Source organism: Archaeoglobaceae archaeon (genome assembly GCA_038734275.1).
In the GTDB taxonomy this organism is placed as follows: Archaea; Halobacteriota; Archaeoglobi; order Archaeoglobales; family Archaeoglobaceae; genus WYZ-LMO2.
The window spans coordinates 1-56,840 of record JAVYOO010000006.1 but is presented as its reverse complement, the minus strand read 5'-3'; the positions used below and the strand labels follow the sequence as shown (position 1 = coordinate 56,840).

General features: G+C 41.8%; 60 protein-coding genes and 1 tRNA gene (1 of these 61 running past the window's edge). 34 read left to right on the top strand and 27 right to left on the bottom strand.

All coding sequences use genetic code 11. From position 1 onward, the window contains the following. On the bottom strand, positions 1-1,230 hold the 5' portion of the coding sequence (locus QXI54_06955) for a 2-isopropylmalate synthase (GenBank protein MEM0302887.1). Its footprint begins 270 nt before the window's first position; only the first 1,230 of its 1,500 coding nucleotides appear in the window; its start codon is at positions 1,228-1,230; the stop codon falls past the left edge of the window. Positions 1,231-1,417: 187 nt separating this feature from the next. On the opposite strand from QXI54_06955, the gene QXI54_06950 reads away from it, so the two are divergent. Beyond that, positions 1,418-2,932, top strand: a complete 1,515-nt coding sequence (locus QXI54_06950; protein MEM0302886.1) for an acetyl-CoA carboxylase biotin carboxylase subunit — start codon at positions 1,418-1,420, stop codon at positions 2,930-2,932. Here the strand turns inward: QXI54_06950 and QXI54_06945 are convergent. The 4 genes from QXI54_06945 to QXI54_06930 are packed head-to-tail and all read right to left on the bottom strand — an operon-like array spanning position 2,918 to position 5,431. Next, on the bottom strand, positions 2,918-4,072 hold the full coding sequence (locus QXI54_06945) for a nicotinate phosphoribosyltransferase (GenBank protein MEM0302885.1): 1,155 nt from the start codon (positions 4,070-4,072) through the stop codon (positions 2,918-2,920). The genes QXI54_06950 and QXI54_06945 overlap by 15 nt on opposite strands. Beyond that, positions 4,069-4,353, bottom strand: coding sequence for a MazG nucleotide pyrophosphohydrolase domain-containing protein (locus QXI54_06940; GenBank protein ID MEM0302884.1), 285 nt, complete (start codon positions 4,351-4,353; stop codon positions 4,069-4,071). Before QXI54_06940 ends, QXI54_06945 begins: the two co-directional genes overlap by 4 nt. Next, a complete protein-coding gene (hisF, locus tag QXI54_06935; GenBank protein ID MEM0302883.1) occupies positions 4,344-5,162 on the bottom strand; it encodes an imidazole glycerol phosphate synthase subunit HisF in 819 nt (272 codons plus the stop codon). The genes QXI54_06940 and hisF overlap by 10 nt, the downstream gene beginning before the upstream one ends. Then, on the bottom strand, positions 5,162-5,431 hold the full coding sequence (locus QXI54_06930) for an acylphosphatase (protein ID MEM0302882.1): 270 nt from the start codon (positions 5,429-5,431) through the stop codon (positions 5,162-5,164). The genes hisF and QXI54_06930 overlap by 1 nt, the downstream gene beginning before the upstream one ends. Before the next feature lie 108 nt (positions 5,432-5,539). On the opposite strand from QXI54_06930, the gene QXI54_06925 reads away from it, so the two are divergent. From QXI54_06925 to dnaG, 3 genes are all read left to right on the top strand, one after another. Beyond that, positions 5,540-7,882, top strand: coding sequence for a DNA-directed DNA polymerase (locus tag QXI54_06925; protein MEM0302881.1), 2,343 nt, complete (start codon positions 5,540-5,542; stop codon positions 7,880-7,882). A gap of 87 nt (positions 7,883-7,969) precedes the next feature. Beyond that, the gene (locus QXI54_06920) at positions 7,970-8,317 is read left to right on the top strand and encodes a response regulator (protein MEM0302880.1); all 348 of its coding nucleotides are present in this window, start codon (positions 7,970-7,972) and stop codon (positions 8,315-8,317) included. A 53-nt stretch (positions 8,318-8,370) separates the two neighbouring features. After that, a complete protein-coding gene (dnaG, locus tag QXI54_06915; GenBank protein MEM0302879.1) occupies positions 8,371-9,540 on the top strand; it encodes a DNA primase DnaG in 1,170 nt (389 codons plus the stop codon). 28 nt (positions 9,541-9,568) lie between these two features. Here dnaG and pgk read toward each other — a convergent pair whose 3' ends face one another. Beyond that, a complete protein-coding gene (gene pgk, locus QXI54_06910) occupies positions 9,569-10,786 on the bottom strand; it encodes a phosphoglycerate kinase (protein ID MEM0302878.1) in 1,218 nt (405 codons plus the stop codon). 59 nt (positions 10,787-10,845) lie between these two features. Here pgk and argJ point away from each other — a divergent pair, with 59 nt between their 5' ends. After that, positions 10,846-11,976, top strand: coding sequence for a bifunctional ornithine acetyltransferase/N-acetylglutamate synthase (gene argJ / locus QXI54_06905; protein ID MEM0302877.1), 1,131 nt, complete (start codon positions 10,846-10,848; stop codon positions 11,974-11,976). Here the strand turns inward: argJ and QXI54_06900 are convergent, their stop codons facing one another. Continuing rightward, positions 11,977-12,426: an Lrp/AsnC family transcriptional regulator gene (locus QXI54_06900; GenBank protein MEM0302876.1), complete on the bottom strand. Its 450-nt coding sequence runs from the start codon at positions 12,424-12,426 to the stop codon at positions 11,977-11,979. Positions 12,427-12,485: 59 nt separating this feature from the next. Between QXI54_06900 and QXI54_06895 the strand changes: the two genes are divergently transcribed. Further along, positions 12,486-15,095: a DEAD/DEAH box helicase gene (locus tag QXI54_06895; protein MEM0302875.1), complete on the top strand. Its 2,610-nt coding sequence runs from the start codon at positions 12,486-12,488 to the stop codon at positions 15,093-15,095. Here the strand turns inward: QXI54_06895 and QXI54_06890 are convergent. After that, positions 15,092-15,406, bottom strand: a complete 315-nt coding sequence (locus tag QXI54_06890) for a hypothetical protein (GenBank protein ID MEM0302874.1) — start codon at positions 15,404-15,406, stop codon at positions 15,092-15,094. The two genes, QXI54_06895 and QXI54_06890, sit on opposite strands and share 4 nt — an antisense overlap. Before the next feature lie 148 nt (positions 15,407-15,554). Between QXI54_06890 and QXI54_06885 the strand changes: the two genes are divergently transcribed. From QXI54_06885 to QXI54_06875, 3 genes are all read left to right on the top strand, one after another. Continuing rightward, positions 15,555-16,583 carry a PAS domain S-box protein gene (locus tag QXI54_06885; protein MEM0302873.1) on the top strand — a complete coding sequence of 343 codons (1,029 nt, stop codon included), beginning with the start codon at positions 15,555-15,557 and terminating at the stop codon, positions 16,581-16,583. Positions 16,584-16,625: 42 nt separating this feature from the next. Continuing rightward, positions 16,626-16,707: transfer RNA gene (locus QXI54_06880), tRNA-Leu, on the top strand. 60 nt (positions 16,708-16,767) lie between these two features. Further along, positions 16,768-16,959: a hypothetical protein gene (locus tag QXI54_06875; GenBank protein MEM0302872.1), complete on the top strand. Its 192-nt coding sequence runs from the start codon at positions 16,768-16,770 to the stop codon at positions 16,957-16,959. A 113-nt stretch (positions 16,960-17,072) separates the two neighbouring features. Here the strand turns inward: QXI54_06875 and QXI54_06870 are convergent, their stop codons facing one another. After that, entirely contained in the window at positions 17,073-18,227 is a 1,155-nt protein-coding gene (locus QXI54_06870; protein ID MEM0302871.1) for an MFS transporter, read from the bottom strand. Between the two features lie 5 nt (positions 18,228-18,232). Next, positions 18,233-19,567, bottom strand: coding sequence for an aspartate aminotransferase family protein (locus QXI54_06865; protein ID MEM0302870.1), 1,335 nt, complete (start codon positions 19,565-19,567; stop codon positions 18,233-18,235). A gap of 113 nt (positions 19,568-19,680) precedes the next feature. Between QXI54_06865 and QXI54_06860 the strand changes: the two genes are divergently transcribed. Both QXI54_06860 and QXI54_06855 read left to right on the top strand, forming a co-directional pair. After that, positions 19,681-20,688 carry a family 1 encapsulin nanocompartment shell protein gene (locus QXI54_06860; GenBank protein MEM0302869.1) on the top strand — a complete coding sequence of 336 codons (1,008 nt, stop codon included), beginning with the start codon at positions 19,681-19,683 and terminating at the stop codon, positions 20,686-20,688. Then, positions 20,688-21,002, top strand: a complete 315-nt coding sequence (locus tag QXI54_06855) for an ASCH domain-containing protein (protein ID MEM0302868.1) — start codon at positions 20,688-20,690, stop codon at positions 21,000-21,002. Before QXI54_06860 ends, QXI54_06855 begins: the two co-directional genes overlap by 1 nt. Here the strand turns inward: QXI54_06855 and QXI54_06850 are convergent. Next, on the bottom strand, positions 20,992-22,392 hold the full coding sequence (locus tag QXI54_06850) for a radical SAM protein (GenBank protein ID MEM0302867.1): 1,401 nt from the start codon (positions 22,390-22,392) through the stop codon (positions 20,992-20,994). The genes QXI54_06855 and QXI54_06850 overlap by 11 nt on opposite strands. Positions 22,393-22,444: 52 nt before the next feature. On the opposite strand from QXI54_06850, the gene QXI54_06845 reads away from it, so the two are divergent. Both QXI54_06845 and QXI54_06840 read left to right on the top strand, forming a co-directional pair. Further along, positions 22,445-23,365 carry an MBL fold metallo-hydrolase gene (locus QXI54_06845; protein ID MEM0302866.1) on the top strand — a complete coding sequence of 307 codons (921 nt, stop codon included), beginning with the start codon at positions 22,445-22,447 and terminating at the stop codon, positions 23,363-23,365. 9 nt (positions 23,366-23,374) lie between these two features. Next, positions 23,375-24,211 carry a twin-arginine translocase subunit TatC gene (locus tag QXI54_06840; GenBank protein MEM0302865.1) on the top strand — a complete coding sequence of 279 codons (837 nt, stop codon included), beginning with the start codon at positions 23,375-23,377 and terminating at the stop codon, positions 24,209-24,211. On the opposite strand, the gene QXI54_06835 is transcribed toward QXI54_06840, so the two are convergent. Then, a complete protein-coding gene (locus tag QXI54_06835) occupies positions 24,192-24,479 on the bottom strand; it encodes a DUF211 domain-containing protein (GenBank protein ID MEM0302864.1) in 288 nt (95 codons plus the stop codon). The two genes, QXI54_06840 and QXI54_06835, sit on opposite strands and share 20 nt — an antisense overlap. A gap of 39 nt (positions 24,480-24,518) precedes the next feature. Between QXI54_06835 and QXI54_06830 the strand changes: the two genes are divergently transcribed. Then, a complete protein-coding gene (locus QXI54_06830) occupies positions 24,519-25,154 on the top strand; it encodes a histidinol phosphate phosphatase domain-containing protein (GenBank protein ID MEM0302863.1) in 636 nt (211 codons plus the stop codon). Here the strand turns inward: QXI54_06830 and QXI54_06825 are convergent. From QXI54_06825 to QXI54_06805, 5 genes are read right to left on the bottom strand one after another with little or no spacing between them, the layout of a single operon-like run. Next, positions 25,144-25,950 (bottom strand): EamA family transporter, encoded by an 807-nt coding sequence (locus tag QXI54_06825; protein ID MEM0302862.1) that lies wholly within the window; start codon positions 25,948-25,950, stop codon positions 25,144-25,146. The genes QXI54_06830 and QXI54_06825 overlap by 11 nt on opposite strands. Beyond that, positions 25,950-27,242, bottom strand: coding sequence for a TrpB-like pyridoxal phosphate-dependent enzyme (locus QXI54_06820; GenBank protein MEM0302861.1), 1,293 nt, complete (start codon positions 27,240-27,242; stop codon positions 25,950-25,952). The genes QXI54_06825 and QXI54_06820 overlap by 1 nt, the downstream gene beginning before the upstream one ends. A gap of 51 nt (positions 27,243-27,293) precedes the next feature. Then, on the bottom strand, positions 27,294-28,226 hold the full coding sequence (locus QXI54_06815; GenBank protein ID MEM0302860.1) for a cobalamin-binding protein: 933 nt from the start codon (positions 28,224-28,226) through the stop codon (positions 27,294-27,296). Beyond that, positions 28,223-30,871, bottom strand: a complete 2,649-nt coding sequence (locus tag QXI54_06810) for a prenyltransferase/squalene oxidase repeat-containing protein (protein MEM0302859.1) — start codon at positions 30,869-30,871, stop codon at positions 28,223-28,225. Before QXI54_06810 ends, QXI54_06815 begins: the two co-directional genes overlap by 4 nt. After that, positions 30,868-32,610: a PQQ-binding-like beta-propeller repeat protein gene (locus QXI54_06805; protein ID MEM0302858.1), complete on the bottom strand. Its 1,743-nt coding sequence runs from the start codon at positions 32,608-32,610 to the stop codon at positions 30,868-30,870. Before QXI54_06805 ends, QXI54_06810 begins: the two co-directional genes overlap by 4 nt. Positions 32,611-32,719: 109 nt before the next feature. Between QXI54_06805 and QXI54_06800 the strand changes: the two genes are divergently transcribed. Together QXI54_06800 and QXI54_06795 are read left to right on the top strand one after the other, a co-directional pair. Then, positions 32,720-33,463 carry an NAD+ synthase gene (locus tag QXI54_06800; GenBank protein ID MEM0302857.1) on the top strand — a complete coding sequence of 248 codons (744 nt, stop codon included), beginning with the start codon at positions 32,720-32,722 and terminating at the stop codon, positions 33,461-33,463. Next, a complete protein-coding gene (locus tag QXI54_06795; GenBank protein MEM0302856.1) occupies positions 33,460-34,101 on the top strand; it encodes a MarR family transcriptional regulator in 642 nt (213 codons plus the stop codon). Before QXI54_06800 ends, QXI54_06795 begins: the two co-directional genes overlap by 4 nt. Here QXI54_06795 and QXI54_06790 read toward each other — a convergent pair. Beyond that, entirely contained in the window at positions 34,088-34,849 is a 762-nt protein-coding gene (locus QXI54_06790) for a winged helix-turn-helix transcriptional regulator (GenBank protein ID MEM0302855.1), read from the bottom strand. The genes QXI54_06795 and QXI54_06790 overlap by 14 nt on opposite strands. A gap of 161 nt (positions 34,850-35,010) precedes the next feature. Between QXI54_06790 and QXI54_06785 the strand changes: the two genes are divergently transcribed. From QXI54_06785 to QXI54_06765, 5 genes are all read left to right on the top strand, one after another. Then, positions 35,011-35,208 (top strand): DUF5371 family protein, encoded by a 198-nt coding sequence (locus QXI54_06785; GenBank protein ID MEM0302854.1) that lies wholly within the window; start codon positions 35,011-35,013, stop codon positions 35,206-35,208. 90 nt (positions 35,209-35,298) lie between these two features. Beyond that, positions 35,299-36,315: an NAD(P)-dependent alcohol dehydrogenase gene (locus QXI54_06780; protein ID MEM0302853.1), complete on the top strand. Its 1,017-nt coding sequence runs from the start codon at positions 35,299-35,301 to the stop codon at positions 36,313-36,315. A gap of 11 nt (positions 36,316-36,326) precedes the next feature. Beyond that, on the top strand, positions 36,327-37,769 hold the full coding sequence (locus tag QXI54_06775; GenBank protein MEM0302852.1) for a 4-hydroxyphenylacetate 3-hydroxylase family protein: 1,443 nt from the start codon (positions 36,327-36,329) through the stop codon (positions 37,767-37,769). A 70-nt stretch (positions 37,770-37,839) separates the two neighbouring features. Further along, positions 37,840-39,177: a RuvB-like helicase gene (locus tag QXI54_06770; protein MEM0302851.1), complete on the top strand. Its 1,338-nt coding sequence runs from the start codon at positions 37,840-37,842 to the stop codon at positions 39,175-39,177. Positions 39,178-39,239: 62 nt separating this feature from the next. Further along, a complete protein-coding gene (locus tag QXI54_06765; protein MEM0302850.1) occupies positions 39,240-39,431 on the top strand; it encodes a ferredoxin family protein in 192 nt (63 codons plus the stop codon). Here QXI54_06765 and QXI54_06760 read toward each other — a convergent pair. Next, complete coding sequence (locus QXI54_06760; protein MEM0302849.1) at positions 39,365-40,342, bottom strand: GTPase; 978 nt, start codon at positions 40,340-40,342, stop codon at positions 39,365-39,367. The two genes, QXI54_06765 and QXI54_06760, sit on opposite strands and share 67 nt — an antisense overlap. Before the next feature lie 82 nt (positions 40,343-40,424). Between QXI54_06760 and QXI54_06755 the strand changes: the two genes are divergently transcribed. From QXI54_06755 to QXI54_06745, 3 genes are read left to right on the top strand one after another with little or no spacing between them, the layout of a single operon-like run. Continuing rightward, positions 40,425-41,114 carry an RNA ligase partner protein gene (locus QXI54_06755; GenBank protein MEM0302848.1) on the top strand — a complete coding sequence of 230 codons (690 nt, stop codon included), beginning with the start codon at positions 40,425-40,427 and terminating at the stop codon, positions 41,112-41,114. Between the two features lie 52 nt (positions 41,115-41,166). Continuing rightward, positions 41,167-42,111 carry a methenyltetrahydromethanopterin cyclohydrolase gene (mch, locus tag QXI54_06750; GenBank protein MEM0302847.1) on the top strand — a complete coding sequence of 315 codons (945 nt, stop codon included), beginning with the start codon at positions 41,167-41,169 and terminating at the stop codon, positions 42,109-42,111. 6 nt (positions 42,112-42,117) lie between these two features. Continuing rightward, a complete protein-coding gene (locus QXI54_06745; protein ID MEM0302846.1) occupies positions 42,118-42,507 on the top strand; it encodes a hypothetical protein in 390 nt (129 codons plus the stop codon). Positions 42,508-42,542: 35 nt separating this feature from the next. Here the strand turns inward: QXI54_06745 and QXI54_06740 are convergent, their stop codons facing one another. Next, on the bottom strand, positions 42,543-43,934 hold the full coding sequence (locus QXI54_06740; GenBank protein ID MEM0302845.1) for a radical SAM protein: 1,392 nt from the start codon (positions 43,932-43,934) through the stop codon (positions 42,543-42,545). Between the two features lie 67 nt (positions 43,935-44,001). Between QXI54_06740 and QXI54_06735 the strand changes: the two genes are divergently transcribed. From QXI54_06735 to QXI54_06700, 8 genes are all read left to right on the top strand, one after another. Next, complete coding sequence (locus tag QXI54_06735) at positions 44,002-44,316, top strand: transcriptional regulator (GenBank protein MEM0302844.1); 315 nt, start codon at positions 44,002-44,004, stop codon at positions 44,314-44,316. Between the two features lie 21 nt (positions 44,317-44,337). Then, positions 44,338-44,826 carry an HIT domain-containing protein gene (locus QXI54_06730; protein MEM0302843.1) on the top strand — a complete coding sequence of 163 codons (489 nt, stop codon included), beginning with the start codon at positions 44,338-44,340 and terminating at the stop codon, positions 44,824-44,826. A 50-nt stretch (positions 44,827-44,876) separates the two neighbouring features. Continuing rightward, a complete protein-coding gene (locus QXI54_06725; protein ID MEM0302842.1) occupies positions 44,877-46,346 on the top strand; it encodes a 2-isopropylmalate synthase in 1,470 nt (489 codons plus the stop codon). Positions 46,347-46,640: 294 nt separating this feature from the next. Next, positions 46,641-47,198, top strand: coding sequence for a hypothetical protein (locus tag QXI54_06720; protein MEM0302841.1), 558 nt, complete (start codon positions 46,641-46,643; stop codon positions 47,196-47,198). Positions 47,199-47,291: 93 nt separating this feature from the next. Then, on the top strand, positions 47,292-47,858 hold the full coding sequence (locus QXI54_06715; GenBank protein ID MEM0302840.1) for a hypothetical protein: 567 nt from the start codon (positions 47,292-47,294) through the stop codon (positions 47,856-47,858). Between the two features lie 89 nt (positions 47,859-47,947). Beyond that, positions 47,948-48,532, top strand: a complete 585-nt coding sequence (locus QXI54_06710) for a hypothetical protein (GenBank protein MEM0302839.1) — start codon at positions 47,948-47,950, stop codon at positions 48,530-48,532. 103 nt (positions 48,533-48,635) lie between these two features. After that, a complete protein-coding gene (locus QXI54_06705; GenBank protein ID MEM0302838.1) occupies positions 48,636-49,190 on the top strand; it encodes a hypothetical protein in 555 nt (184 codons plus the stop codon). A gap of 149 nt (positions 49,191-49,339) precedes the next feature. After that, the gene (locus QXI54_06700) at positions 49,340-49,855 is read left to right on the top strand and encodes a hypothetical protein (GenBank protein ID MEM0302837.1); all 516 of its coding nucleotides are present in this window, start codon (positions 49,340-49,342) and stop codon (positions 49,853-49,855) included. Positions 49,856-49,878: 23 nt separating this feature from the next. Here the strand turns inward: QXI54_06700 and QXI54_06695 are convergent, their stop codons facing one another. After that, positions 49,879-51,027: a M28 family metallopeptidase gene (locus tag QXI54_06695; protein MEM0302836.1), complete on the bottom strand. Its 1,149-nt coding sequence runs from the start codon at positions 51,025-51,027 to the stop codon at positions 49,879-49,881. Between the two features lie 84 nt (positions 51,028-51,111). On the opposite strand from QXI54_06695, the gene QXI54_06690 reads away from it, so the two are divergent. Both QXI54_06690 and QXI54_06685 read left to right on the top strand, forming a co-directional pair. After that, a complete protein-coding gene (locus QXI54_06690) occupies positions 51,112-52,002 on the top strand; it encodes a polyprenyl synthetase family protein (protein ID MEM0302835.1) in 891 nt (296 codons plus the stop codon). A 24-nt stretch (positions 52,003-52,026) separates the two neighbouring features. Further along, the gene (locus QXI54_06685) at positions 52,027-53,241 is read left to right on the top strand and encodes a tripartite tricarboxylate transporter permease (GenBank protein MEM0302834.1); all 1,215 of its coding nucleotides are present in this window, start codon (positions 52,027-52,029) and stop codon (positions 53,239-53,241) included. Positions 53,242-53,272: 31 nt separating this feature from the next. Here the strand turns inward: QXI54_06685 and QXI54_06680 are convergent, their stop codons facing one another. From QXI54_06680 to QXI54_06655, 6 genes are all read right to left on the bottom strand, one after another. Then, a complete protein-coding gene (locus QXI54_06680; GenBank protein ID MEM0302833.1) occupies positions 53,273-53,602 on the bottom strand; it encodes a hypothetical protein in 330 nt (109 codons plus the stop codon). Between the two features lie 47 nt (positions 53,603-53,649). After that, positions 53,650-54,498 (bottom strand): thiamine pyrophosphate-dependent enzyme, encoded by an 849-nt coding sequence (locus tag QXI54_06675; protein ID MEM0302832.1) that lies wholly within the window; start codon positions 54,496-54,498, stop codon positions 53,650-53,652. Continuing rightward, complete coding sequence (locus QXI54_06670) at positions 54,495-55,619, bottom strand: pyruvate ferredoxin oxidoreductase (GenBank protein ID MEM0302831.1); 1,125 nt, start codon at positions 55,617-55,619, stop codon at positions 54,495-54,497. The genes QXI54_06675 and QXI54_06670 overlap by 4 nt, the downstream gene beginning before the upstream one ends. Continuing rightward, entirely contained in the window at positions 55,571-55,810 is a 240-nt protein-coding gene (locus tag QXI54_06665) for a 4Fe-4S binding protein (protein MEM0302830.1), read from the bottom strand. Before QXI54_06665 ends, QXI54_06670 begins: the two co-directional genes overlap by 49 nt. Next, positions 55,801-56,316, bottom strand: coding sequence for a 2-oxoacid:acceptor oxidoreductase family protein (locus QXI54_06660; protein MEM0302829.1), 516 nt, complete (start codon positions 56,314-56,316; stop codon positions 55,801-55,803). Before QXI54_06660 ends, QXI54_06665 begins: the two co-directional genes overlap by 10 nt. Before the next feature lie 215 nt (positions 56,317-56,531). Further along, positions 56,532-56,840: hypothetical protein (locus QXI54_06655; protein MEM0302828.1), on the bottom strand; the 309-nt coding region annotated here is incomplete at its 5' end.

Below are 56,840 nucleotides of genomic sequence, written 5' to 3'. Positions count from 1 at the left end.
TTTCTTCTCTCCCATGACTTCCGCATTTATAACGGCTGTGGGAGTTATCTTGTTTCCTGTTATAACCGTGATTTCGTCAACAGAAATTATTCTCTCTTCTCTCTTCAACTCCCCAAGCACGATTTCTGTGATTGTGAATAAATCTCGATCAGTGACTTTTTTGCCACGATCACCCATTTCCTTGACTTTTTCGAATATCTTGTTTAGAGTCTCATCATCGACCACGTAGCCTGCATCTTCGAGTATTTTCCTTATCTGGAATCTCCCAGCATGCTTTCCTATCACGATTCTTCTGCGATGACCAACCATTTCGGGCTTGAGAACGCCGGGCTCGAAAGTTGAAGACTCTTTTATGACTCCGTGAGCGTGAATTCCACTCTCGTGGCTAAATGCATTCTCTCCAATTATCGGCGTGTTAGGTGGCATTTTTACGCCAGTAAGTCTTTCCACGAGTTTTGAAGTGTCAAAAAGCAGTTCGGTTTTTATATTAGTTCTGATTCCTTCAATTGCATGCAAAATCATGACTACTTGCTCAAGACTGGCATTTCCAGCCCTCTCTCCAATGCCATTGACGGTAACCTGAACTTCGTCCGCTCCTGCGAGAACTGCAGAATAGCTATTCGCAACAGCTAACCCAAAGTCGTTATGGCAGTGAACATCTATTAGGACTTTTAATTCTTCTCTTAATTTTTTAACGAGCTCATAGAATTTAAAAGGGGTTGCAACCCCAACAGTATCGGGGATGTTTATGATGTCGACCTTTGCAGATTCTACCGCTTTGTAAATTCTTATGAGATAATCCAATTCCGTTCTTGTAGCATCCATTGCTGAGAACATACATTTTAGCCCATGAGCTTTAACGTATTCGACACATTCAACAGCCCTCTCTATTATCTCTTCTCGGCTGATCCTAAGTGTGTGCTCAACCTGTATTTTTGATGTGGGTGTGAAAACGTGAATCATGTCCACTCCCGCATTAATCGCTGAGTCTATGTCTTCCCTAACAATTCTTGCAAGTCCGCAAATTTCAGCATTCAAGCCGAGCGAGGAGATTTCTTTCACAGCTTCAAATTCTCCTTTTGAAATCGATGGAAAACCAGCCTCAATAACATCTACTCCAAGTCTATCGAGGGCCTTAGCTATTTGAACTTTGTAAACTGGAGTTAGAGAGATTCCGGGCATTTGTTCCCCATCTCTGAGCGTGGTGTCGAAAATTCTTACAGTTCTCATCGCAGAGCATAGTTTCAATTGATCTAAATTATTTTCGGTAGGTTTTTTAATTAACATTACTTATACAATTTTCGGAGCAAGATACTAAGGAAATACATATTTTGGGACAAAAGTTTAGCGAATTTCTGTATATTTTTTGATCTTTTTTAAGAAAAATTTAAAAAACTTTTCGATTGGAGAAAACTGGATGTTCAGAAAAATCTTGGTAGCAAATAGGGGCGAAATTGCGATAAGAGTAATGAGAACATGCAGAGAGCTTGGAATAAAGAGCGTGGCGATCTACAGCTCAGCGGACGAGAATGCTCTGCACAGATATTATGCGGATGAGGCATACTACGTGGGAAAATCTGATCCAAAGGATAGTTATCTGAATATAGAAAGGATCTTGGAAATTGCAAAAAAAGCGGGAGCAGAGGCGATTCACCCAGGATATGGATTCGTTTCTGAGAATCCAATGTTTTCGAAGAGATGTGAAGAAGAAGGAATTGTCTTCATTGGTCCACCTCCTAAAGTTCTCGAGATCTCCGGTTCCAAGGTAGAGGCAAGAAAGAGGATGAAAAGTGCAAGGATCCCAATAGTTCCCGGATCGCCAGCGTTAAAGAGCATTGATCAGGCATACAAGTGGGCTGAGAAAATAGGTTATCCTGTAGCGGTGAAGGCTTCTGGTGGTGGTGGCGGGATTGGAATAAGCGTGGCCTGGAATGAAAAAGAGCTTGAATTGGCTTTTGCAAAGTCCAAAACCTTTGGAGAGAAATACTTTAGAGATCCAACAGTATATCTTGAGAAATGGCTTGTCCGACCCCGACACATAGAAGTTCAAGTTCTGGCAGATAAAAAAACAAACGTAATCTACTTGGGGGAGAGGGAATGCAGTGTTCAGAGGAGAAATCAGAAGGTTATAGAAGAAACACCCTCACCAGCACTTGATGAGGAGCTTAGAGAGCAAATTGGCAGATATGCTGTAAGAGGTGCTAAGAGCATCGGATATCAAAATGCGGGAACGTTTGAATTTCTATATGAGAACGGAAAGTTCTACTTTTTGGAAATAAATGCCCGATTGCAGGTTGAGCATACCATAACTGAAATTGTAACTGGCATAGATATTGTGAGAGAGCAGATAAAGATCGCGTATGGAGAAGATCTCTCTTATGGCCAAGAAGATATCGATCCAAGGGGGCATGCGATGGAGCTGAGAATCTATGCAGAGGATCCAATAAACTTTCTGCCTTCTGGTGGTAGAATAGAATTTTACAGAAGCCCAGGAGGCTATGGGGTTAGATTGGATAGTGCAGTAAGCATTGGAAGTGCAATCCCAGAGGATTACGATCCAATGATATCTAAGCTTACGGTCTTTGGCAGGGATAGGGCTGAAGTAATAGCTCGTGGCAAGAGGGCGCTTATAGAGTACATAATACTCGGGGTTACAACAAACATACCGCTGCATCTTGCAATTCTATCTGATGAGGAATTCGAAAAGGGGAATATTCATACGAAGTTCCTTGAGGAGAGAAAAATACCTGAAAAGGTTCCCTATTACATTGAAAAATATCTTGAGGCTCAGGAGAAGCTAAGCAAGATCTTTAAGGATTATGAGACAGAAAAAATCAGAGATCAGCTAAGAAAATCGTATAGGGCCATGCCTGTCGATAATGGAAAAATTGAGGAAAGGCTGTGGAGGATCTACACTTCACTCGGACATTAGAAATTCCTTTTCTTTACCCAACTTTCTTATAATTTCCATCTGCTTGAGTGCGAGTTCTCTCGCCTTTGCAATTTCAGTTTTTTCGAGTATTTTCCCATTTTCCATAACCTTTCGGAGCATTGGTTCTTTGCCTTTCGGGGCAACATCTTTGAAAAGCCTAACTTCATCTTCAAGTCTATTCCAGTCTCTGTAAACCTGCTTCATACCACTCCTCTTACCTCTCTTTGCACAGTAAACCCCTTCTTTTTCGACTATGTCCATCGCAAAGTCTATCGGCTTCGCTGCGCTTATCGAAGTTCCCACGCCGAAGGCATCAGCAACATCTCTTAGAGAAAGCACATCAGAAAGCTTAAGACCTCCACTAAGGAAGATCTTCACATCTCGCCTCCCACGGATGTTTAGCTCCCATCTAACTTCTTCAACGATCTTTCTGAAGTTGCCTTTTCTTGAAGAAGGTGTATCAAGTCGAACCGCATCGACTCTGCGAACGTTCTCGATAGCCATTATCGACTCGGTCTTCTCATCGAAGTAAGTGTCCACGAGGAGAGTTCTCGGAACCTTTTCGTCGACAACTTCGTCAAAGGCTTTCCATGCTGAAATCTGGTCACCAAAGCAGATTATCATCGCATGTGGCATCGTTCCCATGCTCTCAAAGCCGAAATACTTTTCAGCGATGAAGTTGCTCACCCCATCAACTCCGCCAATGAATGCGGATCTCTCGATCATTGCAGATATCGCTGGATGAGCTCTTCGGGTTCCAAAGGAAAGTATCTTCTTATCCCCAGCTGCAAGCTTGAACTTGAAAGCCTGAGTTGCTATTCCACTTGCGTGGCACAAAAACCCGAGCAATGCAGTTTCAAATCTTGCAAAATCCAGATATTTTCCGACAACAGTCAAAACAGGTTCATGCGGGAAAAAAAGACTACCTTCGGGCATTGCGTAAACATCCACTGGGAGACCTTCAAGAAGAGCCAAGACATCGTTTAAACCCGCAAAGATGCCCCACTCAGAGGTTGTTACTTCCATTACTACTTTTGGATTCAGATTTTTGGCTTTTAAAACCTTCTCAGTCCATATGAAGTATTTATCAGTCACAAGCCCTGACTTTATATCATCCTCACTCGCTATTGCAAACCTCATAGGCTATCACACTCACACGGCTTTTTTCCACAGCGTGAGCAATAATAGGGATACTTCTTAAGGCTTTCTTTCTCAAGATCAACACCACAGAGATTTGCTAAACTCACGAGCCAGGCAAAGACGTCTGCTATCTCTTCACCTATGTTCTCTCCTTTTCTAACAGCCTCAGCGAGCTCTCCAACTTCCTCAACGATCCAGAGCATAGTCTTCTCTACCCCTCTTGCTTTATCGCGGTGCAGGTAGATCTCGCCAATCATTCGCTGGAACTCGCTTATTTCCATCTGACTTTCACCCCTTTTGAAGCAAGGAACTCCTTTACTTGAGCAATGGTTATCTCTCTGTAGTGAAATATTCCTGCAGCAAGGCAAGCATCCGCTTTTCCGACAACAAAACCTTCATAGAAGTGCTCAAGCTTACCCGCCCCGCCAGAGGCTATTATTGGTATGCTTAGCTCTTCGCTCATAGCCCTTGTGATCGGAATATCATAGCCGTCCTTAGTTCCATCTCTATCCATCGAAGTGAGCAGTATTTCGCCAGCTCCAAGTTCTTCGACCTTTTTAGCCCACCATAAGGCATCTATTCCAGTTGCCTGTCTTCCACCATAGATATAAACCTCATACCAGGCCTTTCTACCATCTTCAAGCTCAAGAATATGCTTTCCTTTGCTCAGATCAAAATTTCTTTTGCAGTCTATCGCAACAACAATGCACTGGCTTCCAAAGATCTGCGAAGCTTTGCGAACGAATTCCGGGTCTTTAACTGCTGATGTGTTGATAGAAACCTTATCCGCGCCAGCAGACAAAATTGCGTTTATGTCTTCGATGCTTCTAATTCCTCCTCCGACTGTAAATGGAATGAACACATTTTCCGCGGTTCTTTCAACGATATCTACCATTGTCTTTCTCCCTTCTGGAGAAGCGGTGATATCAAGAAAAACAAGCTCATCTGCACCCTCAAAATCGTATTTCTTAGCCAGTTCAACGGGATCACCAGCGTCGCGCAGATTTAAGAACTCGACACCTTTAACAACCATTGCTTTTCCATTTCTATAAGTTACATCCAAGCATGGAATTATCCTTTTTGCAAGCATTATCTTCTCACCTCAAATCTGTCAAACTCTTTCAATTCAGCATCCTTAACGACAACGTCTCTAACCACAGCAAGTGGTGGACCCTGATGCACATGTGAAATGAACTTTTCCAACGCCCTGTCTTCTCCAACAGCGTAAATGTAAACTCTCCCATCTGGTAAATTTTTAACAAAACCTTTTATTCCGAGTTCTTTTGCAACTCTTGTTGTGTAATATCTGAACCCAACACCCTGGACAACACCGCTTACGTAGATTTCTACAGCTCTCATCAAAACATAAAATTTTTTGGAGTTATAAAGTTTTAACTCAAACTACTGCCAAAATTTTTGCGCTTCTGCCGTAGGTTAAATTTAAATTTTTCTTTGAGTAATGTTGCTGTGGTAGAGGGCTGGCTTATAGATGCGGAATATGTTACGATCGATGATAGAGCAGTTCTAAGGCTTTGGTGTAAGGATAGGGAGACGTTTGTAGCTTATGACAAGAACTTCAAACCTTACTTTTACGTTTTGGATATTGATGAGGAAACAATCGCGAAGGCCATGATTAGCACGAAAAAGGAATTAATTGTCCCTGAATCATATGAAAAGACCAAGATTAAATCTTTTGGCAAAGAAATCCCCGCTTTCATCGTTTATGCAAAACATCCCCAGCACGTTCCAAAGTTAAGAGAATTCTTTTCAAAATTTGGCGACGTCAGAGAAGCGGACATACCATTTGCCTATCGTTATCTTATTGACAAAGATCTTGCCTGTCTTGATGGAATAAGAATTGAGGGAAGAGAGATCGAGGGAAAGCTGAGAAGCTATGAAATTGAGAAAGTGGAGAGGGTGAGCAAAGAAATTCCTGAACTCAAGATTTTAGCCTTCGATTGCGAGATGCTTTCTACTTTTGGCATGCCGGATCCAGAAAAAGACCCAATAATAGTCATTTCGGTTAAATGGAGCAATGAAAAGGAGGAAATACTCTGCGGAGACGAGAGAAGTATAATTCGGGATTTTGTGCGTTTAATAAAAGAAGTGGATCCAGATGTAATCGTTGGCTATAATCAGGATGCATTTGACTGGCCTTACCTAAAAAAGAGAGCTGAAAAGCTAAAAATTCCACTTGACATCGGAAGAGATGGGTCTTCGATTACATTTAAGGGCGGTAGACCAAAAATTGCAGGCAGGCTAAATGTTGATCTCTACGACATTGCCCTAAGGATTACAGATGTGAAGATAAAGAAGCTCGAAAATATTGCAGAATTCCTAGGAACAAAGGTAGACATAGAGGACATAGAAGCCAAGGACATAAACAAGTATTGGCAGTGCGATAGAGAAAAGGTGTTTGCTCACGCGAGAAGAGACGTGATTCATACCTTTATGATTGCAAAAGAGTTACTACCGATGCACTACGAGCTTGCAAGACTGATTAGGCTACCCCTTGACGACGTTGCGAGGATGGGGAGAGGAAAACAGGTTGACTGGCTTTTGCTGAGCGAAGCGAGAAAGCTTGGCGAGATAGCACCAAATGCGAGAGAAGCTCCACTTGAAAGCTACGAGGGAGCCTTTGTAATTGAGCCAGAAAGGGGATTGCATGAAAACGTTGCTGAGCTAGACTTTGCAAGCATGTATCCTTCGATCATGATCGCCTACAATGTCAGCCCGGACACATTGACCGCAGAGGGTGACTGTTTTGTTGCCCCGGAAGTGGGCTACAAGTTTAGAAAACAACCTGACGGATTTTTCAAGAGAATTCTGAAGATGCTAATCGAAAGGAGAAGGGAGATAAAGAAACAAATGAAAGAGATCGAAGAAAGTACTCCAGAATACAAACTGCTCGATATAAAACAGCAAACCCTTAAGATTCTTACTAATTCATTTTATGGCTACATGGGTTGGGCTGGTGCGAGATGGTATTGCAGAGAGTGTGCTGAAGCCACTACTGCTTGGGGTAGACATTTTATAAAGACTTCTGCCAAAATAGCTCAGGATCTTGGATTCAAAGTCTTGTATGGGGACACCGATAGTATATTTGTCTCAAAGCCCGGGCTGGGGATGAATGAACTCAAAACAGAGGTTGAAAAACTAATCTCTGAGATATCAAAGAAACTTCCAGTTCAGATTGAACTTGATGAACTTTTTAAGACCATTTTCTTCGTAGAAAAGAAGAGATACGCCGGGATAACCGCGGATGGCAAGATACTTGTGCGTGGACTTGAAGTGAGACGTGGAGACTGGTGTGAACTTGCAAAGAATGCCCAAAGGGGGGTTATTGAGATAATATTAAAGGAGAAAGATCCAGAAAAGGCTATGAACTACATTAGGGACATCATAAACTCGATCCGAAGTGGAAAGGTAAAGCTTGAGGATGTTGTGATATACAAGGGACTGACAAAAAAGCCTTCAAAATACGAGGCGGTGCAGGCTCATGTAAAGGCGGCAAAAAAAGCTGAAGAAATAGGGATCTTTTATCCAGTCGGATCAAAAGTGGGCTTCGTAATCGTAAAGGGTGCTGGAAACGTTGGTGATCGTGCATATCCAATTGACATGATCGAGCACTTTGATGGTGAAAATCTGAAAGTAAGGCTTAAGAGCGGAGAAGAGGTAAAGAAGCTCGATAAAGATTACTATATTGAACATCAAATCATCCCTGCTGTACTCAGAATTCTTGAGCGTTTTGGTTTTTCGGAGGCAAGAATAAAAGGATCGTCGCAGACGAGCCTCGAGGCTTTCTTTTAAGTTCTCCAAAGTTTCGAATTCCTCTCCAACCTAGTTATCCTTGTGAATATGGTAAGTTTTTTAAATTCGAAAATGTTAGAATAGTTGATGAGAAGTGTAATGATTGTGGACGATGAAACTGCTATGCGAGAAATTCTCAAGATCATGCTAAAGGATTACAAAGTCATTGAAGCTTCAAATGGTAAAGAAGCGGTGGAACTTTACAAAAAAGAAAAGCCAGATTTGGTTCTCATGGACATCATGATGCCGGTTATGAGCGGGATAGATGCGGTAAAGGAGATAAAGAAAATAAATCCAAATGCCAAGATCATAGCTGTTACCGCATACGCTAGCTCAAAGGGAGAAAAAGCAATAGAAGCGGGAGTTGATAGAATCCTAAAAAAGCCGTTTACGAGAAAGGAAATACTCAGCATCATAGAAGAGACACTTAAATAGAATCGCATGGGGTGTTCAAAAACTATTTAAATGGTAATCGAGTAGGTTTTCGGATGACAGGAGATGATGCTTATATGATGAAAACCTCGGATACCACAAAATATCTAATTTATGCTGAAATAGTTGCTGATGGTATTGTTGAACGTCCTGATGTTGTTGGAGCGATATTTGGTCAGACAGAAGGACTTCTTGGTGGGGATCTTGATCTCAGAGAACTACAGAAAACGGGGAGGATAGGTAGAATTGAGGTAAAAGTGGAAAGCAGAGGGGGAAAAAGCTACGGTGAGATAAAGATCCCATCAAGCCTTGACAAGGTTGAAACTGCAATCATTGCTGCAGCGCTTGAAACAATTGAGAGAGTTGGTCCGTGTTCAGCGAAAATACGGGTAATTAGAATTGAAGATGTTCGAGCAAGCAAGAGAAAAAAAATAGTTGAAAGGTCAATGGAAATCCTCAGAGAACTATTTGAGGAGCCAGAAATCGAATCAGAAAAGATCACAGAACTTGTAAGGCAGGCAATAAGAACAGATGAGATCGTTGAATACGGAGAAGAGAAATTACCTGCAGGTCCAGCCATCGATGAATCGGATGCTATAATTGTTGTTGAGGGGCGTGCTGATGTGCTGAATTTACTTAAACATGGAATAAAGAACGTAATTGCTGTCGAAGGAACTAACATTCCAAAAACAATCGTGGAGCTGAGCAAAAAGAAGACTGTAACCGCATTTTTAGATGGCGATAGAGGTGGCGAGTTAATTCTCAAGGAACTGCTACAAGTGGCGGATATTGATTTTATAGCAAGGGCTCCTGAAGGAAAAGGAGTGGAGGATTTGACCTTAAAAGAGATTTTGAAAGCCCTGAGAAACAAAATACCAGTTGAGCAAGTTCATGTTTTGAAAAAAGAGCAAACAATACAGAAAGAAGAGAAAGTTTCATCACATGAAAGTCTTAAGACGCACAAGGAGATGGTTGAAGGAAAGTTGCTCGCAAGAATTCTCGACAAGAACTTCAACGTCATCAAGGAAGTCCCAGTGAGAGATCTGGTAAAAACTCTGAAAACAAACAACATAAAGGCATCTGTGATCGTTTTCGACGGAATAATTACTCAGAGGCTTATAGATATTGCCGCTAAGAAAGATATAAGTTACATCGTTGGAGCAAAGCTTGGAAGCGTGGTTAAGCTACCGACCTCGATAAGGATCATAACTTTTGATCAAATTTAAAAATTAATTTTTTAATGAATGATAACAATCAGGACGATTTACTTCCCTTTCCCCAGTATTCTTTTATTTTTTCTATCACTGGCAATTTTTCACCGCTTAGGAATCTTACGCAAGCTCCTCCTGCTATTGAGACGTGACTGACTTTATCGGATAGTCCGAACATATTAACGGCTGAAGCACTGTGACCACCGCCCACTATGGAGAATTTTGCCTTGGATACTGCCTTCAGGATTTCATATGTTCCAATTGAGAATTTTGAGTCCTCATAAACTCCAGCAGTCCCGTTGATCACAACTGTGTCGAACTCGGGGATCATCTTGGAAAACTCGCTCATCGTTTCCACCCCGATATCCTTTATAATGCCTCTCCCCTTAAACTCCTCGATCGACAGATCTTCTCTAACTCCTGAGATTTCCACACCAAAGTCAATTGGTAGCATGATTTTGTCTTTGTGCTTTTCAAGAAGTTTTTTAGCCTCCTCATCTTTCACGTTTTCTTTGTTTTCCTCTATTATCTTCAGATTCTCTTCGCCAATTTCTTTTCCGGATAAATAAAGGAAATAATTTGCAACAACCCCTGTTAGGAAAACCTTTTCTGCAATTCCATTTTCCAGAACGTTTTTCATGACTCTTATAGGGTCCTTTATTTTTGCCCCCCCAAGAACAAAAGCGATTTTGTCACCTTTTCTTAGTCCCTTGCTTAGTGCATTTATCTCTTTTTCTGCCAATCTGCCAATATAAGTCGGAAGAACAGGGATAAAACCTACAAGAGAGGCATGACTTCGGTGAAATGCAGAAAAAGCATCGTTTACGAACGCATCAAAGCAATCTTTTAACCTCTTTACCATCAGACAATTTGCATGTTCTTCTGCAGTTCTGTCAAGCTGTTCTTCGGAATAGAACCTTACGTTCTCAAGTAGTAAGATGTCTCCGCTTTTCATGTTCTTTATTCTCTCAAGAACTCTTTTGCTGAATATTTCATCTAAATACTCTACTTCTCTGCCAAGAAGCTTGGACAAAACCTTTGCGTGTTCTTCAAGGGTGGTGAAGTCTCTTCTTCCGGGCCTGCTTTGATGAGCTAAGATCACGATCTCTCTATCTTCAAGCTCTCGAATTGTTGGAAGATGACTTTCAAACCTTGTAGTATCCAAAATCGTTGAGTTAACGATGGGAGCGTTTATATCCACTCTCAAAAGAATGGATTTCTGTTTACCATCTATATCGTCAAGCGTCGGAAGTTCAGTCATGTGAGTGCGTTAAAGTTTCGTTTTAAAAGGATTTTTTAATCTCCCCTCTACTGGATTGCATGGAAATCACAGACATCGAGGGTGTTTTTTGTAATGGGATTAAAGAAGGAAAGCTCGGTTTGGGGCTTGCAAAGTTCAAAGGCACAATAGCAGGCGTATTTACATCAAACAAGATAAAAGCAGCTCCTGTGATTGTCTGCCAAGAAAACATAAGCAAGGGGTATGCCAGGGGACTGATCGTTAACAGTGGAAACGCAAACGCATTCACAGGTGAACAGGGGTTGAAGGACGCAAAAGAAATGTGTAGGATTGCAGGAAAGCTTTTGGGGTGTGAAGCAGATGAGATTGCAATCGCATCCACAGGAGTCATTGGTAGAAAGCTGGATATCGAATGGATAAGAAGAAAGGCTCCGGAGGTTTACGGGGATTTGGGAAATAGCAAAGAACATGCAGAAAAATTCGCCAAGGCTATAAGGACTACTGATAAGTTTGTAAAGAAGGCCTACTCGAGGGTTGCTAAAATTTCAGCGGTGGCAAAAGGTGCGGGAATGATCTCTCCTAATCTTGCTACGATGCTCTGTTTCGTATTTACTTCTGCAAAATTTGAGAGCGGAGAACTAAATGAAATTCTTCGGAGAGCAGTAAAACCACTGAATCGGCTTACAGTCGATGGTGACACTTCTACCAATGACACAGTTCTCCTGATTGCTACCGGTAAGGAAAAAATTGATCGTGATTTATTTGAAGAAGAACTCGAGAAAGTCTTTTACAGCATCGCAAAGCAAATTGCAAAAGATGGCGAAGGTGCAACAAAGATTTTTGAAGTAGTAGTGAAAGGTGCGGATAGCGAAAAGTCTGCAGAGGTTGCAGCAAAAGCGATTGCTAATTCGCTGTTGGTAAAGACAGCCATATTTGGCTGTGATCCAAATTGGGGGAGAATAATTGCTGCTCTTGGTTATAGTGGTGCCAATGTGGATGAGAAGATAACAGTAGCTTTTGAAAACGAAGAGAAAAGAGTTTTACTTGTGGATTACGGAAAAATCACGGGAAAGGAAGAGGAAGCAAGAGAAATTATGAAGGGCGATTTCAGAATAGTGGTTGACCTTCATAAAGGAAATTACGAGGATTATGCAATTGGTTGCGATTTGAGCTATGAATATGTTAAAATAAACTCGGAATACACGACTTAATCAAAGCTCGATCATGTGTGCTTCTTTCACGACATTCAACACGAGCATAGTGTATGTTTTTTTGACACTCTTCATGCCCAAAAGTTTTTTGACAAATTCGTTGAGCTTCTCTCTATTTTCAAACTTTGCAACGATCAGGATGTCATAATCTCCTGTTACGTCGTAAACAGCGGTAACACTCTTTTCTTTTGCAATCTCTTTTTCAATTTCAACAATTTGCCCCCCTTCTGCAGTAATCCCGATAATGGCGGTGATGTCGTATCCGAGTGAGGAATAATCCAGAATCGGGATAAACTTTTTTATTATCCCCATGTTCCTCATTTTGTTTATCCTGTTGTAAACAGTCCCTTCCGCAACCCCGACCTTTTCAGCTATTTCCTTGAGACTTTTTCTTGCATCCTTTTGAAGTTCTTTAAGAATATTTAGATCAATTTCGTCAATTTTCACCATACTTATAATGCAATTGTAGAATTTTTAAATCTTAGCCCAGACTTATAATTGGAGCGGAAATGCCTGAAATTGATCCAAGACTGGAAAAAGCCCTGAAGGCTGTTGGAATAGAAGAACTGACTGAATTGCAGAAAAAAACCTTTGAAGTAGTTATTTCTGGAAAAAATACGCTCGTAATAGCTCCTACAGGTAGCGGAAAAACCGAGGCGGTGATGGTCCCAATTTTTCAGAAACTAATACAAAATAAGAATCCTGGAATTTGTGTTCTCTATATAACCCCGCTAAGAGCTCTAAATAGAGACATGCTCAGAAGAATGAGGAAAATCGCCGAGATTTTGAATATAAGCATTGATGTACGGCATGGAGATACAAAAGAGAGTGAAAGAGTTAGGCAAAGCAGAAAACCGCCTGAAATACTTATAACTACCCCAGAAACTTTTCAGATTCTATTTTTGGGAGCAAAGCTAAGAAATGCACTGAAAAATGTCCGATTTGTGGTGATAGATGAAGTTCATGAACTGATCGATAGCGAAAGAGGGGTTCAGTTGTTTGTGGGTATTGAAAGGTTACGGGAGATTGCGAGATTTCAACTAGTAGCCCTTTCTGCTACTATTAGCGATCCGGAAAGAATTGCAGAGATAATGGGTGGAGCCGAGATCGTAGCTGGAGATCTCGATAAGGAGTATGAAATAAGAATTCTGTGCTCTGATGACGAGCTATCCCTTATAAAAGATCTGGTAGACAAACACAACTCTACTCTAATTTTTGTAAACACAAGACAAACGGCAGAAGTCATAGGAGTCCATCTCAAAAAGATGATAAATGCGGAAGTTCATCATGGTAGTCTTTCAAGAGAGGCAAGGATATCGGCAGAGGAAGATTTCGCAAGTGGAAAGCTAAAAGCCTTGGTTTGCACATCTTCAATGGAGCTTGGAATTGATATAGGACACGTTGACGCGGTAATCCAGTATAGTAGTCCAAGACAGGCTGTAAGACTAATCCAGAGGATAGGAAGGAGTGGGCATGGGCTTGGAAGAAAATCGGTTGGGTATATTGTCGCGAATACATTTGATGATGTTCTTGAATCAATTGCAATCATTTTAAGGGCAAATTCTGGGCTTTTGGAGGATTTAGAGTTGCATGAGAACAGTCTGGATGTGCTCGCGAATCAAATATGCGCGATTGCCATCGAATATGGGAGGATTGATGTAAAAAAAGCTTATGAGATTATTAAAAGGACTTACTTTTATAGAAACCTGAGTTTTGATGAATTTTGCGAAATTTGCGAGTATCTTAGTAATATTTGGCGGATTTTTTACGATGGAAACGAAATTTCGGCAAGAAGAAGGACGAGGAAGTATTTTTATGACAATATTTCAATGATAATGGACGAAAAGAGTTACAGAGTGGTGGACATAACTACTGGGAGAACCATTGGTGTTCTTGACGAAAGCTTTCTTTCTGACTTCAGTGGAGAAGTATTTGCAATGAAGGGGGAACTTTGGAGAGTTTTAAGTGTGGAAGACGTTGTTAAGGTTGAACCGGCTGTTGTTGAAGGAGAAGTCCCTTCATGGGTGGGTGAAGAGATTCCTGTGCCTTTCGAAGTTGCACAGCTCGTAGGGAAGTTAAGAGAAGATATAGCAAAGGGAAGACTTGGATTTGAGAAATTAAAGGAGTTTGTAAATGAAGAAGGAGCAAAGAAGGTTTTAAATAAAATAGAAGAGCATAAAAAAGGTTTTGAAGTTCCAACTCACAACCACGTAGTCATAGATGGCACTGGCAGGGATACTGTTATTAATGTATGTTTTGGACATAAGGCAAATGAGGCGATAGGCAGAATTCTTGCGCTTTTACTCTCCTTGAAGAAGGGAACAAATGTTTCGGTGGAATTTGACCCCTACAGGATAAAGTTATCCCCTGCAAGACCTGAAGAAGTTAAGGAAGTAATAACGAGCATAGATCCAGAGAACGTTGCAAGTCTAGCAGAGAGAGCGATCATAGATACAAGACTTATGCAGTGGAAGATTGTCAAATCTGCAGGAAAATTTGGGCTCTTTGACAAGGATGAGGATCTAAGCAGGATAAATTTGAGAATGCTGGTTGTTAAGCTAAGGGGAACCCCTGTGTACAGAGAGGCACTCAGGGAGATATTTTTGGAGAAATTGGATTTAGATAAAGCTAAGATGTTCTTTGAAAAATTTGGAAAGGAAATAACTTTTAGTGTGTATGATAAATTTACTCCTATAAGCCTTGAAGGTAGGGACAAGATTCCTGATATATTGATATCGAAGCCAAGCGAGGCAATCTTGAAAGCATTTATGGAAAGACTTAAAGGAGAGATTTGCAGAATACACTGCGTTAATTGTGGTGCAATATATCGCGAGATTGCGAGAAATTTAACCCTTAGATGTTTAAAATGCGGAAGCAGTATGATTGCGGTTTTCAGCGATAAAAAGAACTACGAGCCAAATAGAGAGGAGTTGTTTAACGTTGCAAATCTTGTAATGAACTATGGCATGAAAGGTGTTTACGCCATGCTTACTTATGGGGTTGGTTTTGAAACCGCCAAGAAAGTGCTTTCCGGATACTATGCCACTGAAGAAGACTTTTTTAAAGCTCTGCTTGAAGCAGAAAAGAGATACGTGAGAACAAGAAAATTTTGGGATTAGAGGCCAAGTTCTTTTCGAAGTTCTTCAATCTCTTTATCAAGTTTATCAATTTCAATAAGTGGAAAATCTTTTTCTTTTACATTTGCAAGCTTCCAGAAAAGTCTTGCTATTATTGGCATTGTTTTTCCGGCATATCCGGGAGCATATGGTAAGAGCTTTGACGCAAGATCTCCAAGCTTTTCGCATTGTTCTCTGCTCAATTCATCGATTTTGAGAGTTGCTTCTCCGAGGAGTGAAATAGCAGACCCTACTACTCGCTCCCTCATTGCATAAAATCTTGCAGATTCACTCGTTATTCTGTGAACTCCCATTAACTCACCAACATAATGTTGGCATGATAGTATAAATATTTTGTTAATTCGGAGTTATCAGATTTGTGTTTGAATTTTGTAAAGATATTTTATCTATTCATTGCTAAAAAATCGAAAAATTTAAGTTTTTGAAACTAAAATTATTATCATGTTCAAAATCGACTTCGAAACTATCAATGATTTACTCGAGAAAAGCATGAGTGGGATCGTAGTTGTGGATCGGGATCTGAGAATTCTTTACGTTAATGATATATTTGCTCAGATGTGCAATTATTCGAAAGAAGAACTTTTAAACACCAGCATTTTAAACTTGGTATACGAAGAAGATCTCGAAAGAGCCAAGGATTTTGCGAGAAGAGCCTTTAATGGTGAATGGGTTTTTGATGAGATTCGATATAAAACAAAGCATGGAGAAGTTAGATGGGCCACAGGTTTTATTAGACCATTTGAAAAGGATGGAGAAATTTATGGTGCTGGGAGTTATGTTGACATTACCTGGGTAAAAGAGCTCCAGAAAATCCTTGAAGAAAGTGAAAGATTTTATCGTGAGTTAATTGAGGGCTCAGAAGCGCCAATGTATATAGTCCAGAACGGGAAGTTTGTTTTTCTCAACAAGAAGTGTTCGGAGCTCACGGGCTATACTCGGGAGGAACTGCTAAACATGAATCCTTTTGACTTGGTCCATCCTGAAGACAGAGAAATGGTTCTGAGGAGGTATTTAGAAAGAGAGCAGGGTTTAAGACAAGTCGATACTTACAGTTTTAGAATTGTAGGCAAAAACAGAACTGGATGGTTCACAATGGTTGCGAGGAGGATCATGTATAACGGAGAACCTGCTGTTTACGTCACAGGATTCGAGTCCACGGAGATTTTTTTACTCTATGAAGAGCTCAAAAAGAGAAATGAAATTCTTAAAGACCTTGTAAATAAATTAAAGGAGAACATCGATGCAATGGCGACTCTTGTCGATCGTATAAGGAATCCCTTAGCAGGATTGCTTGGTTATGTGGAGTGTTTTGGGAACGAGGAAATCAGGAGGAAAATAACGGAACAAGTTTACAGGATAGACGAGATAGTGTCAAAAATCGATCAAGAATGGGTTAAATCAGAAGAAACTGTAAGGAAGTTAAAAGAGCTTGAAAATCAGAGTTCGATTTTTGGTAATGTTAAACAATAGTTTTGCTTATCTTTATAAACATTAACGTTAAAGGCCCATCAAGCGGGGGTTGCCGAGTGGAAAAGGCGCAGGGCTTAAGACCCTGTCCCGTAGGGGTCCGCGGGTTCGAATCCCGCCCCCCGCATGAGAAACGAGGACAAAGGCTGGCTGGACTTGATCTCTGAAGCTTTTTACGAGCTGATCTATGAAAAAAGAGATATTCGAGACGTTTTTCTTCAACCAGCTATGGGATTCTGCAGAAAGGGTTATGTGCAATCGGGGTCTTAAGCGGTTCGTTTGGCTTTCTAAGCCTTCTGGAGCCTTTTTCTTCTGTCCAGACAAATGGGTTTTTGTGCTCATAGATTTTGTTTATAGGTTGCTATTCGACATTAAGTAGTCCAACACTCTGCAAAGCTTTAAAAAGCAAGTAAAATTCAAAAACAAATCAATCTAAAGACAAAAAATTTGTTTTAGCCTTTGGTATCTGTCTTAGCAAATAATTTAAAACACCTACTTTTGTTTTTGGCTAATTTTTCTGTCATTAGGCATTAAAATCGAGAAAACAAAGGCTATTGCAACGACAACAGTCAAGAATAAGAAATAAGCGGTTGCACTATGGATAAATTGGGGAGCCATTAACATCAGAGCCACAGAAATAGCTCTGCTCACAAGTCCAACGAATCCTGTAGCGCTTCCATGAAGCTCTTTTTTATGGAACTTTCCAATCCAATCCATTATTATTGGATACGCCGGTAGCATTAGAAATCCAGAAATGGCGATAAACATGTAGACTGCCATCTTTTCATGATAATTTGAAAGAATTAGGAAGAAAATCGCTATAAGCGGAATTATTGTTCTGATGTAGAACGTTCTAAGATTTGCTTTGGAAACAAGGCTCGGAATAAACGTTATACCGATTAGACCAAAGAATATGGCCAACGCTACAGCATCCCCGGCAATTTCTCCAAGTTTTACGGTTTCAAGCGCCGGTTGAAGCCAAGTGGCCAAGTTATCAAAGGCAGCAACCCCCAATCCAAGTATACAGCCGATAGTCCACAAATCTTTCTTTGTTATAACTTCTCTGGGCTCAAATTTGAAAACAGCCTGTTTTTTAGTGTTTACAAACTTTGAAATTCCGAAAGCGAATATTGTTATACCCAAAAGCGAAATTACGGCGCTGGGCAAAATCAGCATTTGTATTCCGCCATCAGTATACAGAGCATATCCTGTTGCGAGGGCAAAAATCGTTCCAAGATACATTGAAAGACTGAGTATTGAAACAACGAGAGCTCTTTTCTCTTCGTATAGTCTTGAGGCAAAGGGAACAAACCCATTTAGCAGAAAAGGCTGGCCGATTGCTGAAAAAAGCTGGCAAATAAATAGCCATAAGTATGAATATGGGATGAAAATTCTGCCAAATCCACCAAGAAACGTCATGAATGCACCAAAAGTTAGCCAGAAACGGAAGTTTTTGTCAAGCAGGATGCCACATGGGATCGTTAAAATTAGGAAAAATACGGGATAAAGGACAGCAAGATACCCCACAAGTTCCTTGGAGACTTTCAAATCTTCCGCCACGTTTGTCACTACAGGAGAAAAAGTCACCCATATAGATTGTGATGCGAAGGTTATCAAAATGAATCCTAAAATGAGGAGATTTTTCATAAAACTCACCCATAGAGCCCTATAACTAAATTTTTAACAATTTCATCTACTGCTTCAGGTTCGAAGAGTCCGACGAGCAGAGGCGCGATGCTCGAGTCTATTTTTCCACTCTTAAATTCTTCGAGCACTTTTTCAATTTGAATTTCATTTATTTTAATTTCCTTCTTTGTTTCCAATGCCTTCTTTGCGTCATGAAGGAATTCTTCAGCAGTTTTTCTGTGTATAGGCGAGATTGTTAGATGTATATTCGTCGGAATATTGTATTTTTCAAAACCTCTTTGCAGATGGAAATGCCACCCCATATCTCTCATGGTGCTCACAAATGAAATCATGTCTATCTCGTTGCAATATAGGCTAAGAATCGAAGATTCAATTGGAGCAACACTTTTGAAGCCAAGCGATTTCATTCCCATATATATTTTATCTCTTGCAATCAATACATCTTTTGCAAGTTTAATGTAGCCTTTTTCGCCCAGATAGTTTATAACAGCAAAGGCAGAAGCTAAGGGGCCAAGAGAGCGGGACGAAAGAACCCCGGTATTTATAAAAATATAGCCTGGATTAGAGGTGTTAACAAATATCGAATCCTTTTTGAGCTCATCTGAGTTGAAAAGCACAACTGAAGCACCTTTTGGAGCGTAGCCGTATTTATGAACGTCCGCTGAGATCGAAGTAACACCTTCAACTCTAAAGTCGAAGGGCTCGACTTTTTCACCGAGCTTTTCGAAGAAGGGAAGTATGAACCCTCCAAGGCAAGCATCAACATGTAAAAGAATCCCTTTATCCTGAGCTATTTCAGCGATTTCTTTAACGGGATCAATAGTTCCAAAAGGCCAGTTTGGAGCGGAAATAGCAATAAGAGCGGTTTCACTTCCTATTATAGACTTTAGACTTTCAGCGTCTGCCTTTAGATTTTCATCGACATCGAATACTTTGACTTTGAGCCCAAGATAGTGCGCCGCTTTGAAAAACGATGAATGAATTGTAAAAGGAACGACGAGTTGCGGGATTTTATTTTTTCCCATTCTTTTCCAGAAATTGTTTCTCGCAGAAAGAACCGCAAGAATTATGCTCTCTGTTCCGCCGAATGTAAAAGTTCCAAAAGCATTCTTTCCATGCAGTAGATTCTTGCAAAATTCAACTACAGCTCTTTCAAAAAATATTGCACTCTTGTATACTGTAAAGTCAAGCATGTTTTTGTTGTAAAACTTTTCAAGAGCAATCTTGGCAACCTTGTCAAGTTCTTCATCACCGGTTTCGTAAACGTAGGCAAATAATCTTCCTGGCGACACCAAGTCAAGCCTCTCAGCATCGCTTAAAATTTTATCAATTTTTTCCATGTAAAATTTGTTTGCAGTCCCAACTTAAATTTTTCTCTACTATTTTGAGTATATTATGAAATTAGGTTATTATTTCCAAAAACTTTTTATTTTTTGAAGTTCAAGTCAGCACTATGCTAGGCATAAATCCGACTCTGATTGTTAGAGAGAAGCCATACACAAAGGAAGAGCTGATGGAGGCCTTAAGACTTGCAATATCTGCTGAACTGGATGCGATAAACCTTTACGAACAGATGGCGAAATTTAGTATGGACGAGAACTGTAAAAAGATATTTCTCGATGTGGCAAGAGAGGAAAAAGCCCATGTTGGTGAATTCACTGCATTGCTTCTCAGTCTCGATTCTGAACAGATATCTGAGTTAAAGGATGGGTTTAAAGAAGTAGAGGATAAGACAGGAATTAAGACTGCTTTGGATGGTGGAGGAGGTTACTTTGCAACGCTTAGCAATGCCTTTATGGAAGGTGTTACTAGGACAAGAAGGTTGGTAAATCTATTACCAAAAACAAAAGTTTCTGCACAATCTTACAGAGTTGATCTGATTTCTGCTGAAGGAGATGTAAAGGTTGTAAAGCGGGAATACAGGTCAATTCCTTTGCTCACTCAAAGACTCCTTGTAGGTATTCGAGAGCTCAGCGATGGTAGTTATGATCCTGCAATTGCAGTAAAAGCTGGAGAAATGCTTGTTATGGCAGAGGAGAAACAGATAATTTGTGGTTTCATGGCTGGAAAAAAGATGAAACTTGGAAAGTGGGATACGAGTGAGGATTGCCTGGACGAGCTAATGAAAGCTATGAGAGAAGTAGCAAAGTTTTCAGCAGGACCATATGCAATGATTTTGAGCCCTGAAAGATTTTCGAAATTGCTAAAAGTCCACGAGAAAGGGGGAAAAATGCTCATTGAAGTCTTGAGGGAAATCTTTAGCGGAGGCATAATCGTGACTCCAGTGGTGGAAGATAGAGTAATAGTTTTTGCAAACTCACCGAGTGTTCTTGACGTTGTAATCGGCCATGAGCTCGAGCTAAAAGAGCTTGGTCCTGAGCAGGACAGTATTGCATTCTTGGCAATGGAGGCCCTTGACTTGAGGCTAAAGACTCCGGAAGCTGTTGTGGTTCTCGAGTGATGGAGAAGATAAACTTCGATTCTGAATTTATTCCTCTTATTTTGAATGGGACCAAGAGGACTACGATAAGAAAGGGTATAAGGAGTTATCCAGTTGGAAAAATAGTCGAGCTGACTGTTAACAATGAACCTGTGGCACTTGCGAAGGTAAAGAAAGTTGTAGTAAAGAGAACTTCCGAGCTAAATGATGAAGATGCAAAGGTAGATGGCTTTGAAAACAAAGAGGAGCTAATAAACACCCTTAAACGAATATATGGAGAGATAAATGATTCGGATTTTGTCACAATCGTGCACTTCGAAGTCCTCAAGCGTTAGAAATAACTTTTTTTAGTTTCTCGAATTCTTCCGCGAGCTTTGATTTTTTATAACCATGATCGATGAAATCCCATGGAAGTTTCGCGTCAACGTTTATTGCATTTAGAAATTGAAGATAGATACGATAACTCTTCCCTTCAAGAATTTCCGAAACTCTCTCGTCTCCTCGAGAAAGAATAGTCTGAAGAACGAATTCTTTTAATCTTGGCTTGGAAAATTCTATTCCACTCTTTTTGCATTCTTTATCCAGAAGTTCTATTTTCTTCTTCAACTCCTCTACTCCGCCTTCTCCACCAAATTTCAGCCACTGCAATGGTGTGTGCGGTTTCGGAACAAGAGGATTAACCGAAATTTCTACATTTGGAATGAATTTCTTAAGCTCATTTGCCTGTTCAACAATTTTACGAACGTCTTCAAAGCTTTCGCCGGGAATTCCAATCATATAGTATAGTTTTAGCTTTTCAAATTTTCCTGAAGAGATCTCAACTGCCCTCTTAACGTCTTCAAAGCTTATTTCTTTTCTAAGAAACTCTCCAAGCTTTTGTGAGGCGGTTTCTGGAGCGAGTGTTATGGTCTTAACATTGCCCATTCTTAGCAGTTCTACTGTTTCCTCGTCCAAGCTGTCAGCTCTTAAAGAGCTTGGGGAGACATCAAAACCATTTTCAACAAATTTCTGCAGGATGTCCTTGAATTTGGGATGATCTGTGGGTGAAGGAGCTATTAAAGCCACTTTTTTTACATCTTTAACTTCAGGTAGGTCTTCAAGCCTTCTCCATCTTGGTGGAGCATAGATCTGACGAACGAGGCAGAAACTGCATTTTCTAATGCATCCTCTGCCAATTTCGATTAGAAAACATCTCCCATAAGCTCCTTCGGCTATTATTTCACTTTCAAGATGTCTTTCAATCTTTGAATACACTCTTTTAACTTTATCTTCTTTTCCGGTGTAAATTCCTTCAATACCGAAAAGTTCTTCGGGACTTTTTACGCTTAGAATCTCTTCCAGCTTTCCTTCGACTTCTCCGATAAAAAAAGCGTCGAAAAATTTCTTTATCGGCTCTGGATTCTCCATGACGCATGGACCGCCGGCAATCTTAATTCCCTTAAAGCCACTTTCTTTAAGAATTTCGACTGCTTTGAAGTAATCTATCTCATATTGTAAGCTGAAAAGAGCAAAATCAAACTCTGAAAGAGGAGTTTGAGTTTCGATACTTCTTAATCCTCCAAAAACATCTGTATAAAATCTTTCACAGATCGCAAACTCATTTATTTCAGCGTAGATCTGCTGTAACCCTATGTTTGCAACTCCGCCAACGTAGCGGTTCGGGTAAACTAATGCGACTTTCTTGGCACCTTTTCGAAACTTTCGCTGGAATGGATTAAACTCCATGTCTTTTTTATTATGCCAAAAAAGATTTTAACTTTTGCTCAACCTTAGTGCTATGAATATAATCGAAGCCGCTGAGAACCTTTACCTTGTCGATCTCCCCCAAAATCTGGAAGGATTCAGGAAGTTCATAAGCTGTTGGGTAATCAAAAATGGGTCAACAGCGACAGTTGTAGATGTTGGTCCAAAGGCTACGATTCCAAAACTTCTCGAAGCCTTAAATTATCTCGGAATAAAGAAGGTTGAATTTGTGCTACTAACTCACATTCATCTGGATCACTCCGGGGGAATTGCCGAATTTCTCCAGAAGTTTCCTGAGGCGAAGGTTGTTGCCCATAAAAGTGCTATAAAACATCTTGTAAATCCTGAAAAGCTATGGAAGGCATCTCTAGATACAATCGGAGAAATTGCGAGAGTGTATGGGGAGCCAGCTGGAATTGACGAGTCTAATATTTATAGAGGCAAAATAGAATTTGCTGGAAAAGAAATAGAGATCATTGAAACCCCCGGGCACGCATCGCATCATCAGAGCTATCTTTTTGGGGAATTTTTATTCATAGGTGAATGTGTGGGAGTGCACATTCCACTCAAGAATGACTATTATCTCCGCCCCGCTACACCACCCAAGTTTTACTACGAACCAGCCATGAATTCCCTTGAAAAGATTCTGAAAATGGGTAGCAAGAGAGTTTGCTTTGCTCATTTTGGGTTCAAGAGGGACAGTGTTGAAATTGCTGAAAGAGCAATGAAACAGCTCAGGTTCTGGGTATCGACTGTTTACGATATCGCATGCAGAAGGGATATAAGGGATGAGAAGGAACTGAGTAGAATTGCAAAAGAGGAATTGCTTGAAAAGGATGTTAAGTTTTCAAATTACAAGCTCCTCGATGATGATATAAAAAAGAGGGAAGACTTCTTCATCGCAAATTCGCTTAAAGGCATTCAGGAATACGTTTACGAAACCTATTGTCTTTGAGGTGTTGAATTGGAAGCTGAAAATTGGGCAAGAATACTGGTAGAAATAAGAAGGAATCTGATCAAAATTTTTGCGCTGGTGACTTTAGTTGTGGTAATTTCTTTTCCCTTCACACCGATGATAATTCAGTTTGTCATAGAAGAGACGTATCCAAAGCCCGTATTAAGTGTTGAAGAGATTCAAAGAATTTCAGAAGAACTGCAAAAATCTGCAGAAGTGCTGAAGAATGAGACAAACACGAGCTCTGCATTAGAAGAGCTAAAGAAAATATCCAGGGTTGTTTCGCCTTTTGTTGGACCCGTGGTGCTAACACCCACAGAAGTTCTGATTCTTAGTGTAAAGATCTCAATAGCAATGGGCATAGCTTCGGCGATTCCTTACCTGCTCTTTCTGACGAGCAAAGCTCTAAAATTTAGAGGATTACTTAGGACTTCGACTCTTTATTATGGGATTTTTTCACTCGTTCTTTTTATTCTTGGAACACTCTACGGCTTTTTCATAATAAGGTTTGTTATTCAGTTTCTGCACAACATTACCGTTTCACAGGGGGTGATTCCGCTCTACAGTCTTGCAGAATTCGTTAACTTTGTTCTCTTCCTGACATTCATCTTTGGATTCTTTTTCCAGATACCGGTTATAATGGTCTTTCTTGTCAGAAATGGTATACTTCAATACGAAAGCATCAGACAATATCGCAGGCACAGTTATGTCCTATTTTTCGCTCTTGCTGCTATAGCGACACCTACAGTTGATATATTCACACAAACGATGCTCGCATTGCCCATGATCCTTCTTTTTGAGATTGGATTGGTTTTTTCAAAAATCTTTAGTCCTGTTCGGTCTTGACGGATTCTACAATTGTCTTTCCTGCCACGACCTCGTCTATGCTGTGCACAACCCCTCCGAGATCTTCTATGACTTTTCTGATCTCTTCGTAGTCGATGCTTGTGCCAACGATCGTGATTTTTACGGATTCAGTCTCCTGGTCGATCTCTGAGAGGGTTATGTTTACTCCTTCAACGTTCTTTACTTGGCTCAGCTTTATCGCGAAAAACACATTTGACGGCTCATGGGACTTCAAGACATCAAGAACGAGCCTTCTTATTCCACCCATACCAAAACTTTATTACCTTTAGTATATCAAAGTTTTCATATGTTCGATCTGCACACTCATTCAGTGTTCAGCGATGGCGATCTGATTCCGAGTGAGATGATCAGAAGAATTGCGTCAGTTGGAAACGAAGGTTTTGCAATCACGGATCATGCGGACTTCTCGAATATCTCATTCGTGCTTTCAAACCTTTTAAAGTTGAAAGATCTTGATTACGAGATCGATTTTCTTGTTGGCGTGGAGATCACACATGTTCCCCCTGAGCTGATCGGCAGAGCGGTTGAACTTGCTTGGAAAGAAGGTGCAGAGATTGTTGTTGTCCATGGGGAAACGATTGCAGAGCCTGTTGCTGAAGGAACAAATTCAAGTGCCTTAAATGAGGAAATAAACATATTGGCTCATCCAGGGCTGATCAGTGATGGCGATGCGGAAAAGGCAAAGGAAAACGGAGTGTATCTCGAAATTTCTGCAAGAAGGGGGCATAGCCTTACGAATGGGCATGTGGCAAGGATTGCGGAGAAGTTCTCGTGCGATCTTGTAATAAACACAGACATGCACTCGCCAACAGATATAATTAATGACTCGATGGCTAAGAAAATTCTTGCCGGAGCTGGGGTTAGGGATTTGGAGAGCGTTTTGAAAAACAACGAGAAGCTATTCAGAAAGCTCAGGAAGTAGCTCTATGCGTAAGAACGATCGAGGTTGCGGTTATAACCAGAATACCACCGAGTATCTGAAGAGTGTCGAGAATTTCTCCAAAATAGAGAAATCCAACCAGAATAGCAAATACTGGTTCGATCAAGGCGATTATCGGAGCTTTCTGCAGTTTCACACGTTTAACACCATATATGAAAAGTGTAAACGGAATGGCTGTTGGCACTAAACCGAGTCCGATAGCCCAGAGAACTGGAAATTCGTGGAAATTAAGCAGGGAGTATGGTAAAAGCATTATTGATCCAAAAAATACATTAAAGAATGTTATTTGGAAAGATGAGAAATCTTTAGCCTTTTTTGTCAGAGCAAAAACGACTGCATAGCTCATTCCGGAAACTATGCCTGAGATCAAACCGAAATTGAGTTCTGCATAGGGAGAAAGCATCAGGTATAGCCCGAACAAACCTAAGGGAAGTGAAATCAGGGTCTTTTTCTCTATTTTCTCTCCCCGGAGGATAGCAAATATTAGAACATAGATTGGTGCGGTGTAGAGAAGCAACGCCGCTGTTCCTGCCTCGATCTGCTGAATTGCGTTGATGTAAGACACTATCGTGAGTAGATTAAAAACCGCCAAAGCTAAGTGAAGTTTTGTTACTCTTAAACCCTCTTTTGCGGTCAGTATAAACGGTAAAAGAAAGATTGTGGCAAATGAAAGGCGAATAAATGCTACAAAAATTGGATCGCTACCCGTGTTGCGAACAAAAATCGATATTGTGCCCATTAAGATGGCTGAAAAAAGAATTGCGAACTCTCCTCGCATCAGGTATCTGGGAGAGTTCCCCTCAAGTATTCCTCGTAAGCCTTCAGATCGAAATATCCATGACCACTTAGGTTAAAGACGATCACTTTTTCTTCTCCAGTCTTCTTTGCCTCAATAGCCTTGTCTATGGCTACTTTTACCGCATGGGCACTCTCTGGAGCGGGAATGAGCCCTTCGACCCTTGCGAAGAGCACGCCCGCGTCAAATACTTCGAGCTGTCCGACTGCAACTGGCTTAATTATCCCATTTTTGACGAGAACACAAAGCGACGGAGCCATGCCATGATAGCGAAGCCCACCCGCATGTATTGGTGGAGGAATGAAGTCATGTCCGAGAGTATACATCATCAAAAGCGGTGTCAAGCCAGCAGTGTCGCCAAAGTCGTATCTGTATTCTCCTTTAGTTAGCGATGGGCACGCTCTTGGTTCTACTGCGATCAGTTCGATGTTCTCCTTTAAAGCGTCTTTTACGAAAGGATAGCAGAAACCAGCGTAGTTGCTTCCCCCACCCACACAACCGATCATGTAATCTGGCTTTAGATCGAGCAACTCAAGCTGTTTTTTAACCTCAAGTCCAATTATCGTCTGGTGAAGCAAAACATGGTTCAAAACACTTCCAAGGCTGTATTTTGCGTTATTACTTTTTACAGCCGTCTCAACCGCCTCGCTTATCGCAATTCCAAGGCTTCCTGGGCAGTTCGGATCTTTTTCAAGGATCTTTTTTCCGCTTTCAGTAAGCCTGCTTGGCGATGGTATTACTTCAGCCTTCCATGTTTCCATCAGAATTCTTCTGTATGGCTTTTGCTCGTAGCTTGCTTTAACCATGTAAACCCTGCACTTCAAGCCAAATAGATTTGTTGCAAATGCCAAAGCGGAACCCCATTGTCCCGCTCCAGTTTCTGTTGTGAGCATTTCTATGCCCTCCTTCATGTTGTAGTAAGCCTGAGCAATTGCTGTGTTTGGCTTATGGCTTCCCGGAGGACTTACACCCTCATACTTATAGAAGATCTTTGCGGGTGTTTTCAAAGCCTTTTCAAGTCTCTCCGCCCTTATAAGGGGAGTAGGGCGATAGATCCTATAAATGTCTAAAACTTCTTCTGGAATTCTGACCCATCTATCTTCGCTCATTTCCTGCTTGATCAATGCCTTTGGAAAAACAGGTTCAAGCTCATGGGGTTTTATTGGCTCTCTCGTTGCGGGATTTAGTGGTGGTGGGATCTTTTCAGGCAAATCTGGGATCACGTTATACCATTTCTTCGGCAGGTATTCTTCGTCCAGAACGTATCTGCTCATGAGTAACGAGAATTTTCCCGCTATATAACCTTTTTCCTACTTGAAAGGAATTCAGGAATTGAGGAGCTGGTAAATCTGTTCTAAAGCATCAACAATTCTTGGACCGGGGCGGGAAATTATGTCTGCGTCGATAACAAACACTTTTCCATTTTTAACAGCTTCAACGTTTTTTAATCTCTTGTCACTCATCACCCACTCGTAAACGACATCTCTTCCACCACTCATCCCGCTACCACTGCTGACTATTATGACTTCAGGATTCGCTCTGATCAAGTCCTCAACGCTCACGATTCTCCAGCCTGAGAAGTTAAAAACGTTGATACCGCCTGCGATCGTAATTGCTTCGTCGATGAAAGTCTCCTTTCCGCTTACCCATATCGGATCGTTCCAGACAATATGTGCAACCCTTTTGTAGCTTTTCTCCCTTGCTTTTATCTCTGAGATTCTCTTTTCCATCTCTGAAACAATCTTTTCCGCATTTTCGTAATTTCCCGTGGCAACGCCAATTGCGAGAATAGATCTTTCAATTCCCCTTATGTCCTTCGGATCGAATGCGATTACTTTTGTGTATTTTCGAAGCACTTCTATTGTCGCCAATCCATTGCCATAGGAAGCTATGACGAGATCTGGCTTTAAGGAAATAATTCTCTCCACGTTTACAGTTGAATATCCGCCAATTCTCTGAATTTTGCCTTTTGCAACCAATTCAGCAACTTCAGGCGGATAATTGCAGTAGTCTGTGACTCCAACCACTCTATCCCCAGCTCCTATGGCAAAAAGTATCTCGGTGTTGCTTGGAGAAAGCGAGACAATTCTCTGCGGATTCCCTGCGGTTATCGAATAACCAGTATCGTCAATAGATAAATTGAAAGCAAACCCAGATTCGAATTTTTCTTCAGTTTTGGGAATTGTTGAGTGTTCAGTTTGAACGCAGAAGATTGCCGTTAAGCAAATTAAAAGAATGAAAGCAAATATTTTTTTCATTTTCTCAGCCTTAAGAAAACCAAGGCAATCGCGAGGATTGCGAAAGTCAGCTCAAAGCCCGGAGTGGACTTTGGCTTCTCTGCAACCGTGGGGGTTGTGATTGTTGTTTCAACTTTTGGTGTTGTTTTTTCAATTTCTGGAAGCTTTTCTTCGAATTCCTTGACAATTGCAAAGTAGCTGAAGCCATGGGTAAATGCTCTATAATATCTGTAATTTTCATCGGAGCCCAAAAGTTCGGTTTTCAGCTTTCTCCATTCTCCAGCTTCAAACTTTGCCAATACAAAATTCTCTTTAGCGTCTTTAGGGACAAAGAATGTTATGTATCCACTTAAGTTCTTTGGCTCTACGTTTATTGAGAAGTATGCTATCGCATTCTCGAGCTTCAAGGTCTCTGGGATTTCTCTGAGCTTTTCTATCTTTACAGTTAAGTTTTTGCCTTCTGCGGTATAGATTGTTATCTCATCCACGTAAATTTGAAGGAAAAGATCCATTGGCAAACATATTTTCGTCTCATTGCCAACAGCGATAACATTTGTGCTGTAAACTGGCAGAATTTTTATCGGATGGTATTTGCCAAGTAATGCCATGATTGCTGAAGTTGTCATATAGCCCGGGTTCGAAGTTTCGTAGCTTGTGTATTTGAAATAACCTTCTGCGGTTTGAAGGCTGAGCAGATGATCAACAACGCTTATCGAATTCCTTTTGAACTCCATCGGATTCTCTCCAGCGGAAACAAGAGCCTGAATAGCCCATGAATCGCTTGCAGAGTTGCTTGCGGACTCTCCAAAGTATCTCATTCCGCCGTCTGGGTTCTGACAGGTTTTCAGATATTCGATGGCTTTGCTAACCGCTCTATAATCCTTTGCAAGCATCAAAACCTGTATAGCTGCTGAAGTGTCATCGCAGTCGCTCAGTTCTCCAGCGATCCACGGAAATCCACCATCTGGATTTTGAGCCGACTTCAACCATTCTACGGATCTCGAGATGTCTTCTCCAACAGCCTTTAACGCCAAAGCCCCCCAGATAGTTGTGTAAACATAATCACCAATCTGACCGTCGTCCTTAACTTTTTCTTTAAGCATATCAACGAGATTGTAGCCCTCAAAGTTTCTTGGATCTTTGTTTGCATAAACCAATGCGAGGATAGTCCGAGCTATGTCTGCGGTTCCCATTTTTGGAATTTCATCTTTTATTTTTTCTCTCACGTAATCCATTGGGCTTTTCTCATTCTTTTTCCAATCCTCAGGATTCTCCCCAGCGGAAACTATTGCCATTATCGCCCAGCAGGTTGCTGAAAATAGACTTTCTTGTTCTCCAAATCCTCCATCATCTCTCTGTAGGCTTTTAAGGTATCCAATAGCTCTTTTTATCCTCTCATCGTTTTCCTTCAGCGGGAATTTTTCCCATTGGCTCAGAATTGCAAATTTTCCAGTGGAGATATTTGCGCTGTAGTTCCCGTTATCTTTTTTAACCAAAATCCAGCGATCTCGATTTAAATTGAGAATCTTAAAAGCTTCGGTTGTTTCGAAGATTGCGGAAATCGAAGCATTTGCTTCAAGACTAAAACAGCCTTTAACATCATGCTGTGGCACTCGGCAGCTTTCATTTCTTATCGCTACTTCCGCATTCTCAGCCCGTATTATTAGCACTCCGTAGCCAAGGTTCAGGGCTCTCTCTCCTTGGACTATGAACTTATCCAGCTTTTCAGCGCTCTTCACTTTAATAATTTTGGTGATCGAGTCAGAAAGTCCTTCATTGTCAAATACCGTCAGCTTTACTTCATATTCTCCCTCTTTCTCAAATCTATAAGCCACAATTTTACCTTCAAGCACCTTTCCCTCGATTACCCACTGATATCGAACTATTTCTCTGTCATCGTATGACTTAGAGGCATTAAAAATAACTTCTTCACCGACTATCGGATTTAACGGGGTAAATTCGAATTCCGCTACAGGAGGGATCTTTGACTCCCATTTCACGTTAATCTGCAGTTCGTAGTTTGTTCCAATCTTTATTATTATGGCATAAGGCGATGTGTCTGGTTTTTCATCCATGCTTCTCGAAAAATACCATATTATCTCGTCTCCCGGATAGATTCTGTAATCCGAGGCGGAAATCCCTGGTATAGGTTTGTTTGGGTAATTAACCCAATACATCCATCCAGAAGTTTTTCCAAGGCTTCCCGTGCAAATTCCACGAATGCATTCAACAAAGATCCCCCAGTCAGAGAGTTTCGTCGAGTAGGAATACCCAAGGCTCTCACAAGCCTTCTTTAGTGCTCCAAATGCGGTTCTCCAGCTTATTTTCTTGCCCTGTTCCTCAAAGCTTCCATCTGGGAGCAGTATTGCGGGAGTCGGGGCGAAATAGGTAGCTTTACATTCTCTGATCTTGATAACTTTACTTGCTTCGCCCGCATCGGATATTGCGGTAATAAGCAAGTCTCCAGTGATCCTTGGAATAAAGACTGCGGGTTGCTGTGGAGTGGAGTTTGCATAAATCGGGACTCCATAGTTCATTCTTAAAATCAGAAAGCTTGGCTGGTCTGTGTAGATATAGACTTCCTTGTTTACACAGTCCCCACTCGTTTGAATGCTCAATGCAAATGCAGGAGTTAAGAGAAGGAGAAGAGCTAAAATAATTCTCATCTTACTTCGACCTCCACGGGTCCGAACCATGTTATGAGCTTTTCAGGATAGTCTTCAAACTTGTATATTCCAGCATAAAGCCTGTAGATTCCAGTTTTGACTTGTTGCGGAATTGCCACGAGCACAGGAACTCTAAGATCGCCCTTAGCGTAGAAAGTCGAAACTCCAGCTATGCTATCTCCATTTCCAAGTCCGCTCAGCACAAGAACGAACCAGCCTTCTTCAGTTGATACGTTAACAAATGCGGTTATATTCCCTCCTCTTGCCCCATTCGAGGCTGAAATATCCTTTATTCCAGCGGATTTCACGGCAACGTTGATCTTTATCATCGTAGTTGCATTCTCTGGAGTCTCAAATCCAGTGCCGTAGAGCAGATAAAGTCTGTCGCCATTGCTTAGCTCAATCTGATTAAGCCCAGCCCAGGGGCTTTCGTCGTTTAGGTAGTAAGTCCACCAGAGTTCCATTAGACCCATGATCGAGGAAACGAAAAAGCTTCCAGAGCTTTGATACCAGCTATCGTCGAGTTCGTAGCTGAAACCGATGTAAGCGTCGTTGGACTTCGAACCGAGACTTGCAAAGTGCAGAGCTCCAAGTCCTGAGGTTTTGCTAACTTCGTAAATTTTTTCACCAATCTTTTCTGTGTAATTTCCTGGGTAGAGAGTAACGTTTAGTTCGATGATTCCGCTTGAATTGAAGCAGTAAACGAAACCAGAATCGGAGCCGATGAACAATTTTCCTTCAGCGATTATTGGCGAGGACATTATGTTGTAGTAGCTACCTTCTGGCGGAATGAGACGGTAGAACCATAGAAGTTTTCCATCGATCGCATTGAGGGCATAGATTGTTCCTTGCTGAACATTTGTTGCAAAGTATATCCTTCCATTCTGCGCAACGGGGGTGGAATCAACCTTATCTGTCTCAAAAAACCATAATTTTTCCCCATTTGTTGAATTAAAACATGCAAATCCATTCTTTCCACCAATACAAACTTTTGAGTCCAAAAGCATCGCATTTGAAAGACTTCCGTTCCAGTTGGTTTTCCAGAGCAAATTCCCGCCAAGATCAAGGGCGTAGAGATAGTTTTGTGTTGCAAAGAAGATATTTTCGTCTGTTGCAACTGGTGAATTCGTGATCTTGGATTCCGCTGTGAAGTTCCAGAGCTGTTCGCCGTTTTCGTTCAAACAAAATATTTTATTTTCTGCTGAGAATAGAATCTTTCCGTCGCGTGCGAATGGACTTGCATAAGGACTGCCTTCAACGTTTGCTGAAAATTTCCATTTAATGCTTCCGTCAGGCTTTAAAGCCCAGATCGTTGAATTCGAAAAGGTATGAACATAAATCGTGCCATTGTAAAAGACTGGCGAGGAAGCGATGCCATACCAAGATGGCTGAGTTTCGAGCAAAAGCGATTTCTCTATTATTCCAGTGGTTGCGTTAACAAAGAATAGATGCCCCGAGAGATTGCCGATGATTACGGTATCTTCAATTACCAATGCTCTTCCCGCACCGCTTATGTTCTCGTTTCTCCACTCGATTTGTCCAGTGCTTGCATTCAGCTTGTAAAGTCCCGGATTCCACTGTCCCCACCCATACCAGTTTGCAACGTAAATGCTACCGTTATCGTAACTCGGAGTAGCTCCAACAAGCCCTGTGAGCTCGGTTTTCCAGCAAATTGATGGAATTATGTCTGCGGTTGCGGTTCCGATTGCCAGCAGAGTCAGAAAGATCAAGATCCTCATAAAAATACTGCCGCCATAGGACTTAAAAGATTTTCCAATAAATTTGATATGAAGTAAAATATTTTTAACATCACCGATATCCTTATTTTCAGACTTTCAGATTCCAGACATGGATTGGAATCGAATAGCAGAGAGAATCCAAGATTTTATCGCAAAGCAAGTAGAATCTGCAAATGCCAGTGGCGTCGTTCTCGGGCTTAGCGGTGGTATCGACAGCGCGGTTGTTGCATTTCTCTCTGTAAGGGCACTTGGAAAAGAAAGAGTTTTTGCAACCATCACGCCCGAAAAAGGAATTACTGCGGAGGAAGATGTTAAAGATGCGATTGAGATTGCAAATTTGCTTGGAATTGAGTTTAAGGTTATTGAGATCGGTGATCTTGTTAAGATATTCCTTGAAAAGCTTGGAAAAACCAATATAAATGCAGAAATAAACCTGAAGCCGAGGATCAGAATGCTCATAAACTATTACTACGCAAACAGCCTCAACAGGCTTGTTGTAGGAACTGGAAACAAGTCCGAGATCTCAGTCGGATACTTCACAAAATACGGTGATGGTGGTGTTGACTTTCAACCAATCGGCGATCTTTACAAGACCGAGATATTTGAGTTTGCAAGGTTTCTTGGAGTGCCAGAGAAAATAATAAGAAAGAAACCCACTGCTGGCTTATGGGTGGGTCAGACTGACGAAGGAGAGATCGGAATGAGCTACGCAGAGCTTGATGAGATCCTCAAACAGATTGAAAAAGGAATCAGAAGAGATGACGAGAAGTTCAAGAGAGTTCTTAGAATGGTTGAAAAATCGAGTCATAAGAGGACTATGCCTCCAATAGCAAAGGTGAGGGATCTGATTTGAGAATATTTTTAGTTCTTTTGACTCTAATTTTAGTCTCATCGACCGCTTGTGCGGACACTATATACGGTAAAGTATACCGATGGGACACTCTTGAGCCAGTGAAGGCAGTGGTTAGCATAAGGAACGGGATTGAGCAGAGAATAGTTGCTGAAGACGGAACTTACAACTTTGAGGTCGAGCCCGGAAATTACACGATAATTGCGAGAAGTGGAAATCTTTTTGCGATTGAGAACGTTACTGTAAAGGGCAAAGTTCTATTTGACATTATCCTTTTTCCGGAAATAGAGATAGTTGAGCCACCTGAGATCCCACAAGTAGCAGAGATGAATGAAGAGGACTACAGTCTGATTGCAATAGTCCTTAGTTTGGTGGGCATAATTTTTATTTACGCTTTGAAAAGAAAGTATTTTAAAAAATCAGAAACAAAAGAAACAATTGAAGTCCTTCCCGAGGATTTGAAGGCTGTTTTGGAGTTAATAAAGGCTGAAGGGGGAAGAATGACTCAAAAAGAACTTAGAAAAAGACTTGGATATAGCGAGGCAAAGATAAGCTTAATACTGGCGGACTTGGAAAGAAGAGGGCTGATCGAGAAGGTAAAGAAGGGCAGAGGGAATATAATATTTCTTAAAACTCCTTAATCTCGAATTTTAACCCTTCTTCGATTAGACTTCTGAGCAAATCGTTTATCCTGTCCTCTGCACACACCGCGATGACACCACAGCCATGGTGTGAAGCCTCGATACACACGTCCTTTGCACCAAAGAAAATCGGTTCTATTCCGATTTTTCTGCAGGCAATGAGAGCTTCTATACCCATAGCAACAACTATATCCTTTCTTTTACTTCTTACGAGTTCTTTAAAGCTCTCCAATTGAATTTTTCTGCTTCCACCTTCTCCGACGCTTGGAACCTTTACAATTATTATTTCTCCTTTTTGCGGGGCTTCAAATATACCTGTTGGCTTGATTAAAAGGTCTTCCCCATCTTCCGCAGAAGTTAGTGCAACGCCATTTCCGTTTGGATCTTTTTTTGCAAATATGAACCCATCTTCAAACCAGTATTTTACTGTTTCACCTTCTTTTACACTTCCGACTGCTATCGTAACAATACTCTTCGAATAAACTTTCTTAAGCAACTCTTCACTGAAAACATGAAGATCCAGCAGGTTTTTGGATAGCCATTCCTCGCCCTTTTCTGTTAGTTCGTAGTATCCCCTATGAACGACTCTCACGAGATTTTCAGCTACGAGTTCTTTAAAGTGCTCCGAAATGGCCTGAGGTGTTAAATTAAGCTTTTTTGCAATGTCTCTCTGATTGCACTCTGGATTGAGGAGCAACTCGGAGAGAATCAGGAGACGAGTAACATCTTTTTTGTTTATGAGTATCATATTACTGTCCAGTTTCATTTTCGGTTATAAATCTTTCTACCCGAAAAATGCATATACCTAAGAGACACCATGTTGAGCGGGGATTGTGTTGAGCGGGGCAATGATAATAATGAGAAAAGCTTAAATAATGGTTGTGTTGATTATAATTATAGGTGGTGTGAATGGCGAAAATAGTTCACGCTCAAACTGTATTGCCAGAAGATGTTCTTGAAGAGTTGAAGAAGAAAACAGGCGAAAATGCAACGAAAGATGCAATAGCCAAGGCTGTTGAACATTATTTGGCCTGCCCATACACTCATCAGGAGCCTTTTGAGAAAAAGCTCGAGGAAGTTATAAAGAAGAAGAAGCAGAAAGAGTGATCTGGACAGGTGCACATTTATCCCTATTTTTACCCAACTTTCCTGATTAAATTTAAATATTTTTAAAATGCCCTAAACTTTGGTGGGAATTTGAAGTCTGCAAGATTTTACGCTCCGGGGGATCTGAGAATAGAAGAAATTTCAATTCCAGAAATTGGTGTAAACGACATCCTCGTAAAGGTTGCTGGTTGCGGAGTTTGCCATTCGGATTTGCACATAATTCAGGGAGAACTACCATTGCCGAGAACACCGATAACGCTCGGTCATGAGGTGGGCGGTTATGTTGAGAAGGTTGGCAAATGTGTAGAAGGTGTCAGTGAGGGTGATAAGGTCTTGATTTACGGTGGATGGGGATGTGGAAATTGCAATCTTTGCATAAAAGGGGAAGAACAGCTTTGCAACGTTCTCGGCTGGCTTGGAATTGGTGCGGACGGAGGCTATGCGGAATACGTAAGAGTTCCTTCGAAGCGTTATTTGGTGCCTTTGAAGAATCTCGATCCGGCAAATTCCGCCCCGCTAACTGATGCTGGTTTGACAGCTTATAGAGCAGTGAAAAAAGCCTGCGAAGGACTGCCAATTTCTGAAACAATTGTAATCATTGGAGTAGGTGGTCTGGGTCAATTCGGAGTTCAATTTGCCAAGATGCGGGGATACAAAGTTGTTGCAGTGGACATATCAAGCAAAAAGCTCGAAATCGCGGAGAAACTTGGAGCGGATTTGACCCTGAATCCAAGAGAAGGTGAATTTTTAAGTTTGGTCAGCGAATTTACAGATGGTAAGAATGCGGGAGCAGTAATAGATTTCGTGGGAACAGATGAAACGCTTAATACTGCTGTCAATTTCTTGGGCAAGTGTGGAAAGCTTGTCATCGTTGGTATAGGTGGAGGTCAAGTATCTTTAATGTGGAATCCGATTTTTCCCTCGGAAGTGAGCTACACTACAGTCTATTGGGGGAGCATATCGGAGTTAAGAGAAGTCGTTGAGCTTGCTGAGAGGGGAAAAATAAGGTTTAAGGTTGAAAAAATTGAGTTTGGTGATCTTTTGCAAACTTTTGAGAGAATGAAGAGAGGTGAGCTTGAGCATAGGGCGGTTTTGTGCCCGGATTAGGAGGTGATGCTATGAGGACTTCTGAGGAGTATAGGCAGGATTTGTATAAGATGAAACCGAACATATACGTTAGGGGCAAGAAGGTTGGAAGAGACTCTGATGAGGTTTCTGGCGGAATGAGTGTTATCTCGAAAACTTTTGACCTGGTCGAGCACGAATACTTTAAAGATTTGCTTGTGACGACTTCGCATTTAACTGGCAAAAAAATAAACAGGTTTACGCACATAAATCAGTCCGCAGAGGACTTGATGAAGAAGCAGGAAATGACCAGAAAGCTGTGTAGATTAGTTGGAGGCTGTATTCAGCGTTGCATGGGCTGTGATGCCATCAACGGGCTCTCAGCAACGACTTATTTCTGCGATATGGAGAATGGGACAGATTATTATAGAAGGTTCGTTGAGTATGTCAAGGAATTCCAGAACAGAGATCTCGTCGCTGCATGTGCTCAGACAGACGTAAAAGGAGATAGAAGCAAAAGACCGCACGAACAAGACGATCCTGATATGTATGTTCGTGTTGTTGAGAAGAGAAGTGACGGAATCGTTGTTAGAGGGGCAAAGAACTGCATAACCATGGCTGCAGTAGCGGATGAGATAATCGTGGTTCCAACGAGGGCGATGACAGAAAAAGATACCGATTACTGCGTAGCTTTTGCAATTCCTGCTGATACGGAAGGTGTGAAGATAATATCGAGAACGAGCAAGATAAGGGCGCCAGAGGGTTTTAAGTCATCAGTGGGTGAAATAGGAGACGATGAAAACATGATAATCTTTGATGACGTTTTTGTTCCCTGGGATCGCGTATTCCTGTGTGGAGAACACAGATACGCCACACTTGCGGCCTTTCTTTTCTCACTTTTCCACAGACACAGCTATACAGGCTGTAAACCCGCAACCACAGACATAATCATGGGATTTGGAGCCCTAATTGCTGAATACAGTGGCGTTTACGATAAGCCAAACATCAGGGAAAAACTTGTGGAACTTGCAGCAACTGCTGAGTTGGTTTATTCTGCAGGGGTTGCCTCAGCAATCTTTGGAAGAAAAACACCTGCCGGAACTTTTCTTCCTCATGAAGTATATGCAAATGTTGGCAGAAGACATGCAGGCTTGAACTTTTACAAGGAGCTCGAGATACTCGCAGAACTTTCAGGTGGTCTTCCTGCTTGCCTGCCATTTGTCGAAGATTATCTAAATCCGGAAATTAGACCGCTGATCGAGAAATACACGAAGAGAAGAAGCGATGTTCCCGTGGAGCATATATATAGATGTCTTTTCGGTATCTCGAATATACTTTGCTCTTCGATCGGTGGTGTTCAGGCGGTTGCAGGTGTGCATGGTGGAGGCTCTCCAGTCATGGAAGACATCTTGATATGGAGAACATACAATTTTGAGAAGAGAAAAGAGTTTGCAAAATTCCTTGTGGGGATTATTGATCAAATACCCGAAGATTAAAATTTAATTAAAATTTTTATTTTTTTTATGAATGGTTAATTTCATATAGCAGTTCATTTCCACCGATCTTATGATACGCGAGCTCGGGAGATTTGAGAGAATTAGTGCTCACTCTCATATCCGCGGGCTCGGGCTTGATGAGAATTTAAGGGCAAAAGATGTTGCAGATGGTCTTGTGGGGCAGAAAAAGGCAAGAGAAGCTGCTGGTGTTATTGTAAAACTAATAAAGTCTGGAAAAATGGCTGGCAGAGGTATTTTACTTGCAGGTCCACCGGGCACGGGAAAGACTGCAATAGCGGTCGCGATAAGCAAGGAGCTTGGCAAGGACATACCATTTGTTCATGTGTCGGCGAGTGAGTTCTACAGCGTCGAGATGAAGAAAACTGAAGCTCTAATTCAGGCTATGAGAAAAGCCATAGGTGTGCGTATAAGAGAACGCAGAATTGTGCTGGAAGGTGAAGTTGTTGGTCTGGATTATAACATGGTTCCAAACCCGTATAACCCGACACAGAAAATTCCTGAATCTGCAAATCTCACACTTGCAACAAAAGATGAAAAAAGAAGTTTCAGTGTTGGAGGCAGAATTGCCTTGCAATTCTTGTCACAGGGAATCGAAATTGGGGATGTTATAATCGTGGATAAGGAAACAGGAAGAGTTAGCAAGCTCGGAAGGAGCGAAAAGGCGAAGAAGAAATATGACATCGGTGATGAAGATCTCGTGCCTGTGCCGACTGGTAAAGTCGAGAAGGAGAGAGAATTCACGTATGTGGTCACTCTTCATGATTTTGACGAGGCAAATGCAAGGCGTGGGAGCATTTTCAGCATCTTTGGTTTTGGAAGCAGAGAGATAGACAGTGAAGTTCGCCAGGAAGTAGATGAGCAGGTTCGAAGGTTAATCGAAGAGGGCAGAGCGGAGCTTTTGCCCGGTGTTATGTTCATAGATGAAACCCATCTAATGGATATTGAGCTCTTTGCTTTCATGAACAGGGCGATGGAGTCCGAAATGGCACCAATTATAATTCTTGCCTCAAATAGAGGATTCTCAAGAATAAGGGGCACAGATATAATCGCTCCGCATGGCATTCCTCTTGATTTGCTGGACAGACTTCTAATTATAACCACCGAACCCTATTCAAGGGACGAGATCCGAACAATAATCAACATCAGGGCTGCAGAAATGGGAATAACCTTAGAAGATAAGGCGATAGAGAGGTTGACTGACATTGGCGAAAAGATGAGTCTAAGATATGCGGTTCAATTGCTCGCCCCTGCGAACGAGTTTGCGAAGCTTAGAAATTCCACAAAGATTGAATTGCAGGATGTTGAGAGGGCAGAAAGTATTTTCAGCGATGTTAGTCAGAGCTCAGCGTATCTGAAGAAGTGGGAAGAGAAGATGCTTGGAATGTGAACATGAAGGAGAAGCAAAAAAATTAAATATTGGATCCCCTTCCAGCTGTTGGAGGTGAGCGGATGGCAAAAGTCACGGTTGATATGGACAAATGCTCGGGCTGTGGAGAGTGCATTTCAGTCTGCCCCGGGAGTGTTTTTGAGTTCAACGATGAAGGCAAAAGCAATCCCGTTCGCCCGGACGATTGTCAGGAGTGCTGTTCCTGCGTGGAAGTATGCCCAGAGTCAGCTATAAAGGTTGACGTTTGCGAATAGGTTTCCCGGGCTATTTTCGTTATTTTATCGAGGATCTCTTTTACGCCTTCACCATTTTTTGCAGAAAAGGCAAGGCGATCTCTGAAATTGTGAAGATCTGCCTTGCTGTATACTTCAAGCATGGGCTTCCCAAAAGTTCGCTTTATTTCTTCAAGAAGAGAAAGCTGGCTCTTTAGAGGGTAGCCACAGGTCTCTGTTGGATCTATTATAAATAGAATCACATCAGCTACGTGTTTTAGGCAGAGTATCGACTTTCTTTCTATTGCACTTCTTTTTGCAAGCGGGCGATCCAGAAGCCCGGGAGTATCTATGATCTGCAAATCCTCTGTATACCCTATGAATATCTTCTTTGTAGTAAAAGGATAATCTGCAATCTCGGGTTTTGCTGTTGAAACCATAGAGACAAAGCTCGATTTTCCAACATTTGGATAGCCTGCGACAACAACAGTCGGCATTTCACGCAATGATGGAATTTCCCTGATTTTATTTTTTGCATCATTTAGAAATCGAAGATCATCGTCAATGTCCTCTATAACCGAGGCAATTCTACCGCATGCGCTCCTGTAAACAGCTACAGCATCTTTTCTCCTTCGAATTTCCGCAATGCTTTTTGTGACTATTTTCTGTATCATCGAGTTAGCCCATGATAGCGACGCCAAAGCTTGCTTTATTTTTTCGATTCCAACGATCAAATCAACCATTTCTCTATAAAAACTTGGAAGAGTGTCGTAGTTGGGATGAGCCGAAATTATCTTCTCAAAGTAATCCCTTGAAACGTTAGAGATAGTTGACAGTTTATTGATGATCCTATCATTTACAGTCTTTCCACTAACCCTCGAGCTCCTCCCGAAAATCTTATCAAGCAACTCTTCGGAGTTAAGCACTGTGGGTAGTTTTCGCAGAGATTCCACAACTTTATTACTCTGCAAGATATAACTACTTTCCCAAAGGCTAAAGGAAAGATATTTATTTCTTCATACTAAAACAATTTAAATGCGTCAGAGATTTGTGCTCGACACGACTGCGATTACAGATGCGGGGATGAGGGAGAAAGAAAGCTATGCCTCTCTTTGCGAATCCGCAAACGAGATTCTCGACTTAATAGCTCTTGCAAGGCTGAAACTTGAAATAAGTTGTTACATTCCTTACCCATCGGTTTATTCAGAACTTTCGAGCTTTTTAAAGAGGAACGAATGCAGTGAAGAGACCTTTGTAAAGCTTGATACATGGCTTGTAAAGAAGACACCGAACAGATATGAAGTGAAGATACCGGCAGCGATATTCTACGAATACATAATCTCTGTGAGGCAGAAAATGAATCGTGGCAGAAGACTGGCAGAGGACTTTATCCTCGAGTCATCAGCAATCTCAAAATCATCTCAAAAACTTGAAGAAGACATTGCAAACCTGATTTCTAAGTTTAGAGACAAGTTTCGCACAGTGATGCGTCAAGGGTTGCTTGACAGCGCTCCAGATCTCGACGTTTTGCTTCTCGCAAAGGAGCTTGAAGCGGGCGTGGTTAGCAGTGATATAGGCATAAAGAAGTGGAGTGAAAGGCTTGGGCTTAGATTTGTTGAAGCTTCAAAGTTTCCGAGGATGCTTAAGGAATATCTTGCCCTCATGGGCATAAAGGAGAAAAGCATAGCCTCATCTGAAGATGACTTAGAGAGCGAGGAGTTTTGATAGAAAAGCAAAAAATAAAAACTTGGAAATTCACGAGAGTTGAGGTGGGGACATGCTGAGTGTGAATGAAATTGCCCTTGAGATTGTTGAAACGATGCTCGATTATGAAGAAGAGCTTAGAATTCAGTCAAAAAAGCTTGAAAACGATGCTACAATTGTTGATTGTGGTGTAAATGTTCCGGGAAGCTATGAGGCGGGAATACTATACACGCAGATCTGCATGGGTGGACTTGCGGATGTGAACATAGTTGTTGACACAATAAGAGATGTTCCGTTTGCATTCATAACAGAATACACAGATCATCCTGCAATTGCCTGTCTTGGTAGCCAGAAGGCGGGCTGGGCAATTAAGGTTGAGAAATACTTCGCAATGGGAAGCGGTCCTGCGAGAGCGTTGGCTTTGAAGCCTAAGAAAACTTACGAGAAGATTGGCTACGAAGATGATGCGGATGTTGCGATCATCGCGCTTGAGGCAAACAAATTGCCAGATGAAAAAGTTATTGAATACATAGCGAAAGAATGCGATGTAGAGCCCGAAGATGTCTATGCGGTCGTTGCTCCAACAGCTTCAATCGTTGGTAGCGTTCAGATCTCTGGCAGAATTGTTGAGACCGCGATCTACAAGATGACAGAAATCGGCTACGATCCAAAGCTTATCGTGAGCGGAGCGGGGAGATGTCCGATAGCTCCAATTCTTGAGAACGATCTTAAGGCAATGGGGGCAACGAATGATAGCATGATGTATTATGGCAGTGTCTTCCTGACTGTCAAAAAGTATGACGAAATTCTTAAGAATGTGCCGAGCTGCACGAGCAAAGACTACGGAAAGCCGTTCTACGAGATCTTTAAGGCTGCGAATTACGATTTCTACAAGATCGATCCAAATCTGTTTGCTCCAGCACAGATCGCAGTAAATGATCTATCAACTGGCAAGACCTATGTGCACGGCAAGCTGAATGCGGACGTGCTATTCCAGTCCTATCAGCTCGTTCTTTAATTTTTAATGAGATGGCAGGATCTTGAGGCTGAAGTAAAGAAGATCTGCGAAGAGCACGGCTTTAAGACCTCTTTTCACCATTTTTTTAAAGATGAACTTGGCAGAGCGGAAATTGACGTTGTAGCTGAGAGGGGCAACATTCTGCTATGCCTTGATGCAAAGCTTTACTCAGGGCACCGCTATAGAGTTTCTCAGCTTAAAAAAGAAGCTGAGAAGCATGCAGAGAGATGTAAAAGGTTTTCTAAGCTTGCTGGCAAAAAAGCGGTGCCAGTAATAATCTCGTTTATTGACGACAACATTTATTTCCATGAGGGCTGTATAATCGTTCCATTTGGCTCTCTGAACTACTTTTTAGCTGAGATATACTATTATTTAGCGGAATTTGGCTATCTTTGAATTGGGTCTTTTGATCCCGGATTCCCTAAAAATTATTATGAAATGACCGCCTGCCAGAGAGCTTTATTTTTGATGCATCCGGGGTCAGGTTTGAAGTAGTCTCCAAAGTAGTTGTAAGCCCTTGCTCTGCAACCACCGCAGACGTAGCGATAGCTACATTCTCCACAGCCTTCGAGTTTGTCCTTGTCTCTAAGGCTTTCGAATACTTCGTTCTTCTTCCAGAGCTCTTCGAGATCGTCAACCCTAACGTTGCCTACTACGAGCGGGAAGAAAACACATGGCGTTATGTCACCGTTTGCTTTTATTGCGAAATAAAATCTCCCCGCTCCGCAACCGCCTATGAATTCGGCAAGCTGTCTAAGCTTATTGCCAGCGTTAACATTGTAGAAGTGTGTCGGAATCACTCCACCATTGCACTGCAATGCTACACGGGCGAACTGCGGAGCTGTTGAGAGCAGGCTAAGCTTTGAGTTGAAATTCTTCTCGTAGAGCATTCTAAGCAACCTCTCTCTTTGCTCCGGCGATATATCCAGTTCGGCAATTTCTCTTCCACGCCCAGTTGGAATGAAGTTGTAGTGCATGAACCAGTTAACTCCAAGCTTCTCACAAAGCTCAACCACAGCGGGAACTTCTTCGTAATTCAGCTTTGTAACCGTCATGGAGACGTTAACGAAGAATCCATGCTTCACCGCGTTTTTTATGCCCTCAACAGTTCTGTCAAATGCTCCCCTTATGCCTCTAAAGGAGTCATGAGTCTCTCTGAGTCCATCAAGGCTGATCTGAAGATAGCTTACTCCGTTTTCTTTCATTTTTCTTGCCATCTCATCGCTGATCATGGTTCCGTTTGTTGCCAATGCAACGTAGATCCCCTTCTCGTGTGCGTATCTTGTTAGTTCGAAGATATCTTTTCTGACAAGTGGCTCTCCGCCAGCAAATGCTATGATTGTAACCCCAAGCTTGTCGAGGTTGTCGATTGTTTCCAAAGCTTCTTCTGTTGTTAGCTCGTCATCCAGTGGCTTACCTGCAGTGGCATAGCAGTGTTTGCATCGCAGATTGCATGCATACGTTATATCCCAAACAACCTGAAAAGGTGCCCCCGGGACAAAGGGTTTGTGAACTCCAAATTCTGCAAGTCCTTTAATAACGCTTGCAAGTCCTTTTCGCCAATAGGCGTCTTTGAATTTCTCTTTTAGCTCTTCAACACTGGTGTTGAATGTTTCAGCGCCTTTTTCCAGAATTGGTTCGATGAGCTTCTCTGCAAGTCTGCACTTCCAGCAGGCATCATTTTTTCCATTCACAAACAATTCTATTGCTTTTTCAAGCCTGTTCTTTTTGCAGTCCTCACAATATCCTGAAATGCCCTTTATTGCCATTCTTGTGATCGGATTTACAACGAGATTTGCGAAAATATTGATCCTGTCCATCATAATGGGTTGTTTTACGCAAGATTTATATACCTTATGATCTCGAAAGTTCCTACGTAAGAGGTGAAAAATGCTAAAGGATGTAGTGAAAATACTGGAAAGTCTGAAGTTAAAGCCTTCAGATCTGAGAATCTACAACTTGTTACTCGAGAAGCCCGAGCTCAGCGTTAAAGAGATTGCCAAGGAGCTTAACCTTTCGACAAGGTTCGTTCGTGAAAGGCTAAGAGAGTTGCACAGAATGGGGATTATAAAGCGTAAACTTGTAGAGAAGGGATGGATTGGATACGTATACGGAGCGGAGGAACCAAAGGTTGTGGTTGCAAGAATAAAGAACCACCTTCTCGCGGAGTTCGGAAAGCTTGAGAATATTTTGGAAAGCTTTTAAAATTCAGTATTTATTGGTAGCATGGAAAAGATCTTCGCACCCTGGAGAATCAGATACGTTCTGGCTTCGAAACCTAAGGAATGCGTTTTTTGCTCTGCGATTAAGGGAAACGAAAAGGAAAAGCTCGTAGTTTATAAGGGCGAGAAAAGCTTCGTTCTGATGAATCAGTATCCATACAATCCCGGGCACGTGATGGTTTGTCCAAAAAGGCACGTGCCTTCAACCGAGGATTTGAACGATGATGAATTGCTCGAAATCATGAAGCTTGTGAACATGTCAATAAAGGCGATAAGGCTTTCAATGAATCCCGATGGGTTTAACCTCGGGGTAAATCTTGGCAGAGTTGCGGGAGCGGGAATTGCTGAGCATCTGCATTTCCACGTAGTTCCAAGGTGGAATGGAGACACATCTTTCATGCCCGTGCTTGCTGATGTGCAAATCGTTCCTGAAGCGCTTCAAGAGAGCTATGAGAAGATCAGAAGGGCTTTCGATAATCTCATTCAAAAATGAATTTGAGGATTTTAAGACAAGCTTTTTAATCCCTCATCTGAGTGTTCTCTGTGAAAGTTCTTGTGCTTGACACAACGCTCAGAGATGGAGAGCAAACTCCCGGAGTGTCGCTTACGGTTGAGCAGAAAGTTATGATAGCTGAAGCACTTGACGCATTGGGAGTTGACATAATCGAAGCGGGAACTGCTGTTGCATCTGAGGGAGATTTCAGGGCAATAAAGGCTATCGCCGAAAAAGGGCTAAAAGCAGAGATATGCAGTTTTGCAAGGATAAAGAAAGAAGATATTGACTCAGCGGTTGATGCAAATGCGGATTCGATATTCATGGTTGCTCCATCTTCTGATTACCATATTCAGGCTAAGTTTCCCGGCAAAGGGAAGGATTACGTGATAGAGAAAAGCATTGAAGCTGTTGAGTATGCAAAAGAGCGGGGATTGATAGTTGAATTTGGTGCAGAAGATGCTTCAAGAGCAGATTTGGATTTCGTGATTCAATTGCTTAGGGCGGGAGAAGAAGCTAAGGCGGATAGGCTTACTTTTGCAGATACTGTTGGCGTGTTAACTCCAGAAAGAGCTTTTGAAATTATTCAGAAGCTAAAGAAGGAGCTTAAGGCTCCAGTAGCAATACATTGCCACGACGATTTTGGGTTAGCTACCGCAAATACAGTTTATGCTGTTAGAGCGGGAGCAAACGAGTTTCATGCTACGATAAACGGAATTGGCGAAAGAGCGGGAAATGCGTCGCTTGAAGAAGTTGTGCTGGTTCTGGATTATCTTTATGGAATTAAGCTCGGCATAAACAAAGAAAAGCTTTATCCGATTTCGAAGCTTGTTGAGAAATTCACAAGAATAGTTGTTCCACCAAATAAGCCCATAGTTGGTGAGAATGCGTTTACGCATGAAAGTGGTATTCACACATCGGCATTGCTGAAGGATGCAAGAACTTATGAGCCGATTTCGCCAGAAGTGATAGGTAGAAGGAGGGTCATTGTTCTGGGAAAGCATGCGGGAAGAGCGAGTGTTGAGGCAATTTTAAAGGAATTCGGTTATTCAGCAACGAAGGAGCAAATAGACGAAATTTTAGCAAGGATAAAGCAACTCGGAGATATGGGCAAAAGAGTTACCGATGCCGATGTAAGGGCAATTGCGGAAACTGTTTTGCAGATCAAGAGCGAGAAGAAAGTTAAGCTTGAGGATCTTGCAATTCTGACTGGCAAAAGCACAACCCCAATGGCGAGCGTGAAGCTCAGGATCAATGGAGAAGAAAGGATCGAAGCGGCTATTGGCGTTGGTCCAGTTGATGCGGCGATAAATGCAATAAGAAAAGCAATAAAGGACTACGCAGATATAAAGCTTGTAAGCTATCATGTCGATGCGATAACTGGCGGGACTGATGCTCTCGTTGATGTTATAGTTCAGCTGAAGCGTGGAAACAAGATTGTCACCGCAAGGGGGGCAAGGACGGACATAGTCATGGCATCCGTTGAAGCGTTTGTTGAAGGCTTGAACATGCTGATATGATCTTTTTACGCCTTAGGAAGCAAAATCTCTATTTATTGCATGGTTTGATGTGAAAAAAGTTAGAATAGATGTCAAAGAATAACTTATAGTTCTTTTTGGTAAGAAAGCTGGAGATCAATTCATAGGATTTGCCAATAAAAGCAAGTCCGAAAAAGCATTAATCGTATAAAATTTATGGTATTTTAGGCGGGAATTGATTGCAAAGTGGGGTAAAAATTACCTGCCCACGCATTGTTAATGAAAAAATTTAAATATCATGAGTGTTCATTTGGATTTGTGTATGGAGGTGGTCGAATGAAGAAGGCGGTATTGCTGGTGTTGTTGGTTCTGGCTATGGGTTCTGCGAGTGCAGCAGATTTCAGTGTGCCCGCAACCGATTTTGCAAAGTTGATGATAAACAACACAATTGCGCAGATGCAGCAGGTTCAGTCGATTTTGAGCATCCTTGATGCAGCCAACAGCACATCACCAGCAGCGCTGAAGTTCCAGAACGTCTGGGGTGTTGCATACGGTGGAATGGTTCTTGCGAGCATAAACAATCAGGTCACAGGTTTGACCTTGGAGGCAATTCTTAACAATAGCTATACTTACGGTGGTAAACCATTGTATGCAATAGTGGGTGCTTCGATTGACTATCTCGGTTCGAACGCTTCTGATGTCTTCGGTGATCCAGAAGGAACGAAAGGTCTTGCAAAACTCTTAGCAGCTCAGGTTACAGTGCTTGGCGACAAGGGCGAGACTTTCGAGTATAACTACAACCAGGCTTATGCCACAGAGCTTGCGAAGACAATGTATGCGGGAGTTTTGATGTTTATAAAGATGGCAAAGGCAATTCCAGCGGCATTTACGTAAAGAATTTGAATTAAATTTTATTAATTTTTATTTTTCTGGATTTTTGAAAAGTTTTAAATACTATATTAATATCACACTAAATGAGGTTAGATGATGCGATGGGTGATGGCAGTATTGCTTCTAACTGTGACCCCCGCTTTAGCGGGAGACTTCAGCATTAATGCTACAGAGATTGCAAAGATTATGATAAACAACACCGTTGAACAGCTCAGGATTTCGCAGTCAATTTTCAGAATAATCGATCTTTCAGAATCACAGCTTCCGGATATCTATCAGAATCTCTGGGGAATCATCTATGGCATCATGGTTCTGCAAAATGTGAACAACCAGATAACAAATCTCGTCTTTGATGCGATGAACAACGAAAGCTACACTGCGGACATGAGCTACTACGGCTATGGACAAATGAAGCTCTACGATGTTGTCGGTGACAGCGTTAACATGCTTGGTGCAAGCTCTGATGAGGTTTTTGGTGATCCACAGGGAACAAAGGGTTTTGCTTTGATTGCTAATGCGGAATACTACGTGCTAAAGGATCCCAATAACGAATTTGAATACGACTACCTTGGAGCCTATGCTACAGAACTTGTTAAAACCTACTACATTGCGACACGAATCTTTATAAAGCTCGCAGATGCAATTGATAAAGCTTTTACATAGTAGCTTTTAAAGTGATTATGCTCATTATTAATGAAAAAATTTAAATATCTGAACAAGTCAGTATAATCTGTAGAGTGGGGGGTGGTTGAATGAAGAAGGCGGTATTGCTTCTGGCATTGTTGGTTCTGTCAATGTATCCAGCGAGCGCAGCGTTCAATAAAGATGCTACGGATTTTGCGAAGCTAATGCTGAACAATAGTATTGCCCAGATGCAACAGGGGCTTTCGATATTGATGATGCTGAACAAGGCTCAGGCTAGCGGGTCTCCTGAGCTATTCCAGAATCTCTGGGGCGTTGCATACGGTGGAATGGTTCTTGCGAGCATAAACAATCAGGTAACTGGAGCTGTGCTTGAGTTCATACTTGACGATACCAACACCGTGGACATGACCGATTACGGTTTGGGTGCTTCAGAGTATCTCTACGATGTAGTTGGTTATGCAATCAATGACCTCGGCGCAAATGCTGATACAGTCTTCGGAAACCCAGAAGGAGATTATGGGCTTGCAGAGCTATTGTATGCACAGATGTATGTTTTGACGGATCCAGATAACCTATACGACTATGACTACCTTGCAGCGTATGCAACCAACATGGCTAAGATGATCTACGCTGGAGTCGAGTTCTTCATAAAGCTCGCCAGTGAAATCCCCAACGCGTTCAATCCAGTCTAAAGTCTAAAAAATTTAATTTAAATAATTTTTTATTTTATCAATTCAAAAATTCTGCATTCCATCATTGAAAAACTTTATATTCTTTTTGAGCATTTGAGTGATGATGAAAAAGTTCACGCTAACTCTAATGTTTCTCATATTTACCTCGACTGCTTTAGCGGATGATTTTAGCATTTCATCTGAAGATTTTGGTTCTGTTTTGATGAGAAGCCTGATATCTGTATTTAATTTGTCTCAGCAGACCTTTAAGGTTTTAGCTCTTGCAAACAACACACCAGGAGTTCAGGCTACTGGATACATGATGCAGAACATGTGGGGTATTATTTACGGTGCTCTTGTGCTTGCGGGCTGGCAGAACCAGATACTTTCGATTGCTCTCGAAGAAATAAAGGATAATTCAACCCATTTGCAGTATTTTGGTTTGGCGGTTAACTACCTTGGGAGCAACGCAACCACAGTCTTTGGCGATACTCAAGGCACAAAGGGATTCGCAAGGATTCTCAATGGATCTCTAATTGCCATAAATAATTCATCAAAGCTTTATCAACCGGGAGAGACACTTTTAGAGGCATATGCAAAGTCTTTAACGCTGGAATTTTATAATTGCGTAGTTTTTCTAATTGAACTCGCTAAGGCTATCCCCAAAGCCTTTACCTAATCATAAATGCTCGATTCTGATAGAAAAATTTTCAAGATAGTGATTATTGATGAAAAAATTTATATACCATGAATTTCAATGTTATGCTAAGGTGAATGAGTATGAAGAAGGCATTAATTGCCTTACTGGTGCTGGCGCTGGTCCTGAGCATGGAAACGGCATCGGCGCAGGACTTTACAACAAGCACACTTAATTTCAGCGCAGCAATTCTCAGAAACATGATTGCAAACCTCGAGCTGAGCCAGTCTGTTCTCAAGGTTTTAGCTCTTGCAAACAACACACCAGGAGTTCAGGATACTGGATACATGATGCAGAACATGTGGGGTATTATTTACGGTGCTCTTGTGCTTGCGGGCTGGCAGAACCAGATAATGGCTCTGGCAGTTTCAGACCTGGAAAGCAATGCAACTCACAGAACCGATCTGGGCAACGCAATTAACTTCCTTGGTAAGAACGCATCAATTGTGTTTGGTGATCCCGCTGGAACAACGGGCTTGGCAAAACTGCTTAACGGTTCTGTGTTAGTGCTGCAGAACCCCACGATGTATTACAATGGCACTGAAACCTATCTGCAGGCTTATGGCAGAGCAATAGCAGCGCAGGTCAACTCAAGTGTTCTGTTCCTCATTGAGCTTGCAAAGGCAATTCCATCAGCGTTTACGTAAAAAATTTAAAAAATTTTTAGTTTTTATTCTTTCTCCTCTTCAACAATTTTTGCAATTTCTATTGCAATCTCAGCAGCTTTGTTTATCGAATCCACTTTTAGGTTCTCAGGCGTATCCTTTAGGGTGTGCCAGTAGTATGGTGCATTATCCTTTGCTAAACCAAATATTGTCGTTGCATGCAACCCCCTGCGGGAGAAATTCGCTGCATCGCTTCCTGCAAATGGCAGAGATCCTACCTTAAAGTTTGCTTTCACCCTTTCACAGGCTTTTCTTGCAATCTCAACCGCTTTAGGCGAATGCTTTGCGAAGAACATTTTTTCTTCAGTTCCAACAAGGAAGTAATCCGCTGAGGGACATTCGAAGTTGAAAAGGATCGCGTCTTTAAGCTCTTCATAGTGCTTTTCAACGAATCTCTTTGATCCCCTCATGTGCTCTTCGCCAGCAAAAGCAACGATCCAAATTTCGGTTTTATCGGGTCTATTTGCACTCAGAAATCTTCCCGCTTCGAGAACAACACCAACTCCAGCGAGATCATCGTTTGCTCCAAGAGAAAGCCTGTTTGATCTCAGTGTAGAGGCAACGATTAAAAGCAAAATGGTTGCAACGATCAGCAAAGGCTTCTGCACAAAATCGACATCGTAGTAATATCTTACAATGCTCAAAATTGCAGTAATCAAAACGATCGCTATCAACGGGAGAATTATTAAAGCTGATTTATGCCTGAGCTTTCCAGTCAGTGGAAATTCGTAGGGCGAATCATAGTGTGCAGATAGCAGTATTTTTTTCTCCGCTCTCCCTTTTGGATTTATCTTCCCAACTACGTGAAACTCCTGAACCTTTGGGAATAAGAAGTCAATGATCTCGTAGTGAAGACACTGCTGAAAAACGAATATAGCCATTCCTAGGATGATCAGGAAAAAGGTTGCGATCCAGAAATCCATGAAGTACAAGGCGACAGCGAGGATGTAGAGCATTGCTGTTACCCAGATGTAGTCTGTAAAACCTTTTGGTCTTGAAATAAACCACTCTTTTTTTACTTCATCGCAGAAATCGGTCATCAATTCATAGATATAATCCCCGGTTCTCAACTCACCCTCACTTCCCGCAAGTCTCGTTCCGTAGTTTTTGCAAACATGATTGACGAACTCTAAAACTCTACTCCCGTAGTTCATGAAATTTCTAAGGATTAACAGTTAATAAATTTTTTGAGTTGAGTATACAAAAAGATTATATGTAGGAACTTCAAAAAATCGCAAATGATCGAAAGCTGGAAAGAGTTCCTCATCATAGAGAAAGAACTTCATGATTTTCTTGAATCAGTTGAAGCTGATATTAGAATAAAAAAGGCACTGAAATACGCTATTTCAGTTGGCGGAAAACGTATCAGACCCATAATCGTTCTTTTGGCTGGTAAAATTTGTAATGGTGATTATAATAAGCTGATGAACCTCGCAATCGCTGTTGAGCTGATACACACCGCGAGCCTTGTTCATGATGATGTCATAGACAAGGCTGAGACGAGAAGGGGAAACATCGCCCTGAACAGGAAATACAACCCCTCTTTAGCCATACTCCTTGGGGACTGGTTGATATCGAAATCGGTTGAGCTAACTTCTGTTTATGGCGAAAAGGTCATAAGTGAATTCTCCAAAGTCGGAATGATGATGAGCGAAGGCGAAACAATGGATCTCTACAGTAATGAAGGCAATTTTGGCGAAATGGAATACTTCGAATGCATCGAAAAGAAGACCGCAAGCCTTTTTGCGTATTCAGCAAAAACCGCCTGCGAGATAGCGGGTGGCAACGAATCAGCCATCGATAGCTTTTATCGATATGGCTACAATCTTGGAATCGCTTATCAGCTTGTGGATGATTTGCTTGAGTATCTTGAAGCTTTAAAGGATAAAAAATCCGAATTCGAGTCCATGACTCTCCCTCAGATTTACGAAAGAGAATTTGGCAAAGAGATTGCGATACAAAAAACTCTTGCCCTTATCTCGAAATTTAGAAACGAGAGTGTTGAAGCATTGCAGATATTTCCGGAATCGGAGGAGAAGAAGAAGCTTATTGAAATTGTCAATTTCATGACGAATGACATGCTAAAAAGTTCTGAGCAGTTGACACCAATTTTGATAAGAAATTTTTAAATTCAGCATAATTAAAATTACCACATGCTTCTTGGGACTATAACTGGTGTTATTCTTGGTTTAATTGCTGGCATCATCCCGGGATTGCATAGCAATACTTTTTCCGCTCTTATTGTGTCTGCATCAGCATTTCTTTTCCTTTATTTTTCTCCAGAAGATGTTATGGCTATGATCATAACCTCTGCGATTGCTTACACAATCGCGAACATAATTCCCGCAACTTTTCTTGGGGTTCCGAGCGAGGACACCGCAATAGCGATTTTGCCAGCACACAAAATGGTTCTCGAAGGTCGTGGATTTGAGGCATTGTTGATATCTTGCTTTTCATCCCTTTTTTCAGTATTCCTAAGTCTTCCTCTGTTTTTTACTGCGTTATTTGTAGGCTTGAATTACGAATTGTTCAAAAGGGCAACTCCACTTGTTTTAATCTGTGTAGCGACGCTTTTGGTTATGAGTGAAAGGGGCGAAGAGTTCGAAGGAAGCCTATCAGCTTGGAGAAAGAGACTTTACGCTCTTGCTGTCTTTGTAGCTTCGGGAATGCTTGGCTACATTGCCTTGCAAAACTCTGAACTTGCAGAGATCACGCCCGCTGGCTCGGTGCTTTTGCCATTGCTAACGGGTCTTTTTGGAGCACCAGTTTTACTTTTCTCGATCTTCACAAAAACCTCAGGGATCCCGAAGCAGGAAATTAAGCTTAGCTTTCCAGAAGTCTCAACGACAATAAAAGGCTCTTTGGCGGGTTTCTTTGTTTCGATATTCCCGGGAATAAGCAGTGGAGTTGCAACTGTAGTTTCGTCGCTTGGAGAAAAGAGCGATAGGGGTTATATAATCGCAATGAGTTCTGCAAATACTGCAAATGTCATCTTTTGCTTTTTCATGCTTCTTGCAATTGGCAGAACGAGAAGTGGTTCAGCTGATGCTCTCAAATCGCTCAATTTGATCCCGAGTTTTCAGGAAATAGCAGTCCTTTCTTTAATCTCTGGTTTGATTGCTTTCGTCTCAACACTTTCCATTGGCTTCTTTATTGCCAAGAAGATAGATCAGATCGACGGAAGAAAGCTTTCGATTGCAGTATTTGCGTTCCTTATTGCGATTATCATGGCGCTAACGGGATTTTATGGGCTTGCAGTCTTCTTTTCTGCAATTCCAATAGGGCTTTCAACACAATTTTTGGGCGTAAGAAGAATAAACTGTATGGGGTGTCTGATAATGCCTATAACGTTTTGGTATCTAAGTTAAAAAATAAAAATTAAGAAAGTTAAGAAAGCCGTTACTTCTTTTCTTCTTTCTTTTCTGCTGGCTTCTGCTCTACTTTCTTTTTGCTCTCCAAAGCATCTCCGATTATGGTTCCGACAATGAAGAAAATTGCAAGAACTACCACGACAATCAAAATTCCAATGGTTGCACCGATGGTTGCACCAATCAACGAGGCTTCGGGGTTCAGGAAGCTAATCGCAAGTCCAGCGATAACGCCAACCACGAGTCCTATGACCAGTGCTTTTTTCAGTATCGCCGCTCTGTTCTCCTTGCCGGGTCTTGTGTATCCGTAGATCACTCCCAGCACAAGCATCAAAACCGCAATATATAGATCCCAAGCCATGATATTTAAAAGAACTTTTTGATTATAAAATTTTCTATCAGAATTTTTTATTCTCCTGAAAATCTCTTTAAGATCTCCCACTCCTCATCAATCGCCCTCTCTATAGCCACTATGTCCTCATCCCCTAAATGCTCGAATCTTCCCTGAACCTTTAGATATTCAGCCAGTGGAATCCTATTGCCCTTTTCAGCGAACTTTTTTCCAATTCCAGAAAACCTAAGCTTTCCATCGTAGAATTCAAAGAGAGCCCAAGCTCCGCTCATCACAGCCTTTCTTGCGATTTCGATCGTTTTCTCGCTCGGAAACCTCCAGCCCGGAGGGCATGGGCAATGGATTTGAATGAACCTAAATCCCTCACTCTGACTGGCTTTTCCGAACTTTCTTCGCAGATCTTCGATGTAGCCAACCGTTGCGGTTGCCACATAATCCGCTCTGTGAGCAATCATGATCAGAGCGAGATTTCTTTTCTCATCAGCTTTTCCAGCTGGGGATGTGCTGGTTTTAGCTTTCCAGAAAGTGCTCAGGCTTGCTTGAGTTCCAGTGTTCATATAAGCTTCGTTGTCAACAACCACAGTTATGATGTCGTCTTTCCTTGTTGCGGAAGCGCTAAGCGTGGCAAAGCCAATGTCGGCAGCTCCATCTCCGATCCATGCAATAACGTTCGCCTTCACTCCTGCTCTTTTGTAGGCTTCCTTAACACCGCAAGCAACAGCGTTGGTTGAGGCAAAGGGAACATGGATCACGGGAATTTTCATCGCTGAATTCGGATGAAGCCCAGCAACAACAGTTGAGCAACCAGCGGGAATTACAAGCACTGGATTTTCTATCTCGTCCAAGCATCTCATCGCAAGCGATATTGGACAACCCTGACAGCTTGTGTTTCCGGGAAGGATCATAGATACCACTCCATCTCAAGCTTACCGTTCATAAAATCCTTGAAGATCCTGTAAAAGTCATCAACACCAACATCAACTCCACCAATACCCGCAACAACATTCTTGGCTTCAACTCCGCAAGAAGAAACCTCGATTCCAAGAACACCTCGCAGATCACTGTTGGCTTTGTCAACAACCAAAACTTCACCGCCAAGCTCTTTAACAGCCTTTTTGGGAAATGGTCTCAAAAATCTGATCCTTAGCAGTCCGATCTTAAAGCCTTCTTGCCTGAGCATGTCGATCGCATCCTTCGCATCTCCACACCAGCCCCCCATCATCACCACAGCAAAGTCAGCATCATCAAGCCTGTAGCTCTCCACAAGTCCTCCATGGTTTCCGAAGTCCTTGTCAGTCTTCTCAATAACCTTTGCAGAGTTCTCTAAATCCACCGCTAAATCATATCTTGCCTTCATCCTCGCCTTACCCATAGTTACTGCGTTCACAGCGAAATTGTCCGATGGAAGCACTTTGTAAGCCTGTCTTCTTGGAGGAATCTTCGGTTCCCAGATCTCGACAACTTCAGCGGTGTGGCTCATCGTGAAAGCATCGAGTCCGACAGCAAACGGAATGTTTACCTCTTCGCTTACGCAAAAAGCCTGCAAAGTCATGTCAAATGCTTCCTGAGCATTTTCAGCCATTCCTATGATCCAGCCCGCATCCCTAAGCTGAACTATATCTGTGTGGTCTCCATGAATGTTCCAGGGAGCTCCGATTGAGCGGGTCGCAACAGCCATAACTGCGGGAAGCCTTGAGCCAGCAATCCACCAGCACATCTCGAACATGTAAGCGAGCCCATGGCTCGAAGTTGCGGTAAAAACCCTCGCCCCAGCAGTCGCTGCACCATGAATTACCGCCATTGCGGAGTGCTCGGACTCAACCCTAACAAAGGTTGCATCAAGTTCTCCTTTTGCAATCATCTTCGCAAGGCTTTCAACAATTGGAGACTGCGGAGTAATTGGGTATGCTGCAATAACGTCAGGTTTTGCAATTTTCACAGCCTCAGCAACCGCTTCGTTGCTTGTCAACAGCTTCCTTACTCTTGAACCATTTCTATGGCTTTTTGTCTGCACATTTCCTTGCAAATTCCACACCCCTTGCAGAATCTGTAATCGATCTCGATCTCCTCGCTAATTACACCCTCAGGGCAGTATGAGAAGCAGGTTTTGCACTTATTGCATAGCTCCTTATTTATCACGGGTCTGTAATTTCTCCATGTGCCAGTCTCTCCTGCTGCTCCAAGCTTCATTCTCGAAATGATCGGCTCTAAGTCCAACGAACCACCTCGTAAGCTTCTTTTGCAGCTTCAAAGCTCTTATCCGCTTTTTCGCCAAGTTCGGTGTAAATCGCCTCTTCAAGATAAGAAAGTTCAATTTCTAAAGCCTTTGCCATTGCCCCGCTCATAGGGGCACTTAGTATAGCCCAGCCCGCATAAACGAGTTCGTGGTTCTCAGCGATGCGGGTCGCATCTAAATAATAAGTCTTTTCAGCAATCTTTATGGGATTTGGAGAGTTTATAATACCCAATTTTGCGCTTGAATTTAAATTTATTTTTTTATCAAAAACTGCAAGCCCATAGGGGTTTCTTATTGATGATCTTCTCCTTATCGGTTCGTCTGATATTCTCAGGTAAGCGTTAACCGTCGCACCCCTTCTTTCAGGGCCAAATTGGGGCATTGCCTGAGCATACAAACCCTTGAGCATTGCAGCTGTCGCAATTAGCCTTGCAGTCGTAACCCCTCCCTGACCACCTCTGCAGTAGATCGTGATCTCGAAGAGCATAAACAGAAGGAAACTCCAAAATTAAAAAAATTGTGCTTAAGACCTTGTTATGCTCTATTTTAACCAGACCAAATCTATACCGAAACTTTTCCGCGAGAAGCTTTTAGAGGGCTAAAAGCAGGGCTAATCTTTACAGCTTTTGTTTTAGTCCCATTTCTTTTCCTTGCTTTTAAGAAATTCAGAAACTGAGGATTATTCTTTAAATTTGCAGAAAATCAACCTACTCTAATCCAACCCCTCTCAAAGCGCCTAAATCTCCTTTTCTCAGCCTCATAAAGCTCCATCAGCTCTTCAAGGAAATCCTTTTCAGCAAACAAGATTATTCCATCTTCCAACGCATCGAGAATCGTCGGATTTCCTTTTATAAGCATCTTCTTTACTTCATTGCTTTTGTAAGCCTTTACATCCAGAGGGGCATTGGTTTTGTCAAGCTCATATAACAACTTCATCCTCTCTTTGAAGTTCTCAGGCAATTTATCCGAAACGACGAGCAAGTCCACATCACTCCCAACGCCGAATTTTTT

Bases quoted from the DNA above. Each gene is read 5' to 3' on its own strand.
- QXI54_06855 (MEM0302868.1), top strand. From the start codon at position 20,688: ATGGAGAAGATAAACTTCGATTCTGAATTTATTCCTCTTATTTTGAAT.
- QXI54_06675 (MEM0302832.1), bottom strand. From the start codon at position 54,498: ATGATCCTTCCCGGAAACACAAGCTGTCAGGGTTGTCCAATATCGCTT.
- QXI54_06845 (MEM0302866.1), top strand. From the start codon at position 22,445: ATGAATATAATCGAAGCCGCTGAGAACCTTTACCTTGTCGATCTCCCC.
- QXI54_06890 (MEM0302874.1), bottom strand. From the start codon at position 15,406: ATGGGAGTTCACAGAATAACGAGTGAATCTGCAAGATTTTATGCAATG.
- QXI54_06860 (MEM0302869.1), top strand. From the start codon at position 19,681: ATGCTAGGCATAAATCCGACTCTGATTGTTAGAGAGAAGCCATACACA.
- hisF (MEM0302883.1), bottom strand. From the start codon at position 5,162: ATGCTTGCAAAAAGGATAATTCCATGCTTGGATGTAACTTATAGAAAT.
- QXI54_06945 (MEM0302885.1), bottom strand. From the start codon at position 4,072: ATGAGGTTTGCAATAGCGAGTGAGGATGATATAAAGTCAGGGCTTGTG.
- argJ (MEM0302877.1), top strand. From the start codon at position 10,846: ATGGAAATCACAGACATCGAGGGTGTTTTTTGTAATGGGATTAAAGAA.
- QXI54_06835 (MEM0302864.1), bottom strand. From the start codon at position 24,479: ATGGGTGGAATAAGAAGGCTCGTTCTTGATGTCTTGAAGTCCCATGAG.
- QXI54_06850 (MEM0302867.1), bottom strand. From the start codon at position 22,392: ATGGAGTTTAATCCATTCCAGCGAAAGTTTCGAAAAGGTGCCAAGAAA.
- QXI54_06790 (MEM0302855.1), bottom strand. From the start codon at position 34,849: ATGATACTCATAAACAAAAAAGATGTTACTCGTCTCCTGATTCTCTCC.
- QXI54_06800 (MEM0302857.1), top strand. From the start codon at position 32,720: ATGGATTGGAATCGAATAGCAGAGAGAATCCAAGATTTTATCGCAAAG.
- QXI54_06865 (MEM0302870.1), bottom strand. From the start codon at position 19,567: ATGGAAAAAATTGATAAAATTTTAAGCGATGCTGAGAGGCTTGACTTG.
- QXI54_06735 (MEM0302844.1), top strand. From the start codon at position 44,002: ATGCTAAAGGATGTAGTGAAAATACTGGAAAGTCTGAAGTTAAAGCCT.
- QXI54_06700 (MEM0302837.1), top strand. From the start codon at position 49,340: ATGGAAACGGCATCGGCGCAGGACTTTACAACAAGCACACTTAATTTC.
- QXI54_06695 (MEM0302836.1), bottom strand. From the start codon at position 51,027: ATGAACTACGGGAGTAGAGTTTTAGAGTTCGTCAATCATGTTTGCAAA.
- QXI54_06885 (MEM0302873.1), top strand. From the start codon at position 15,555: ATGTTCAAAATCGACTTCGAAACTATCAATGATTTACTCGAGAAAAGC.
- QXI54_06930 (MEM0302882.1), bottom strand. From the start codon at position 5,431: ATGAGAGCTGTAGAAATCTACGTAAGCGGTGTTGTCCAGGGTGTTGGG.
- QXI54_06770 (MEM0302851.1), top strand. From the start codon at position 37,840: ATGATACGCGAGCTCGGGAGATTTGAGAGAATTAGTGCTCACTCTCAT.
- QXI54_06765 (MEM0302850.1), top strand. From the start codon at position 39,240: ATGGCAAAAGTCACGGTTGATATGGACAAATGCTCGGGCTGTGGAGAG.
- QXI54_06705 (MEM0302838.1), top strand. From the start codon at position 48,636: ATGAAAAAGTTCACGCTAACTCTAATGTTTCTCATATTTACCTCGACT.
- QXI54_06900 (MEM0302876.1), bottom strand. From the start codon at position 12,426: ATGGTGAAAATTGACGAAATTGATCTAAATATTCTTAAAGAACTTCAA.
- QXI54_06820 (MEM0302861.1), bottom strand. From the start codon at position 27,242: ATGAGCAGATACGTTCTGGACGAAGAATACCTGCCGAAGAAATGGTAT.
- QXI54_06940 (MEM0302884.1), bottom strand. From the start codon at position 4,353: ATGGAAATAAGCGAGTTCCAGCGAATGATTGGCGAGATCTACCTGCAC.
- QXI54_06825 (MEM0302862.1), bottom strand. From the start codon at position 25,950: ATGCGAGGAGAGTTCGCAATTCTTTTTTCAGCCATCTTAATGGGCACA.
- dnaG (MEM0302879.1), top strand. From the start codon at position 8,371: ATGACAGGAGATGATGCTTATATGATGAAAACCTCGGATACCACAAAA.
- QXI54_06720 (MEM0302841.1), top strand. From the start codon at position 46,641: ATGAAGAAGGCGGTATTGCTGGTGTTGTTGGTTCTGGCTATGGGTTCT.
- QXI54_06730 (MEM0302843.1), top strand. From the start codon at position 44,338: ATGGAAAAGATCTTCGCACCCTGGAGAATCAGATACGTTCTGGCTTCG.
- QXI54_06785 (MEM0302854.1), top strand. From the start codon at position 35,011: ATGGCGAAAATAGTTCACGCTCAAACTGTATTGCCAGAAGATGTTCTT.
- QXI54_06950 (MEM0302886.1), top strand. From the start codon at position 1,418: ATGTTCAGAAAAATCTTGGTAGCAAATAGGGGCGAAATTGCGATAAGA.
- QXI54_06755 (MEM0302848.1), top strand. From the start codon at position 40,425: ATGCGTCAGAGATTTGTGCTCGACACGACTGCGATTACAGATGCGGGG.
- QXI54_06775 (MEM0302852.1), top strand. From the start codon at position 36,327: ATGAGGACTTCTGAGGAGTATAGGCAGGATTTGTATAAGATGAAACCG.
- pgk (MEM0302878.1), bottom strand. From the start codon at position 10,786: ATGACTGAACTTCCGACGCTTGACGATATAGATGGTAAACAGAAATCC.
- QXI54_06810 (MEM0302859.1), bottom strand. From the start codon at position 30,871: ATGAGAATTATTTTAGCTCTTCTCCTTCTCTTAACTCCTGCATTTGCA.
- QXI54_06680 (MEM0302833.1), bottom strand. From the start codon at position 53,602: ATGGCTTGGGATCTATATATTGCGGTTTTGATGCTTGTGCTGGGAGTG.
- QXI54_06830 (MEM0302863.1), top strand. From the start codon at position 24,519: ATGTTCGATCTGCACACTCATTCAGTGTTCAGCGATGGCGATCTGATT.
- QXI54_06870 (MEM0302871.1), bottom strand. From the start codon at position 18,227: ATGAAAAATCTCCTCATTTTAGGATTCATTTTGATAACCTTCGCATCA.
- QXI54_06895 (MEM0302875.1), top strand. From the start codon at position 12,486: ATGCCTGAAATTGATCCAAGACTGGAAAAAGCCCTGAAGGCTGTTGGA.
- mch (MEM0302847.1), top strand. From the start codon at position 41,167: ATGCTGAGTGTGAATGAAATTGCCCTTGAGATTGTTGAAACGATGCTC.
- QXI54_06815 (MEM0302860.1), bottom strand. From the start codon at position 28,226: ATGAAAAAAATATTTGCTTTCATTCTTTTAATTTGCTTAACGGCAATC.
- QXI54_06685 (MEM0302834.1), top strand. From the start codon at position 52,027: ATGCTTCTTGGGACTATAACTGGTGTTATTCTTGGTTTAATTGCTGGC.
- QXI54_06710 (MEM0302839.1), top strand. From the start codon at position 47,948: ATGAAGAAGGCGGTATTGCTTCTGGCATTGTTGGTTCTGTCAATGTAT.
- QXI54_06745 (MEM0302846.1), top strand. From the start codon at position 42,118: ATGAGATGGCAGGATCTTGAGGCTGAAGTAAAGAAGATCTGCGAAGAG.
- QXI54_06805 (MEM0302858.1), bottom strand. From the start codon at position 32,610: ATGAGGATCTTGATCTTTCTGACTCTGCTGGCAATCGGAACCGCAACC.
- QXI54_06875 (MEM0302872.1), top strand. From the start codon at position 16,768: ATGAAAAAAGAGATATTCGAGACGTTTTTCTTCAACCAGCTATGGGAT.
- QXI54_06660 (MEM0302829.1), bottom strand. From the start codon at position 56,316: ATGCTCTTCGAGATCACGATCTACTGCAGAGGTGGTCAGGGAGGGGTT.
- QXI54_06920 (MEM0302880.1), top strand. From the start codon at position 7,970: ATGAGAAGTGTAATGATTGTGGACGATGAAACTGCTATGCGAGAAATT.
- QXI54_06740 (MEM0302845.1), bottom strand. From the start codon at position 43,934: ATGATGGACAGGATCAATATTTTCGCAAATCTCGTTGTAAATCCGATC.
- QXI54_06715 (MEM0302840.1), top strand. From the start codon at position 47,292: ATGCGATGGGTGATGGCAGTATTGCTTCTAACTGTGACCCCCGCTTTA.
- QXI54_06690 (MEM0302835.1), top strand. From the start codon at position 51,112: ATGATCGAAAGCTGGAAAGAGTTCCTCATCATAGAGAAAGAACTTCAT.